55 protein-coding genes and 1 other RNA gene (1 of these 56 only partly in view) are annotated in these 57303 nt (G+C 52.3%); 29 read left to right on the top strand and 27 right to left on the bottom strand.

From position 1 onward, the window contains the following. Together yhdP and tldD are read left to right on the top strand one after the other, a co-directional pair. Positions 1–1584, top strand: the 3' portion of a protein-coding gene (yhdP, locus tag A0G03_RS05505; RefSeq protein ID WP_048258347.1) for an AsmA2 domain-containing protein YhdP. Its footprint begins 2265 nt before the window's first position; 1584 of the gene's 3849 nt are visible here — the last part of the coding sequence; its start codon lies beyond the left edge, outside the window; its stop codon occupies positions 1582–1584. A 56-nt stretch (positions 1585–1640) separates the two neighbouring features. After that, positions 1641–3086, top strand: coding sequence for a metalloprotease TldD (gene tldD, locus A0G03_RS05500; RefSeq protein ID WP_048258348.1), 1446 nt, complete (start codon positions 1641–1643; stop codon positions 3084–3086). 88 nt (positions 3087–3174) lie between these two features. Here the strand turns inward: tldD and A0G03_RS05495 are convergent, their stop codons facing one another. Both A0G03_RS05495 and aaeR read right to left on the bottom strand, forming a co-directional pair. Further along, the gene (locus tag A0G03_RS05495) at positions 3175–3768 is read right to left on the bottom strand and encodes a hypothetical protein (RefSeq protein WP_048258349.1); all 594 of its coding nucleotides are present in this window, start codon (positions 3766–3768) and stop codon (positions 3175–3177) included. Between the two features lie 456 nt (positions 3769–4224). Beyond that, complete coding sequence (gene aaeR / locus A0G03_RS05485; protein ID WP_048258350.1) at positions 4225–5160, bottom strand: HTH-type transcriptional activator AaeR; 936 nt, start codon at positions 5158–5160, stop codon at positions 4225–4227. A 359-nt stretch (positions 5161–5519) separates the two neighbouring features. Here aaeR and aaeX point away from each other — a divergent pair, with 359 nt between their 5' ends. The 4 genes from aaeX (at position 5520) to A0G03_RS05465 (ending at position 10291) form a co-directional block, all read left to right on the top strand. Further along, positions 5520–5723, top strand: coding sequence for a p-hydroxybenzoic acid efflux pump operon protein AaeX (aaeX, locus tag A0G03_RS05480; RefSeq protein ID WP_005975424.1), 204 nt, complete (start codon positions 5520–5522; stop codon positions 5721–5723). Between the two features lie 7 nt (positions 5724–5730). Beyond that, positions 5731–6696, top strand: coding sequence for a p-hydroxybenzoic acid efflux pump subunit AaeA (gene aaeA / locus A0G03_RS05475; RefSeq protein WP_048258351.1), 966 nt, complete (start codon positions 5731–5733; stop codon positions 6694–6696). A gap of 38 nt (positions 6697–6734) precedes the next feature. After that, positions 6735–8696: a p-hydroxybenzoic acid efflux pump subunit AaeB gene (aaeB, locus tag A0G03_RS05470; RefSeq protein WP_397242020.1), complete on the top strand. Its 1962-nt coding sequence runs from the start codon at positions 6735–6737 to the stop codon at positions 8694–8696. A 140-nt stretch (positions 8697–8836) separates the two neighbouring features. Beyond that, the gene (locus A0G03_RS05465; RefSeq protein WP_048258352.1) at positions 8837–10291 is read left to right on the top strand and encodes an NAD-dependent succinate-semialdehyde dehydrogenase; all 1455 of its coding nucleotides are present in this window, start codon (positions 8837–8839) and stop codon (positions 10289–10291) included. Between the two features lie 94 nt (positions 10292–10385). Here A0G03_RS05465 and yjgA read toward each other — a convergent pair whose 3' ends face one another. After that, complete coding sequence (gene yjgA, locus A0G03_RS05460; protein ID WP_048258353.1) at positions 10386–10937, bottom strand: ribosome biogenesis factor YjgA; 552 nt, start codon at positions 10935–10937, stop codon at positions 10386–10388. A 366-nt stretch (positions 10938–11303) separates the two neighbouring features. Here yjgA and pmbA point away from each other — a divergent pair, with 366 nt between their 5' ends. Then, positions 11304–12644: a metalloprotease PmbA gene (gene pmbA, locus A0G03_RS05455; RefSeq protein ID WP_048258354.1), complete on the top strand. Its 1341-nt coding sequence runs from the start codon at positions 11304–11306 to the stop codon at positions 12642–12644. A gap of 71 nt (positions 12645–12715) precedes the next feature. On the opposite strand, the gene rnk is transcribed toward pmbA, so the two are convergent. The 12 genes from rnk to A0G03_RS05395 form a co-directional block, all read right to left on the bottom strand. After that, positions 12716–13126, bottom strand: coding sequence for a nucleoside diphosphate kinase regulator (gene rnk / locus A0G03_RS05450; protein WP_048258355.1), 411 nt, complete (start codon positions 13124–13126; stop codon positions 12716–12718). A gap of 154 nt (positions 13127–13280) precedes the next feature. After that, positions 13281–13553 carry a PTS phosphocarrier protein NPr gene (gene npr, locus A0G03_RS05445; RefSeq protein ID WP_011091918.1) on the bottom strand — a complete coding sequence of 91 codons (273 nt, stop codon included), beginning with the start codon at positions 13551–13553 and terminating at the stop codon, positions 13281–13283. A 31-nt stretch (positions 13554–13584) separates the two neighbouring features. Continuing rightward, entirely contained in the window at positions 13585–14442 is an 858-nt protein-coding gene (gene rapZ / locus A0G03_RS05440) for an RNase adapter RapZ (RefSeq protein ID WP_010296630.1), read from the bottom strand. Positions 14443–14602: 160 nt separating this feature from the next. Then, positions 14603–15076 carry a PTS IIA-like nitrogen regulatory protein PtsN gene (gene ptsN, locus A0G03_RS05435; protein WP_048258356.1) on the bottom strand — a complete coding sequence of 158 codons (474 nt, stop codon included), beginning with the start codon at positions 15074–15076 and terminating at the stop codon, positions 14603–14605. Positions 15077–15172: 96 nt separating this feature from the next. Then, on the bottom strand, positions 15173–15460 hold the full coding sequence (gene hpf, locus A0G03_RS05430) for a ribosome hibernation promoting factor (RefSeq protein ID WP_011091920.1): 288 nt from the start codon (positions 15458–15460) through the stop codon (positions 15173–15175). A 23-nt stretch (positions 15461–15483) separates the two neighbouring features. After that, complete coding sequence (gene rpoN / locus A0G03_RS05425; protein ID WP_048258357.1) at positions 15484–16917, bottom strand: RNA polymerase factor sigma-54; 1434 nt, start codon at positions 16915–16917, stop codon at positions 15484–15486. Positions 16918–16966: 49 nt separating this feature from the next. Next, a complete protein-coding gene (gene lptB, locus A0G03_RS05420; RefSeq protein WP_011091922.1) occupies positions 16967–17692 on the bottom strand; it encodes an LPS export ABC transporter ATP-binding protein in 726 nt (241 codons plus the stop codon). Positions 17693–17695: 3 nt separating this feature from the next. Continuing rightward, a complete protein-coding gene (gene lptA, locus A0G03_RS05415; RefSeq protein ID WP_048258358.1) occupies positions 17696–18268 on the bottom strand; it encodes a lipopolysaccharide ABC transporter substrate-binding protein LptA in 573 nt (190 codons plus the stop codon). Next, positions 18249–18815 (bottom strand): LPS export ABC transporter periplasmic protein LptC, encoded by a 567-nt coding sequence (lptC, locus tag A0G03_RS05410; protein ID WP_048258359.1) that lies wholly within the window; start codon positions 18813–18815, stop codon positions 18249–18251. Before lptC ends, lptA begins: the two co-directional genes overlap by 20 nt. Continuing rightward, positions 18812–19378 (bottom strand): 3-deoxy-manno-octulosonate-8-phosphatase KdsC, encoded by a 567-nt coding sequence (gene kdsC / locus A0G03_RS05405; protein ID WP_048258360.1) that lies wholly within the window; start codon positions 19376–19378, stop codon positions 18812–18814. Before kdsC ends, lptC begins: the two co-directional genes overlap by 4 nt. A gap of 19 nt (positions 19379–19397) precedes the next feature. Then, positions 19398–20435 (bottom strand): arabinose-5-phosphate isomerase KdsD, encoded by a 1038-nt coding sequence (gene kdsD / locus A0G03_RS05400; RefSeq protein WP_048258361.1) that lies wholly within the window; start codon positions 20433–20435, stop codon positions 19398–19400. A 61-nt stretch (positions 20436–20496) separates the two neighbouring features. After that, complete coding sequence (locus tag A0G03_RS05395) at positions 20497–21462, bottom strand: calcium/sodium antiporter (RefSeq protein WP_048258362.1); 966 nt, start codon at positions 21460–21462, stop codon at positions 20497–20499. Between the two features lie 403 nt (positions 21463–21865). Here A0G03_RS05395 and mlaF point away from each other — a divergent pair, with 403 nt between their 5' ends. From mlaF to murA, 7 genes are all read left to right on the top strand, one after another. Beyond that, entirely contained in the window at positions 21866–22678 is an 813-nt protein-coding gene (gene mlaF, locus A0G03_RS05385; RefSeq protein WP_048258363.1) for a phospholipid ABC transporter ATP-binding protein MlaF, read from the top strand. 7 nt (positions 22679–22685) lie between these two features. Next, entirely contained in the window at positions 22686–23468 is a 783-nt protein-coding gene (mlaE, locus tag A0G03_RS05380) for a lipid asymmetry maintenance ABC transporter permease subunit MlaE (RefSeq protein WP_048258364.1), read from the top strand. Positions 23469–23472: 4 nt separating this feature from the next. Then, positions 23473–24039 (top strand): outer membrane lipid asymmetry maintenance protein MlaD, encoded by a 567-nt coding sequence (gene mlaD / locus A0G03_RS05375; RefSeq protein WP_048258365.1) that lies wholly within the window; start codon positions 23473–23475, stop codon positions 24037–24039. A gap of 12 nt (positions 24040–24051) precedes the next feature. After that, on the top strand, positions 24052–24681 hold the full coding sequence (mlaC, locus tag A0G03_RS05370) for a phospholipid-binding protein MlaC (RefSeq protein ID WP_048258366.1): 630 nt from the start codon (positions 24052–24054) through the stop codon (positions 24679–24681). Positions 24682–24694: 13 nt separating this feature from the next. Further along, on the top strand, positions 24695–24985 hold the full coding sequence (gene mlaB, locus A0G03_RS05365) for a lipid asymmetry maintenance protein MlaB (protein ID WP_048258367.1): 291 nt from the start codon (positions 24695–24697) through the stop codon (positions 24983–24985). A gap of 134 nt (positions 24986–25119) precedes the next feature. Beyond that, positions 25120–25374, top strand: a complete 255-nt coding sequence (gene ibaG / locus A0G03_RS05360) for a BolA family iron metabolism protein IbaG (protein WP_010280170.1) — start codon at positions 25120–25122, stop codon at positions 25372–25374. Between the two features lie 80 nt (positions 25375–25454). After that, positions 25455–26717, top strand: a complete 1263-nt coding sequence (gene murA / locus A0G03_RS05355) for a UDP-N-acetylglucosamine 1-carboxyvinyltransferase (protein ID WP_048258368.1) — start codon at positions 25455–25457, stop codon at positions 26715–26717. A gap of 107 nt (positions 26718–26824) precedes the next feature. Here the strand turns inward: murA and degS are convergent, their stop codons facing one another. The 3 genes from degS to zapG form a co-directional block, all read right to left on the bottom strand. Then, positions 26825–27922, bottom strand: a complete 1098-nt coding sequence (gene degS, locus A0G03_RS05350; protein WP_048258369.1) for an outer membrane-stress sensor serine endopeptidase DegS — start codon at positions 27920–27922, stop codon at positions 26825–26827. A 214-nt stretch (positions 27923–28136) separates the two neighbouring features. Further along, positions 28137–29507, bottom strand: a complete 1371-nt coding sequence (degQ, locus tag A0G03_RS05345; RefSeq protein WP_048258370.1) for a serine endoprotease DegQ — start codon at positions 29505–29507, stop codon at positions 28137–28139. Between the two features lie 367 nt (positions 29508–29874). Beyond that, positions 29875–30279, bottom strand: a complete 405-nt coding sequence (gene zapG / locus A0G03_RS05340) for a Z-ring associated protein ZapG (RefSeq protein ID WP_005975485.1) — start codon at positions 30277–30279, stop codon at positions 29875–29877. Between the two features lie 216 nt (positions 30280–30495). On the opposite strand from zapG, the gene zapE reads away from it, so the two are divergent. The 5 genes from zapE (at position 30496) to sspB (ending at position 34196) form a co-directional block, all read left to right on the top strand. Continuing rightward, entirely contained in the window at positions 30496–31644 is a 1149-nt protein-coding gene (gene zapE, locus A0G03_RS05335; RefSeq protein ID WP_048258371.1) for a cell division protein ZapE, read from the top strand. A 235-nt stretch (positions 31645–31879) separates the two neighbouring features. Further along, positions 31880–32308, top strand: coding sequence for a 50S ribosomal protein L13 (gene rplM, locus A0G03_RS05330; protein WP_005975488.1), 429 nt, complete (start codon positions 31880–31882; stop codon positions 32306–32308). Positions 32309–32323: 15 nt separating this feature from the next. After that, the gene (gene rpsI / locus A0G03_RS05325; RefSeq protein WP_011091939.1) at positions 32324–32716 is read left to right on the top strand and encodes a 30S ribosomal protein S9; all 393 of its coding nucleotides are present in this window, start codon (positions 32324–32326) and stop codon (positions 32714–32716) included. A gap of 329 nt (positions 32717–33045) precedes the next feature. Continuing rightward, entirely contained in the window at positions 33046–33687 is a 642-nt protein-coding gene (gene sspA / locus A0G03_RS05320) for a stringent starvation protein SspA (protein WP_048258372.1), read from the top strand. A 5-nt stretch (positions 33688–33692) separates the two neighbouring features. Continuing rightward, positions 33693–34196 carry a ClpXP protease specificity-enhancing factor gene (gene sspB, locus A0G03_RS05315; protein WP_048258373.1) on the top strand — a complete coding sequence of 168 codons (504 nt, stop codon included), beginning with the start codon at positions 33693–33695 and terminating at the stop codon, positions 34194–34196. 63 nt (positions 34197–34259) lie between these two features. On the opposite strand, the gene A0G03_RS05310 is transcribed toward sspB, so the two are convergent. From A0G03_RS05310 to gltB, 3 genes are all read right to left on the bottom strand, one after another. After that, positions 34260–35033, bottom strand: a complete 774-nt coding sequence (locus A0G03_RS05310) for a (S)-acetoin forming diacetyl reductase (protein ID WP_048258374.1) — start codon at positions 35031–35033, stop codon at positions 34260–34262. Between the two features lie 263 nt (positions 35034–35296). Next, positions 35297–36715, bottom strand: coding sequence for a glutamate synthase small subunit (locus A0G03_RS05305; protein ID WP_048258375.1), 1419 nt, complete (start codon positions 36713–36715; stop codon positions 35297–35299). A gap of 9 nt (positions 36716–36724) precedes the next feature. Next, on the bottom strand, positions 36725–41185 hold the full coding sequence (gltB, locus tag A0G03_RS05300) for a glutamate synthase large subunit (protein ID WP_048258376.1): 4461 nt from the start codon (positions 41183–41185) through the stop codon (positions 36725–36727). A gap of 651 nt (positions 41186–41836) precedes the next feature. Between gltB and mnmL the strand changes: the two genes are divergently transcribed. The 5 genes from mnmL (at position 41837) to A0G03_RS05270 (ending at position 48487) form a co-directional block, all read left to right on the top strand. After that, positions 41837–42766, top strand: a complete 930-nt coding sequence (gene mnmL / locus A0G03_RS05290) for a tRNA modification radical SAM protein MnmL/YtqA (protein WP_048258377.1) — start codon at positions 41837–41839, stop codon at positions 42764–42766. Positions 42767–42885: 119 nt separating this feature from the next. Continuing rightward, a complete protein-coding gene (arcB, locus tag A0G03_RS05285; RefSeq protein ID WP_048258378.1) occupies positions 42886–45255 on the top strand; it encodes an aerobic respiration two-component sensor histidine kinase ArcB in 2370 nt (789 codons plus the stop codon). Between the two features lie 481 nt (positions 45256–45736). Next, entirely contained in the window at positions 45737–46390 is a 654-nt protein-coding gene (gene elbB, locus A0G03_RS05280; protein ID WP_048258379.1) for an isoprenoid biosynthesis glyoxalase ElbB, read from the top strand. Then, complete coding sequence (gene mtgA / locus A0G03_RS05275) at positions 46387–47121, top strand: monofunctional biosynthetic peptidoglycan transglycosylase (protein WP_048258380.1); 735 nt, start codon at positions 46387–46389, stop codon at positions 47119–47121. Before elbB ends, mtgA begins: the two co-directional genes overlap by 4 nt. A gap of 70 nt (positions 47122–47191) precedes the next feature. Beyond that, entirely contained in the window at positions 47192–48487 is a 1296-nt protein-coding gene (locus tag A0G03_RS05270) for an alginate lyase family protein (protein ID WP_048258381.1), read from the top strand. 137 nt (positions 48488–48624) lie between these two features. Here A0G03_RS05270 and dolP read toward each other — a convergent pair whose 3' ends face one another. The 4 genes from dolP to A0G03_RS05250 form a co-directional block, all read right to left on the bottom strand. Then, positions 48625–49197, bottom strand: a complete 573-nt coding sequence (gene dolP, locus A0G03_RS05265; protein ID WP_048258382.1) for a division/outer membrane stress-associated lipid-binding lipoprotein — start codon at positions 49195–49197, stop codon at positions 48625–48627. An 11-nt stretch (positions 49198–49208) separates the two neighbouring features. Continuing rightward, positions 49209–49799, bottom strand: a complete 591-nt coding sequence (gene diaA / locus A0G03_RS05260) for a DnaA initiator-associating protein DiaA (RefSeq protein WP_005975525.1) — start codon at positions 49797–49799, stop codon at positions 49209–49211. Positions 49800–49862: 63 nt separating this feature from the next. Continuing rightward, the gene (locus A0G03_RS05255) at positions 49863–50219 is read right to left on the bottom strand and encodes a YraN family protein (protein WP_189315187.1); all 357 of its coding nucleotides are present in this window, start codon (positions 50217–50219) and stop codon (positions 49863–49865) included. After that, positions 50216–52234, bottom strand: coding sequence for a penicillin-binding protein activator (locus A0G03_RS05250; protein WP_048258383.1), 2019 nt, complete (start codon positions 52232–52234; stop codon positions 50216–50218). Before A0G03_RS05250 ends, A0G03_RS05255 begins: the two co-directional genes overlap by 4 nt. 61 nt (positions 52235–52295) lie before the next feature. Between A0G03_RS05250 and rsmI the strand changes: the two genes are divergently transcribed. From rsmI to ygiD, 5 genes are all read left to right on the top strand, one after another. Then, positions 52296–53183: a 16S rRNA (cytidine(1402)-2'-O)-methyltransferase gene (gene rsmI, locus A0G03_RS05245; RefSeq protein ID WP_048258384.1), complete on the top strand. Its 888-nt coding sequence runs from the start codon at positions 52296–52298 to the stop codon at positions 53181–53183. A 25-nt stretch (positions 53184–53208) separates the two neighbouring features. Next, an RNA gene (rnpB, locus tag A0G03_RS05240) (RNase P RNA component class A) lies at positions 53209–53587 on the top strand. 312 nt (positions 53588–53899) lie between these two features. Continuing rightward, entirely contained in the window at positions 53900–54154 is a 255-nt protein-coding gene (locus A0G03_RS05235) for a type II toxin-antitoxin system Phd/YefM family antitoxin (RefSeq protein WP_048258553.1), read from the top strand. After that, positions 54144–54431 carry a type II toxin-antitoxin system RelE family toxin gene (locus A0G03_RS05230; protein WP_011091956.1) on the top strand — a complete coding sequence of 96 codons (288 nt, stop codon included), beginning with the start codon at positions 54144–54146 and terminating at the stop codon, positions 54429–54431. The genes A0G03_RS05235 and A0G03_RS05230 overlap by 11 nt, the downstream gene beginning before the upstream one ends. Before the next feature lie 178 nt (positions 54432–54609). After that, positions 54610–55398 (top strand): 4,5-DOPA-extradiol-dioxygenase, encoded by a 789-nt coding sequence (gene ygiD / locus A0G03_RS05225; protein WP_048258385.1) that lies wholly within the window; start codon positions 54610–54612, stop codon positions 55396–55398. A gap of 58 nt (positions 55399–55456) precedes the next feature. On the opposite strand, the gene A0G03_RS05220 is transcribed toward ygiD, so the two are convergent. Continuing rightward, complete coding sequence (locus A0G03_RS05220; protein WP_048258386.1) at positions 55457–56617, bottom strand: glutathionylspermidine synthase family protein; 1161 nt, start codon at positions 56615–56617, stop codon at positions 55457–55459. Positions 56618–56628: 11 nt separating this feature from the next. Then, positions 56629–57303: a DUF1190 family protein gene (locus A0G03_RS05215; RefSeq protein ID WP_011091959.1), complete on the bottom strand. Its 675-nt coding sequence runs from the start codon at positions 57301–57303 to the stop codon at positions 56629–56631.

Below are 57303 nucleotides of genomic sequence, written 5' to 3'. Positions count from 1 at the left end.
TTACCGGCATCGGCAAGCAAAGCGCTGTCCGGCGCGGCGAACTGGAAAAGTACGGTTGCTGTCAACCTGCCACACTCGGGTAAAACAACCTACGATGTTGATGTACAAGCTGATTTAAATAAAGTAAGTAGTCACTTACCTAACCCGCTGAATAAGCCTGCTGGTGAGAACTTGCCGCTAGAAGTCAAAGCCAGCGGTGACCTGAATGGTTTTACTATGCAGGGGCGAGTGGGCAAAGATAACCGTTTCAATAGCCAATGGCTGCTGAAAGGCGACACCGTGACGCTGGCGCGGGCAAGTTGGCAGAATGCGGCAACAACGGCACCAGCATTACCAGAAGACTCCGCTTTGGTGCTCGATCTCCCACCGCTGGATGCAGAAAGCTGGCTGGGGCTTCTGCCATCGCTGCGTACCTCTACTATGGCGGAAGGGAATGCGTCGGCAGGAGGGAAAAAAGTGCGTAGCTCTCTGCGTTTCCCTGAGGCGGTGACGCTGCGAACGCCTGAGCTGCAATTGTTAGGGCAACAGTGGCACGATCTGGAAATTACGCGAAAAAATACGCTTAGCGGCAGTGAAGTGCAGGCGAAAGGACGTGAAATTGACGGAAAGGTTGAGATACCCAATCGCGGCATGTGGCGCAGCGACATCAATTATCTCTACTACAATCCTCAGTGGAAAGGTAACGAAGCGACCAACCCGGTGGCGCTGGCGGAGAAAAAATCGCCTCTGAACGACCCGAGTATCAGCTTTGAGGACTGGCCGTCGCTGGCGGTTAACTGCCGTCAGTGCTGGATTGTCGGGCAGAATATGGGACGTATTCAGGGAACGATGCTGCCAGAAAAGGAAAAATTAACGCTGACGGACGGTATCATTGATACAGGTAAGGCTCGTCTGACGGTAAATGGTTCTTGGCAAGAAAACGCAGAAGGCGTGCGGACTGCGCTAAAAGGCCGTCTGACGGGGGACAGTCTGGAGCAGAACGCTAACTGGTTTGGCGTCGATTCGCCGTTGAAGGCAGGTTCTTTCGATGTAGATTACGATCTGTATTGGCGCGGGACGCCTTGGGCGCCGGATATTGCCAGCCTGAGTGGAATATTGCACACGCGCATTGGTAAAGGTGAAATTGCTGAAGTCGGTGCCGGTCAAGCGGGTCAATTGCTGCGTTTATTGAGCTTCGATGCGCTGATGCGTAAGCTGCGGTTCGATTTTAGTGATACGTTTGGCCGTGGGTTCTACTTCGACTCGATTAGCAGCACCGCATGGATTAAAGACGGCGTGCTGCATACTGATGATATGCTGATCGACGGGTTGGAGGCAGACATCGCGATGAAAGGCGATCTCGACCTCGCTAAGCGACAGGTCAATATGGAAGCGGTTATCGCCCCGGAAATTTCTGCGACGGTGGGCGTGGCGACTGCATTTGCCGTCAATCCGGTTGTGGGGGCCGCAGTATTTGCTGCCAGTAAAGTACTGGCACCGCTATGGAACAAGATTTCGCTGATTCGCTACCAGATTTCCGGTAGCCTCGATCAGCCAAAGATTCAGGAAGTGCTGCGTGAGCCGAACAAGAAGAAAGGCGAATAATGCCGTTAGGGCAGCGCAGCGTACTCAGCCGATTATCTGATAAAGAGTGAAAAACTATGAGCCTTTCGTTTGTCAGTGAGCAGTTACTCACCGCTAACAAATTGAATCTTGACGATCTCGCCGCTGTGCTGGGGTCACTTAATGAACGTCGACTGGATTATGCCGACCTGTATTTCCAATCCAGCTACCATGAGTCCTGGGTGCTGGAAGATCGCATCATCAAAGACGGTTCCTATAACATCGATCAGGGCGTGGGTATCCGTGCGATTGACGGTGAAAAAACCGGGTTTGCGTATGCCGATCAGATCACGCTGAATGCATTGCATCAGAGCGCGCAGGCAGCACGCAGTATTGTGCGGGAACAAGGCACTGGTACGGCGCGCACGCTGGGTGCAGTGTCGCATCGTGCGCTCTATCCATCGTTGAATCCGCTGGATAGCCTGACGCGTGAAGATAAGATTGCTCTGTTGCAACGTGCGGATACGGTTGCACGTGCTGCGGATACGCGGGTGCAGGAAGTCTCTGCCAGCCTGACCGGTGTGTATGAACTGGTGTTGGTGGCTGCGACGGACGGTACGCTGGCGGCGGATGTGCGCCCGTTGGTTCGTCTGTCGGTCAGCGTGCTGGTCGAAGCGGAAGGTAAACGTGAGCGCGGTAGCGGCGGCGGCGGCACGCGTGGCGGCTATGAGTATTTCTGGGAAGTGACGGACGGCGAACCTCGCGTTGACGCCTGGGCGAAAGAAGCGGTGCGTATGGCGCTGGTTAATCTGTCTGCTGTGGCTGCTCCGGCAGGGCCTATGCCTGTGGTACTGGGCGCAGGCTGGCCGGGCGTGTTGCTGCATGAAGCGGTCGGTCATGGGCTGGAAGGTGATTTTAACCGTCGCGGTACGTCAGTATTCAGCGGACAGATGGGCAAACTCGTTGCGTCAGAGCTGTGTACGGTGGTGGACGATGGCACGTTGAGTGGACGTCGTGGCTCTATCTCGATGGATGATGAGGGCGTTCCGGGGCAATACAATGTCCTGATCGAAAACGGTATTCTGAAAGGCTACATGCAGGACAAGCTGAATGCTCGTCTGATGGGCGTTGCGCCAACGGGCAATGGTCGTCGCGAATCTTATGCGCATCTGCCGATGCCGCGTATGACGAACACCTATATGCTGGCTGGAAAATCCACGCCGGAAGAGATTATCTCGAGCGTTGAATACGGCCTGTATGCGCCAAACTTTGGTGGCGGTCAGGTTGATATCACCTCTGGCAAATTCGTCTTCTCGACATCCGAAGCGTACCTGATCGAAAAAGGGCGTATCACCACGCCAGTCAAGGGCGCGACGCTGATTGGATCCGGCATTGAAGCGATGCAGCAGATCTCTATGGTCGGCAACGATCTGGCGTTGGATAAAGGCGTTGGCGTGTGCGGCAAAGAAGGGCAAAGCCTGCCAGTCGGCGTTGGTCAGCCTACGCTGAAGCTGGAAAGCTTAACTGTCGGCGGCACCGCGTAATTCGTTATGATGTTCTGAATCCCCTTTGAAACCGCGCTTTTATCAGCGCGGTTTTTTTCCAGAGGGCGTTATGTAACGGAGCAAAAAATCAGGATACGGCAGCAATAATCGATTTGAGCTGCTTGATGTGTATTTCATCCCGCTGTACCAAAACATCTTCCTTAATTTTGAGAACAATACCTTTTAATAGGTCTGTTGTACTGGAGATGTTTGTCGTGGTTTTTAGTACGTCAATGTCTGTTGCAACATGTCTGCCTTTAAGAGAAAGGCGCTTCTCGGATTTTCCTTTTGCCAACTCACTTTGTAGAAAACGCGGGATATCTTTTGCCGCTGTGTGGTCAGCCGCCAGAGTGTGAAGATAGTATTTCATCAGAGTGGGAATAAAATCGGGTTCCCCACCTAATTCGCAGCTTGCCATATTTAGGATGTCTATCATGTGCGCGGGGACTCTACTTTCCAGCGCTTTACGCTGCACATCTAGTGCTTTCTTAATCATGGGGGTGGACTGATGGGGGATTATGGCAACATTCCCGCAGCGATCGCAAACGCCAACCAGAACCTGTCTCACCACGCCACGGTTATCACTGAATGGGACGTCTTTAAGTTGAAACGTCGCTGTTTCATATGACTGGCAGGTATTACAGAGCGCTCCCTGTGTATCGCCGACTTTGAAAATTTTCATGTCATCGCCTCAATGGTGGACGCTAATAAAGACACAATCCGGCTCGGTAAAGTACCACTTGATATACCACGGTACCCCCCGATAGCGGCAACGGATGATATGAACATCAACATGTGCTGCAAAATGATGGGGTGAAGAAGAGTAGGATGTCCCTGTTTATTTATAAATAATATCAATTAGTTATGTTATTGGTATTTGTCCGATTGCCAGAAAATTCTTCGTGCTGATATTCCCTCTGGCTTCATGCAGCACATTACCTGACTGCAGACAGACGATAAGCTGCTTTTTTGCATTCTTGAACCCCATCCTCTCACTCGTACTGTACGAATTTATTCGTACGTTATCCATGTGATTTTACTTTCCTGAACGAAGAAAGAGGTATAACGCACGGATGCCGGGATGGGGATGCGTTTTATATGAAAGAGGAAAACGCTTCGCATTTTCTCTTTGCAAAACCTACTTTTTTTCCTCGCCATGATCCTGCCGATAGCCTTGATAGGTCAGGGCGACGTCTTTGAAGTATTCCGTCAGATAATTAATGCAGACTTGGACTTTCAGCGGCAGGTTGTCTTTGCGGGTGTAGAGCGCGTAGACCGGGCGCGGATCGGAGTGATAGCGATTGAACAGAATCTCGATTTCGCCGCGATTGATTTCCTCCACGATCCACATAAGCGGAACGTACGCGATACCTGCTCCGGCCTTGAGCCAGCGTACCAGCGTTTGTGGGTCGTTAGTGACAAAGCGCCCTTGTGGTGTGACGCGGGTCGAGATGCCTTCCGGTGCGATCAGCTCAAATTCGCTGTCGGGACGCACGCTGTATTCCAGCCAGGAAAAGTTCACCATATCTGCTGGCTTATCCGGCGTGCCGTGCTGCGCCAGATAGCTTTTTGCGGCACAGATCACCATCGGCATTGAGCCTAAGCGTTTCGAGAACAGGCTCGAATCCTGTAGTGCGCCGACGCGGATAACGATATCCAGCCCGTCGGCGATCAGGTCGGGAGCCGGAATTCCGGTAACCAGATTGACGGACAAACCGGGATATTCCTTCAGCATCGCAGCCGTCATGGTGGACAACACATTCTGCGCCATGGTGGACGAGCTACCAATGCGCAGCGTGCCGATCGGCGTGTTGTTGAAGGCATAAAGCTGTTCGTGTACCTCATGCGCTTCATGCAGCATCCGGCGACAGCCGTGATAGTAAATTTTCCCTGCTTCCGTCAGACCAATGCTGCGCGTACTGCGGTTCAGCAGCTTAATCTGTAGCTCATCTTCAAGCTTGCTGACGGTCTGGCTGACGGCGGATACGCTCATTTGCAACTGGCGTGCGGCGGCGGTAAAAGAACCACATTCCACCACGCGGGCAAACACTGACATACTCTTTAGTCTTTCCATTATTCACTCTGGCTTAAAAGTGATTTAGATCACACTATGTAGATAAGGTGATAATAAGCATCCATAATATAGCCTATCCGGTGATGCCGAGTGGAACATTGTCCGCTCAAGGCTCCCCAATAATTATAATTATTTACCCAATAGAGAGTAATACGCTGATTTCCCATCGTTAGTCAGTCCCTACTGACATCGCTACTCATCAGTTTACCGCTATCCCATCCGTTGGCCGCCAGCCTGCGGGATGAAGCGCTTTTGTCGCTGTTGAACGTCAGCACTACGCTGCGCTATCGCACGACATAATTTACCATCCGGTAGCACACCTGCTCGCTGCCGCTACCTAATAGAAAAAGGAAAAGAGGATGAGTTCACTCCCGGTTATGGTGCTGTTCGGGCTGTCATTTCCCCCCGTATTTTTCGTCTTACTGGTGTCGCTGACCCTGTTTTTTGTCGTGAACCGCCTGCTGCAACCGACGGGTATCTATGACTTTGTCTGGCATCCGGCGCTGTTTAACAGCGCGCTGTTCTGCTGCTTGTTCTATTTATTATTCCGTTACGGTCTGTGAGGCGTCTGTGAAAAGTTTCTTTTTAACCTTGTTTAGGCAGCAGGCCGTACTGATCAAAAAGCTGAGCCGTGTAGTCATCACGCTGGTGATTGTGCTGTGTGCAATTGTGGCCATTTTTCGTGTTTGGGCGTTTTACACCGAATCGCCCTGGACGCGTGATGCCAAATTCACGGCGGATGTGGTGGCGATAGCACCGGACGTCAGCGGGTTGCTGACTGACGTTCGCGTCACGGACAATCAACTGGTGAACAAAGGTGACGTGTTATTTGTCATCGACCAACCTCGTTACCACCAGGCTGTGGCACAGGCGGAAGCCGATGTTGCTTACTATCAGGCGCTGGTGACGGAAAAACGCCGGGAATCAGGACGTCGTGCGCGGCTGGGCGTCAGTGCGATGTCACAGGAAAATATCGATCAGTCCAGCAATGCGCTAGAAACCGCAACGCACCAGCTTGCTAAAGCGCAGGCGGTATTGTCACTGGCAAAATTGGAGCTGGATCGCACCGTGGTACGCGCGCCTGCCGACGGCTGGGTCACCAACCTGCATGTGCAAAGCGGCGAGTTCATTGAACGCGGTAATACAGCGGTAGCGCTGGTGAAGAAGGATTCGTTTTACCTGCTGGCGTACATGGAAGAGACCAAGCTTGAAGGCGTTCGCCGTGGCTATCGTGCGGAAATTACCCCGCTGGGTAGCGAAAAGATATTTTACGGCACCGTTGATAGCGTGGCGGCTGGGATAAATAACAGCAGCAACAGTGCGAACACTAAGGGCCTGGCTAACGTAGATTCCAATCTGGAGTGGGTGCGTTTAGCGCAGCGCGTACCGGTAAAAATCCGCCTCGATCGGCAAATGGGTGACCTCTACCCAGCGGGCACGACGGCGACGGTGGTGGTTACTGGCGAGCAGGTCAACAATGACAAAAAGCCGTCGCCGCTTATCCGCCTGCTTTATCGCCTGCGTGAGTTTGGCTAAGTGAGGCGATGATGAAAACTTCGTCGTTGACAGGCTCTATGTTCTTTACGACACCGAAATTTGCTCGCCTTCGCTTTGCTTTCAAACTGAGCTTTGCGATTGTACTGTCCCTGTTTCTGGGGTTCCACCTACAGTTGGAAACGCCGCGCTGGTCGGTTCTGACGGCGGCGATTGTCGCTGCTGGCCCCGCATTCGCGGCGGGCGGCGAGCCGTTTTCCGGTGCAATTCGCCATCGTGGCATATTACGTATTATCGGGACGTTTATTGGCTGTATTGGTGCGCTTGTTATCATTATCGCTACTGTTCGTGCGCCTGTGGTAATGCTGATGCTGTGCTGTATTTGGGCTGGCCTCTGCACCTGGGTTTCCTCGCTGGTTAAAGTTGAAAACGCCTATATATTTGGGCTGGCGGGCTATACCGCGCTGATTATTATTGTGTCGACGCAGGGAACGCCGCTGCTGACGCCGCAGTTTGCCGTGGAGCGCTGTAGCGAGATTGTGCTGGGCATCGTCTGTGCCATTCTGGCAGATTTGCTGTTCTCACCACGATCGATCAAACAGGATGTTGACCGCAGTATCGGTGAACTGCTGGTGGATCAGTATCGGTTACTGCAACTCAGCATGAGCGGGGCGGAGAAAGAAGTGATAGATGCGGCATGGCACGCACTGGTGCGCAAAACGACTGCGCTCAGCGGCATGCGCAGCAGCCTGATGCTGGAGTCCTCGCGCTGGCAGAACAGCAATCGCCGCTTAATGTCATTGCATACGCAATCGCTCATGATGATCACTCAGGCGTGTGAAACTTACCTGATTTTGCAGGATGCACCGACCCCTATAAAAAGCAGTCTGAAGCTGGTGTTGGATCAGCCTGTTGAGTCGTTCCGTGATGTGCATTGTCGTGTGAAAGCATTGCGCCACCTGATTGCGGCTGACAGCCGTACCGTACCGCCTACGCTGATCGACTGGGTTGGTGCGGCGACGCGTTATCTGCTGATGGCGAAGGGCGTGCAGACCAACGGACGCATCAACACGATAGAAGCTGATGTGTTGAACAGTGATGTAGAAATTAAAGCGCCCTCGGCGGAAACCCATCATGCCATGATCAACGGCTTACGCACCGGTGTGGCGACGGCGCTGGGTTGCCTGTTCTGGCTCAGCACTGGCTGGACGTCCGGCAGCGTGTGTATGGTGATGATTGCGGTGGTGACGTCGCTTGCCATGCGTTTGCCGAATCCACAGATGATGGCGAAGGATTTTCTTTTTGGGACGATCTACGCGCTGCCACTAGGGGCGCTGATGTTCATGTTTATCATGCCGTCGACGCAGCAAAGTATGTTGCTGCTGTGTCTGAGCCTGGGGGTGATGGCTTTCTTTCTCGGGCTTGAAGTACAAAAACGTCGGCTGGGTTCGCTGGGTGCATTGGCCAGTACGATCAATATTCTGGTACTGGACAACCCGATGACGTTCAACGTTAGCCAGTTTCTGGACAGCGCGATCGGCCAGATCATCGGCTGTTTTCTGGCGCTGATGGTGATCCTGCTGATTCGGGATAACACCAAGGCGCACACGGGGAGAACGTTATTGAACCGCTTTGTGTATGGTGCGGTTTCGGCGTTGACCACCAACAGGGCGCGACGAAAAGAGAATCACCTGCCAGCGCTTTACCAACAGCTTTTCCTGCTGCTGAGCCGCTTCCCTGACGATATTGCCAAATATCGCCTCGCACTGTGGCTGATCATCATGCACCAACGTCTGAGAACGCTGGATATTCCGCAAAATGCGACACTGTCTGCCTTTCATCGCCAGATTCGTGCGACGGCAGAGCAGGTGATTTCAGCTCGGCGCGATGCTACGCGCAGCCGCTATTTTACACAGCTGTTGGATGAGCTTGAGCGTTATCAGCAGATGCTGACAGAACAGCAGCTTCCGCCGAGCGTGACTGCGCCCGTGGGTCGATTGACTGGGATCCTACGTGATTATCAGCATGCGCTGAGCAACTAATCATCTGTGGATGAGACGGCGCAGCCAACCTAACGATTAATCCTAGAGTGGCGCAGGTCGTGCCCATCACTCCTATACTGAATTATCCAGAGCTTCCCTCAGAACGTCATGGGATATGACCATTTTCAGGAGGTAACACGATGTCAGGACACCATTTGCAGGATCATGAACTGTTTAAAACGGGCTACTTCGTTGCGGGGAAATGGCAGCAGGGCGGAACCACTTTCGAGGTGGTGAATCCGGCGACGGGTGAGTCTATTGCCAGCGTAGCGAAAGCAGGAAAGAAAGAGACGCAGGCGGCGATTGACGCTGCTCATGCCGCATTCCCTGCCTGGAAGCGTAAAACCGCGAAGGAACGTTCTGAAATTCTGTATCGCTGGTATGAGCTGATTCTGGAGAATAAACGCTATCTGGCAGAGTTGATGACCGCAGAGCAGGGCAAACCGGTGCAGGAAGCCGAGGGAGAAGTCGTTTACGCGGCGAATTTCATCCAGTGGTTTGCCGAGCAGGGAAAACGTGTCAACGGCGAAATTATTCCTCCCGCCAAGCCCGGCTCGAAGATTTATGCCACGCGTGAACCGGTTGGTGTCGTTGTGGCGATTACACCGTGGAATTTCCCGCTGGCGATGTTGACGCGTAAGTTAGGGCCCGCGCTGGCGGCGGGGTGTACCGGTGTCATCAAACCCGCGAACAACACGCCGCTGTCTGCGTTTGCGCTGTTGGCGCTGGCACAGCAGGCGGGTGTGCCGGATGGCGTACTCAACGGCGTTGCGGGCGATACGCAGGCGATTAGCGATACCGTCATGGCGAGCGATAAAGTGCGCAAAATTTCCTTCACCGGCTCAACAGAGGTAGGGAAAACGCTGGTGCGCAACGCGGCCGACACCATGAAGAAAGTGTCGATGGAACTGGGCGGCAACGCGCCTTATATCGTATTTGATGATGCGGATATTCAGGCCGCTGTGAAAGGCGCGATGGCTAACCGCTTCCGCAATGCGGGTCAGGTTTGCGTCAGTGCCAACCGATTTTATATTCAGGACGGCGTCTACGAGGCGTTTGTTTCCCAGCTTGCAGAAGAGGTGAAAAAGCTGAAGGTCGGAAACGGTATGGATGACGGTGTAGAGCTTGGTCCACTGATTGATGATGCCGCCGTCGATAAGGTGGAAAAACACGTCAATGACGCGGTGGAAAAAGGCGGAAAGGTGCTTGTTGGCGGTAAACGACACAAGCTGGGCCACAGCTTTTTTGAACCGACAGTGATTGTTGATGCTAACGAAGCGATGCTGCTTGCGCAGGAAGAAACCTTTGGCCCAGTCGCTCCATGTTTTCGTTTCAAAACGGAAGAAGAGGTCATTGAACGCGCCAACAATACGCCATTTGGCCTAGCGGCTTACTTCTACAGCCAGAATTTGCAGCGTGTGTTCCGTGTGGCAGAAGCGCTGGAGAGCGGCATGATTGGCATTAACGAATGTGCTGTTTCGACCGAGCTGGCACCCTTTGGCGGCGTGAAAGAATCGGGATTAGGTCGTGAAGGCTCTGTGCTGGGGCTGGACGAATTTCTGGAAGTGAAAACCTGGCATCTAGGCGGGCTGTGATCTGAATGAATGTTGCGATCTGAATTGATCGTGAACGCAATGAGATACGGGTAAAGCACGGGATGAGTGATTACTCCTCATCCCGTTATCGCCGTTAATCTGTGGTTTCAGCTAGCTCACGCAGATACTGGAAGATCTGGCGGGTGGCTTTCGGCGGTTTGTTCGCGGCTTTCTCTTTTTGGGCATTGCGCACCAGAGAACGCAGCTGCTGACGGTCGGCATGTGGATACAGCGCCAGAATCTCTGGAACCACATCGTCTCCTTCGGCAATCAGGCGGTCGCGCAGCTGTTCCAGTTTGTGGAATAACGCCACCTGCTGGTTATGACGGTTGTTCAGCTTATCCAGCGCGGTTTGGATCGGTTCTGGATCGCGGGCGCGCAACATTTTACCAATCAGCTGTAGCTGACGGCGGCGGCCTTCTTTCTTGATCCTCTGCGCCAGTTCCACTGCCGCACGCAGATCGTCGTCCAACGGGATCTTCTCCAGGGCATTTTTACCCAGATCAACCAGTTCCGCACCGAGATCTTTCAGCGCTTCGGCGTCACGCTTTATTTCGCTTTTACTGACCCAGATAATTTCATCATCTTCGTCGTCTTCTTGATTATCCGGGACGTCATTCAGCCAGTCTTCGGGTTTTTGTTTCATGGTTGGCTCCTAAAAAGTGTCCAGGAGCAATGCTTAACGCAACGCGTAGCGGCTCCGGGATGGTGAACAGCGCGCCCACCAGAAAAAAGAGGCTGATACTAACAGGTTTGGGCTTTGTGCGAAATTGTCCGTAGATCCTGTTAGACTAGAAAGCATTATGCTACACCTTTTTATGCTCGTCATACTTCAAGTTGCATGTGCGTTGGCTGCGTTCAGTCACCCGAATCACTTACTTGAGTAAGCTCATCGGGATTCCTTCGCTTGCCGCCTTCCTGAAACTTGAATTATTTAGAGCATATTTCTCTCTACTCATATTTTTCGAGTGGGGATGATGGTGAGCTTTCTTCCACTCATTATGGCAGAACAATGACGATAACTACTCAGGTTGCAGAGCAGCGTAAAGCGCTGGAACTCGCGGTTGCTCAGGCGTTGGAACTGGCGCGTGCCGGCTCTGATGCGGCAGAAGTCGCGGTGTCAAAAACGACGGGCATTAGCGTCAGTACCCGTTATGGTGACGTTGAAAATGTTGAATTCAACAGTGATGGTGCCTTGGGCATCACGGTTTATCATCAACAGCGTAAAGGCAGCGCATCGTCTACCGATCTCAGTCCAGATGCGATAGCACGTACCGTACAGGCCGCGCTGGATATTGCGCGTTATACCTCTGTCGATCCTTTTGCGGGCCCAGCGGATCGCGATCTTCTGGCGTTTGACGCGCCGGATCTGGATCTGTTCCATCCGACTGAGCTTGATGCGGATCGTGGCATTGAGTTAGCCGCTCGCGCAGAGCAGGCTGCATTACAGGCTGACAAGCGTATCACCAACACCGAAGGCGGCAGCTTTAACAGCCACTATGGCGTTAAGGTGTTCGGCAATAGCCACGGCCTACTGAAAAGCTACTGCTCCAGCCGTCATTCCATGTCCAGCTGCGTGATTGCTGAAGTGAATGGCGATATGGAACGGGATTATGCTTACACCGTCGGTCGTGCGCTGGAAGATTTACTTAGCCCAGAATGGGTGGGTGAAGAGTGCGCGCGTCGGACGTTATCCCGCCTGTCACCGCGTAAATTGCCAACCATGCAGGCACCGGTGATGTTTTCTGCGGAAGTGGCGACGGGTCTGTTTGGTCATTTGGTTGGTGCCATCAGCGGCGGCAGCGTTTATCGTAAATCCACTTTCCTGCTGGATAAGCTCGGTCAACAGATTCTGCCAGAGTGGCTGACGATTGAAGAACATCCGCATCTGCTGAAAGGGCTGGCCTCTACGCCGTTCGATAGTGAAGGTGTGCGGACGCAGGCGCGTGACATTGTGAAGGCTGGCGTGCTGCAGACCTGGCTGATGACGAGCTACTCCGCACGTAAGCTGGGGATGCAGAGCACCGGCCACGCTGGGGGTATCCACAACTGGCGGATTGCCGGACAAGGTTTGGATTTCAACGGTATGTTGAAACAGATGGGCAAAGGCCTGTTGGTGACCGAACTGATGGGGCAAGGCGTGAGCGGTGTAACGGGGGATTATTCCCGCGGGGCATCCGGTTTCTGGGTCGAAAACGGCGAAATTCAGTATCCGGTCAGCGAGATTACGATCGCGGGTAACCTGAAAGACATGCTGCGTAATATTGTGACGCTAGGGAACGATATCGAAACCCGAAGCAATATCCAGTGTGGTTCCGTGTTGCTACCAGAGATGAAGATCGCAGGGGAATAAACCTGGCTTGCATGAGTAACCGTCGCCGTCGGCAGTGTCCGACGGCTGTTACTCTATCGCATTTCTCTGGCTTAGCGGTGGTACTCGCCTGCGGCTTCTGGCTGATAGAGTAGTTCTAATACTTCAATTCGCGTTTCTTCACCGTTTGGCAGTTGCCAGGTGATAGCGTTTCCCACATGCATTCCCAATAGTGCTGCGCCCAGCGGAGCCATCACCGACAGCGGTTCTTTACTGTCCTTCACTGCAGATGGATAAACCAGCGTGCGGATATGCTCTTCGTTGGTATTCAGATCGCGGAAACGCACCCGACTATTCATGGTGACGACATGTGAGGGAATCGATGCTGAAGGCAGAATTTCTGCGCGATCCAGTTCTTCATTCAACGCCTGTGCGATATCGCTGTCCGCAAAGGCGGGCTGCTCCAATAACTTATCCAGACGTTCTGCATCCAATTCACTGATTGTCAGGTTAGGTTTCGTCATACTCCTCTCCAGTTGATGTTTTCAGATGATATAAAAATAACCCCCCGCGCCCAGAGGAGCAGGGGGTATAAGAAAATATGATATTAGGGATAGTAGGAGGTTCGGAAGGGAAAGTGAAGCACTAAGGTCTACAGATAGCCTGCTAAGGAAATAGCTAGTCTTCGTCGAACCCCGCTTCGAATAGCCCGATGACGGCAGCAAGCGCCTGTTCTTCGTCTTGACCAGTGGCTTCTACTTCGATGAGGCGACCTTTGGCCGAGTCCAGCATCAGCATGGCAATGACGCTGCTAGCTTCCGCTTCGGTGCCGCTGTCATTACGCAGTATCACTTCCGCATCAAAGCTCTGCACCAGCTCAAACAACTTCATCGCTGGGCGGGCATGCATACCCAGCTTGTTTTTAATTTCAACCGTTTGCCGAACTGTCATGGGTTACCTGGCTGTGCTGGTTTGCCGACTATCACGAGGGTTTCCGCTTTTCCAGCGTACGGTGGCGTGACTGCACGTTTTTACCGCGTGAGCGGAAGTAGTCAGCCAACTGCTCAGCGACATACACCGAACGGTGTTTACCGCCAGTACAGCCAATAGCGACAGTCAGATAGCTACGGTTATTGGTTTCCAGCATCGGCAGCCACAGTTCGAGATAGCTGCGAGTCTGGTAGATGAAATTGTGAACTTCGGTATGTCGGTCGAGGAAGGACGCAACGGGCTTATCCAGACCCGTCATCGGGCGCAGTTTCGGATCCCAGTGCGGGTTTGGCAGGAAGCGCACGTCAAAGACGTAATCGGCATCGATAGGAATGCCATGCTTGAAGCCGAACGATTCGAACACCATGGTGAGTTCACGCTCTCGCTTGCCGAGTAGTCGCGTACGCAGCATTTCGGCCAGTTCGTGTACTGACATCTCTGAGGTGTCGATAATCAGATCGGCGCGCGAACGCAGCGGTTCCAACAGATCACTTTCTTCATCAATCGCGCTTTCCAGCGACAGATTCTTGCTGGATAGCGGGTGTAGACGACGGGTGTCACTGTAACGACGGATCAACGTATTGCGATCGGCATCCAGAAACAGTAGTTGAGGTGAGAAACTTGGTGGCAGTTGCTCCATGGCGTGCTCAAAGATTTCCGGCGATTCCGGCATATTGCGCACGTCAATGCTGACCGCTGCGGAAATGTTACGTGCCGCAAGCGTATTAGCCAGTTCTGGCAGTAGCACCACGGGTAGATTATCTACGCAGTAGAACCCCATATCTTCCAATGCGCGCAGGGCGACAGATTTCCCTGAACCTGAGCGACCACTGACAATCATCAGCACCATCTGACGACTCCCCTCTGGCAATGTGATGGCGAATTTTCATTGCCGCTGTTTTTATAAAGTGATGTATAGCTAAAAAAATGACGGCTTAGCGCACGGATTGCAAGCATTCTCTGACTCTACAGCGAATTGCCCGTCATCGTGAATATGACGATTATCCGGTTCAACCGGCTTCCGTCATAATCTGGTACAGCTCTTCATCGCTTTGCGCCGCACGCAGGCGTCGGCAAACCGTTTTATCCGCCAGCCGCTTGGCAACAAGCGACAGGGTATGTAAATGGGTTTTACATTGTTCCGCGGGAACCAGCAAGGCAAAAAGCAGATCAACGGCCTGATTATCAATGGCATCGAAAGCGATCGGTTGCTCTAACTGAATGAAAACACCGATGGCGCCCAGCGCATTATCGTCTTCCAGCTTACCGTGAGGAATGGCAATGCCGCCGCCGATTCCCGTACTGCCCATACGTTCCCGGGTGAGAATGGCATCGAAGATAATCTGTGAAGGAATATTGAGCTGCTTAGCGGCCAGCTCACTGATAATTTCCAATGCCCGTTTCTTACTCTGGCAGTGGACGGTGCTTCGGGTGCACTCAGGACGTAAAACGGTGCTGAGTTGCAATACGGGATCGTGGCTCATTTTATTTTCACTTAACGACGCTTTCACTTCTGGTGATCCCGACCCACCTGTTCGATGGGCCGAGTTTGTTCCTTTACCAAACGGCAAAGGAGAAAATTAGTGCTGCTTAAGTTTATCTTTATGCTTATTAAGCTGTCTCGCCAGCTTATCAATCAATAAATCTATCGCGGCATACATATCTTCCGCTTCAGAGGTTGCATGCAGCTCCCCACCATTAACGTGGAGCGTGGCCTCGGCAATTTGCTGAACTTTTTCCACTCTCAATACCACATTGACCTGATTAATCCGGTCAAAATACTGCTCTAATTTGGCAAATTTTCCATTCACAAAATCACGCAGCGGTTCAGTGATCTCGATGTGGTGTCCGGTAATGTTGAGCTGCATAGTGTCTTCCTTCTCTGTTGAGATCAAATCAGTTGTTTACGCTGATTTGATGGTGGGATAGATAAAGACTCTCGGTATTTTGCAACGGTACGGCGCGCCACGATGATGCCCTGCTCGGAAAGCAAGGCAGTAAGCTTGCTATCGCTGAGTGGCTTCACGGGGTTTTCCGCTGCAATAAGCTTCTTCACCAGCGCGCGAATTGCCGTTGATGAGGCTTCTCCGCCGCTATCGGTATTTACGTGGCTAGAGAAGAAATATTTTAGCTCAAAAATGCCGCGTGGACTGTGCAGGAACTTCTGTGTCGTCACGCGTGAGATAGTGGATTCATGCATATCCACCGCCTGCGCGATGTCTGCCAGTACCATGGGCTTCATGAATTCTTCACCCTGCTCGAAGAAATCCTGCTGTTGCTCGACGATACAGCGGGTTACTTTCAGCAGCGTGTCATTGCGACTTTCCAGGCTTTTGATGAGCCAACGCGCTTCTTGCAGGTTGCTACGAATAAATTGGCCGTCGCTGTCGTTGCGCGAGCTGTTACCCAACGCCGCGTATTGCTGATTAATCTGCAAGCGGGGAACGCTGTCAGTATTCAGTTCAACGGCCCAGACGCCCTGAACTTTGCGCACTAGCACATCAGGGATCACGTATTCGGATTCACCCGTGTTGATCGACTGCCCAGGACGTGGATCGAGCGATTGGATCAGCGCCAGCGCTTCTTTCAGCACCTCTTCTTTCAGACGAGTAACGCGGATCAGGCTACGGAAATCATGGTTGGCTAATAGATCGAGATGATCGCTGACGATCAGGCGAGCTTCGGCCAGACGTGGTGTGCTGTCATCAAATTGGGAAAGCTGTACCAGCAAACAATCACGCAGATCGCGGGCGGCGACGCCAACGGGATCGAAGCGTTGAACGCGCTTAAGCACAGCTTCGACTTCTTCCAGCGTCACCTCATCGTCACCGATGCTTTCAAGAATGTCTCCCAGCGGCACGGTCAGGTAGCCAGTATTGTCCACGGCATCGACAATCGAGGTCGCGATGGCTGCATCGGTATCTGAAAACGGCGTCAGTTCAACCTGCCACATCAGGTAATCCTGAAGTGTCTGCGTGGTTTCACCTTGATAAATAGGAAGTTCTTCATCGCGATAGTCAGTGCCAGTGCCCGACGGTGTCCCTGCGGAGTAGATCTCATCCCAGGTGGCATCGAGCGGCAATTCTTCCGGCATGTCCCTTTGCTCAAGGGCTTCACCGGTATCCAGTGAATCGCTATCTGCCTTTTCAAATGACTCGATTTCGTCGTGCTGATCCGTTTGTTCGAGCAACGGATTGCTTTCCAGCGCCAGTTGAATCTCCTGTTGCAATTCAAGCGTGGACAGTTGCAACAGGCGGATCGCCTGTTGGAGCTGTGGAGTCATGGCCAGTTGCTGGCTAAGCCTGAGTTGCAAACCTTGCTTCATAAATCGCGCTAACGTCCCATAAGTACTGCAAAGAGAAAATATTACCCTATCAGAGTCGGAAGCCTTCGCCCAGATAGACGCGTTTCACCTGTTCATCGGCCAAAATTTCGGTCGGTGAACCGTGGGCGATCAGGTTTCCCTGACTCACGATATAGGCTCGTTCACAGACATCAAGCGTTTCGCGGACGTTATGATCGGTAATCAACACGCCAAGCCCGCTGTCACGCAGATGCTCAATGATTTTTTTAATATCCAGTACGGAGATCGGGTCTACGCCCGCAAACGGTTCATCCAGCAGGATGAATTTCGGATTTGCTGCCAGCGCGCGCGCAATCTCTACGCGGCGTCTTTCCCCACCGGACAGCGATTGTCCCAGACTATCGCGCAAATGAATAATATGGAATTCTTCCATCAGTTCATTAGCACGATCTTCCTGCTGCTCGGTCGTCAGATCTTTACGGATCTGTAACACCGCCATCAGATTGTCATAGACGCTTAAGCGACGGAAAATAGAGGCTTCCTGCGGCAAATAACCGATGCCACGCAGGGCACGTTCGTGCAGGGGAAGCAGGCTGATGTCATCGTCGTCAATGACGATGCGGCCTTCATCACGCGGGACGATGCCGACGACCATGTAGAACGTGGTCGTTTTACCTGCCCCGTTCGGCCCGAGCAGGCCGACGATTTCACCGGAATTGACGGTGAGGCTGACGTTTTCCACGACCTTACGGCCTTTGTACGCCTTGGCCAGATTTTCTGCGGTTAATGTTGCCATAACTTATTCAGTGACCCGTGGTTGCGGTTGTTGAGAACGAGAAGGCTGGTTCTTGTTCTCTTTCTCCTGAAGCTGAGAGGGGACTAACACCGTCGTCACGCGTTTTCCTTTGTCGCTGGTCGCTTCCATCTGCTGTTGTTTCACCAGATAAGTGATGCGATCGCCTTTTACATTGCTGTCCTGCTGTTCCAGATAGGCATTGCCTGTCAGCACCAGAAAGTCAGTGGCCAGCTCGTAGCGGATTTTCTGCGCGTGACCTTTTACCGGTTTGCCGTTGTCCTGCATCTGGTAGAACGTCACAGGGTTACCGTAACCTTCCACCACTTCACTGCCTTGCGCGCCCTGTGGACGCGTCACGACGACCTTGTCGGCTTTCACTTCAATCGTCCCTTGCTTGACGACAACGTTGCCGGTGAACGTCACCGTGTTGCCCTGCATGTCCAGAGATTGCTGTGCTGAATCAATGTGAATAGGTTGGTTGCTATCGCCAGTGACGGCAAAAGCGGAAACGCTGACGGCAAACAGCGAGCTGGCGATCAGGGTGTTACGCATCAGGTTATTGGTTTTGGATTTCATAAGAGGTTTTTACCTTTTCGATCAACTCGGCCGTTTTGTTACGCAGATTTCCGCGCATTTTCATTCCGCTTGAGGTAAAGCTGGTGCCGTACAGGGTGACTTCATCATCGGAAGAGACGTCCTGCGTGACCAGATTCACTTGGGCATTATTTGTTGTGATGCGCTGAAGCTGTGCGTCCTTCGTCAGGCTATTTACCTCGACGTGGCCGTACAGATAGAGCATCTTGTCTTTTGTCAGCTTGGCGCGATCGGCGCGTACTGACCAGGTTGCCGTGCCCTGTTCATTGAACAGCGTGGCAACAGGGGTCGTAAACCAACTTAACTGCTCGTCGTTGAAATATTCTGCTTTTTCCGAAATCAGTCTGTAGCTCAGTTTACCGGCAGGGCTATATACCTGCGTGTTGGTCTTTTCGCTGGTATAGACTGGCACGGCGGGATCGTTGGCATCCGGTGCCGTTACCGTGTTGTCATCCGCAATATTCCAGCCAATGAGGATAAGCACCAATAGTGCCAGAAAAGCGGTCAGCCAACGCTTGGTTTTACTCATATTGACAACCCTTTGGCATGCTCCAGCTTGTCCTGCGAAAATAGAATCAAATCACATAGCTCACGTACTGCGCCACGCCCTCCCGCAATGCGGGTGACATAATCTGCGCGCGGTAACAGCAGCGGGTGTGCATCTGCCACGGCAACGCTCAGCCCGACCTGTGCCATCACTGGCCAGTCGATCATGTCGTCGCCGATATACGCGACCTGATTGGCTGTTACGGACAGTTTATCTAACAGATCGTTGAAGGCCAAAACCTTATCCGATTGCCCCTGATAAAGATGGTTAATACCCAGCGTTTTACAGCGATCTTCCAGCAATTTAGCGGAACGCCCGGTAATGATGGCAACCTCAATGTCAGATGTCAGCAAGCAGCGAATGCCATAGCCGTCACGGACGTTAAAGGCTTTCAGCTCTTCACCGTGGTTACCCATGTAAATCAGACCATCGGACATCACGCCGTCAACGTCGCAGATTAACAGGCGAACTTCACGGGCTTTATCCAGTACCTGCTGATCGACCGGTCCATAACAGGTATCGGTTTGCGCCCTGGTTTCACTCATTCACAATTATCCTTTCTTTTTAAACCACGCCAGCCCGCAACATATCGTGCATATGGACAATACCGACCAGACGATCGTTTTCTGCCACTAGCACCGAGGTGATGTGGCGCGACTGCATCAGGTTCAGTGCATCCACCGCCAGCGTTTGCGGTGCGACCCGGATGCCGCCTGCGGTCATCACATCAGCAATGCGCGCGCTGTTCAAGTCTATATTCATGTCGAAGATGCGGCGCAGGTCACCATCAGTGAAGATGCCCTGAATTTTCATATCCGCCTCGCAGATTACCGTCATACCCAGATTTTTGCGCGTAATTTCCACCAGCGCATCACGCAGCGACGCATCGTGTGGGACATGGGGAATCTCGTCACCCGAATGCATGATATCGCTGACGCGCAGTAAAAGTTTGCGGCCGAGTGCGCCACCGGGGTGAGAAAGGGCGAAATCTTCGGCGGTAAAGCCACGCGCCTGTAGCAAGGCTACGGCTAGTGCGTCGCCCATGACCAGCGTCGCCGTGGTGCTGGTGGTGGGAGCCAGACCGAGCGGGCAGGCTTCCTGTGGGACATGGACGCACAGGTGAATATCCGCCGCTTTACCCATCGTACTGTCTGGTGCGCTAGTCATGCAGATCAGGAACACTTTCTGGCGTTTCAGAACGGGAATCAGCGAGAGAATTTCATGCGATTCACCAGAATTAGAAATGGCGATCACGATATCGTGCGGTGTCACCATGCCGAGGTCGCCGTGGCTGGCTTCGCCTGGATGAACAAAAAAAGCGGGAGTACCGGTGCTGGCGAAGGTTGCGGCAATCTTGCAGCCGATATGGCCGGACTTGCCCATCCCCATTACCACGACTTTTCCCTGGCAGTGAAAGATCTTTTTGCAGGCGAGGGTAAAATTGTCATCAATGTACTGGTCTAACTGCGCAAGCCCATCGCGCTCGATACTCAATACTTGCTTACCCGCCTGCTGGAAGTCGAAATCTGGCTGTAGTCTATGTTCGGATAGTGCACGGTCAGACTGCTGTTTTAGGTGAGCGTCTTGTTCAAACTGTGACATACCAATAGTCCTGATTATGATGAAAAACGGAACAATATATTGTGAGAAACAGAACTGCGTATTATGAAAAACAGAACAGCACCGTAAGGTAGGCGATAAACGCGCAGCATAATAATGCGCCTGCCCCCTGTCCTATTCGGCGTTTTTTGCTGAGGCACAGTGCAGTTAACAGCACGCTCGCCGCCAGCATGACCCAATAGTCGCGCTGAAAAATCTGAGGATTTAGCGCGCCCGGCGAAAGCAGCGCGGGTACGCCCAGCACAATCGCGATATTAAAAATGTTCGAGCCAATCAGGTTACCCAGCGCGATATCATCTTCTTTCTTCAACGTCCCGACGATAGCGGTAGCGAGCTCAGGCAGACTGGTGCCAATCGCCAATATCGTCAGCCCAATCGTCAATTCGCTGACATCAAAGTAACGTGCAATGACGGTCGCGTTATCCACCACCATACGGGCCGCCATGGGTAAAATAATCATGCCGAGAATCAACCACAGTACGGCGACCATCTGGTTACTGTCGTCCTGTGGAAGTTCCGCCAACTGTTCGCGAGTCAGGCTATCACCACCTTCCCGCTGCGCCTGTTGTGCCATGCGAAGTATCAACACCAGACACAGAATGGCAGCAAAGAGCAGCATCATGCCGTCGGCGCGGCTCAGGTAGCTATCATGCAGTAAAACGCCACACAATAAAGTGACCGACAACATGAGCGGCAATTCCCGGCGCAGTATGGCCGAATGTACGGTGAGTGGACGAATGAGCGCTGCGCCGCCGAGAATGAGTAAAATATTGGTGATATTGGAGCCGATAACATTACCGACGGCCATATCGTTTTGATCGTTTAAGGCGGCGGTAACAGAAACAATCAGCTCAGGTAGCGAGGTGCCGAAGCCGACAATGGTGATGCCGATGACGAAAGGAGGTAAGCCAAGAGAACGCGCAAGCACGGCAGCGCCATAGACAAGACGATCGGCACCGTAGACCAGTAATAGCAAACCAACGAACAAGAGTAGTGTTGCAAAAAGCATGCAGCGTCCTTTAATAGGATCATACTTCAAGCTGCATGTGCGTTGGTTTTTCTTGCTCACCCCAGTCACTTACTGGTGTAAGTTCCCAGAGACTCGCTGCGCCGCCGCCGTCCTGCAACTCGAATTATTTAGTGTATAATCACCAGCTTGTTGTCGAATAAGTCAGTATTCCTGGACGAATTTCGCACAAAAAGCATTTTTCTGTGATGAGTGCTAATTCTGACGGTGCTTGGCGAAAAAGTAAAACCTGTCGCGATAAGTAAAACCCGATAACGGTTTATGCCGCCATTTTGGACAAGAACTTACGGTAAGTTTTTGTAAAACTCTCACTTGCATAAAAGCCAGCCGTTAGGCTGGAGTGAAAGACCTCTATAAGCGTACTGATTGGTAAGGAATGGAAATAATGAACCATGAGGCAACTAATCTGGTCGAGATCCGTGGTCTTAGCTTTCGGCGCGGAGAGCGAGAGATTTTTACAGACATCACGTTGAACGTACCTAAAGGCAAGGTCACTGCGATCATGGGGCCTTCCGGTATTGGTAAAACCACGTTGCTGCGTCTTATTGGCGGGCAACTATCGCCGGACAGCGGTGAAATTTGGTTTGATGGCGAGAATATCCCTGTGCTGTCGCGCAGCGAACTGTACAACGCGCGCAAGAAAATGAGCATGTTGTTTCAGTCTGGTGCGCTATTCACCGATTTGAACGTGTTTGATAATGTCGCCTGGCCGCTGCGCGAACATACCCAACTACCGGAATCGCTGCTGCATAGCATTGTGATGATGAAGTTGGAAGCCGTGGGGCTACGTGGAGCTGCCGAGCTGATGCCAGCGGAACTTTCCGGCGGAATGGCGCGGCGCGCGGCACTGGCGAGATCCATTGCGCTCGACCCGCAGCTGATTATGTTCGATGAGCCTTTTGTGGGGCAGGATCCGATCACGCTGGGGACCTTGGTGAAGCTCATCGATGAGTTAAACCATGCATTGGGTGTGACCTGCATTGTGGTTTCTCACGATGTACCGGAGGTGATGAGCATCGCCGATTATGCGTATATCGTGGCCGACAAACGGGTGATAGCAGAAGGGACTGCGGATCAGCTCAGGGCAAATACTGACCCACAGGTTCGTCAGTTTCTGGATGGCATCGCCGATGGGCCAGTGCCTTTCCGTTTTCCTGCTGGTGACTATAAAACGTCGCTGCTAGGCTCAGGGGGTTAACGCAGTCATGTTATTACGGACGTTGGCGTCGCTAGGACGTCAGGGAATCTCCGCCAGTGCCTCGTTTGGGCGCGCTGGGCTGATGCTGTTTAATGCGCTGGTGGGTAAACCCGAATTTAGAAAGCAGTGGCCGCTGTTGGTGAAACAGCTTTACAGCGTTGGCGTGCAGTCGTTACTTATCATCATGGTTTCCGGTCTGTTCATCGGCATGGTGCTGGGGTTACAGGGTTATCTCATCCTGACGACTTACAGTGCCGAGGCCAGTTTGGGCATGATGGTGGCGCTGTCGCTGCTGCGTGAGCTTGGTCCGGTGGTGACGGCACTGCTGTTCGCTGGGCGTGCCGGTTCCGCGTTGACGGCGGAAATCGGCTTGATGAAGGCAACTGAGCAGCTTTCCAGCATGGAGATGATGGCGGTTGACCCACTGCGCCGCGTTGTCGCGCCGCGCTTTTGGGCGGGGTTAATCAGCATGCCGCTGCTGGCGGTGATTTTTGTCGCTGTGGGGATCTGGGGAGGCGCGCTGGTCGGTGTGGATTGGAAAGGTATTGACAGCGGGTTCTTTTGGTCTGCCATGCAGGGCGCGGTTGACTGGCGTCAGGATGTGTTGAACTGCGTGATTAAAAGTATCGTATTTGCGATTACCGTGACCTGGATTGCACTGTTTAACGGCTATGACGCGATCCCGACGTCTGAGGGGATTAGCCGTGCAACGACCCGAACCGTCGTGCACTCGTCGTTAGCGGTACTGGGATTGGATTTTGTGCTGACAGCACTGATGTTTGGGAACTGAGTCGATGCAAACAAAGAAAACTGAAGTCTGGGTTGGTGTGTTTATGTTGATCGCGCTGGCTGCCATCCTCTTTTTATGTCTGAAAGTGGCCGATCTCAAGTCGATCGGTAGTGAGCCAACGTACCGCCTGTACGCGACATTTGACAACATTGGCGGATTGAAAGCGCGTTCTCCGATCCGAATTGGTGGCGTGGTTATTGGCCGCGTGGCGGATATCTCGCTGGACGAGAAAACCTACCTTCCGCGTGTGGCAATGGATATTCAGCAGCGTTACGATCATATTCCCGATACCAGTTCTCTGGCTATTCGTACCTCTGGCTTGCTGGGCGAGCAGTATCTGGCATTGAACATCGGGTTTGAAGATGAGGATATGGGCACGACGATTCTGAAAGACGGTGGTGTGATTCAGGACACCAAGTCGGCCATGGTGCTTGAAGACCTCATCGGGCAATTCCTATATAAGAGCGGTGGCAATAGCGAGGATAATGCCGGTCAATCGGGTACGGAACCTGGTGCCGATCCTGCGGCCATGCCTGAGCACAACAACGAATCTGTTCCTTCACATCCATAAGAGGATATCTGCATGTTTAAACGTTTACTGATGGTGGCTTTACTGGTGGTCGCGCCATTAGCCAACGCGGCGGATCAAACGAATCCCTATCGTTTAATGAACGAAACGGCGGAAAAAACTTTCGATCGTTTGAAGAACGAGCAGCCAAAAATCAAGCAAAACCCTGACTATTTGCGTACCGTCGTGCGTGAAGAGCTGCTGCCGTATGTTCAGGTGAGATATGCCGGTGCGCTGGTTCTCGGTCGTTACTACAAAGATTCGACGCCAGCACAGCGTGATGCCTATTTCAAAGCGTTTGAAGCCTATCTGGAGCAGGCTTACGGTCAGGCTCTGGCGATGTATAACGGGCAGAACTATCAAATCGCCCCTGAACAGCCGCTGGGCAATGCCGACATTGTTTCCATTCGTGTCACCATCGTAGATAACGGCGGCCGTCCTCCTATACGTCTGGATTTCCAATGGCGTAAGAACAGCAAAACCGGTAACTGGCAGGCGTACGACATGATTGCCGAAGGTGTCAGTATGATCACCACTAAGCAGAACGAGTGGGCGACAATATTGCGCCAGAAAGGCGTTGATGGCCTGACTCAACAGCTAGAATCTTCGGCTAAGCAGACCATCACGTTGGATCAGAAAAAGTAATTTGGGTACGAATATGGCGAACGCATTGAACTGGCAGGCTCTGGAATCAACGCTGGCATTAACGGGCGATCTCGATCGTGAAACGCTGTTACCGTTCTGGCAGCAGCGTGAATCGTTGCTGGCGGGTAAAATCACGCTGGATGTGTCTGGATTAAACCGTGTTGATTCTGCTGGGTTGGCATTGCTGATGCATGTTTATCAGCAGCCGTCTTCAGGCGGTGAGATAACGATTGTCGGTGCCAGCGATCGGCTAAAAACGCTCATTGCGCTCTATAACCTGAATGAAATCATTCCTGTGTCTTAAACGGCAATGCTGATTGCCGGATTCGCCCCTTTAGGCATCGTCTGAAGGGGCGCATTCTTTGTTTAAGATAGCGCCATATTCATCTAAGATACCTCCCTGTAAATCATCTCCCCCTGACATAGAAATCGAGAGCGATGGAAAATAACGAAATTAAAGACGTGCTGATGAACGCATTAGCACTGGAAGAAGCCCATGTTTCTGGTGATGGCAGCCATTTTCAAGTCATCGTAGTGGGCGGACTTTTTGCTGGAATGAGCCGAGTAAAAAAACAGCAGGCTGTTTATGCGCCGCTGATGGAGTACATCGCGGATAACCGTATTCATGCATTGTCGATCAAGGCCTATACGCCGGAAGAGTGGCAACGCGACCGTAAACTGAACGGCTTCTAAGTATTCCCTGTACGAGAGGGAATAAACTGCTGGTATCAGTGTGACGAAATATTGAATTAAGACATCGAGATACAAAGACTATGGATAAATTTCGTGTTCAGGGCCCAACCCGTTTAGCGGGGGAAGTGACCATTTCCGGCGCCAAGAATGCTGCGTTGCCAATCCTGTTCGCTGCGTTACTTGCAGAAGAGCCGGTAGAGATTCAGAACGTACCGAAACTGCGCGATATTGATACCACCATGAAGCTGCTTGGTCAGTTGGGTGCGCGCGTTGAGCGTAACGGTTCTGTCCATGTGGATGCCAGCGATGTAAACGTGTTTTGCGCGCCGTACGATCTGGTGAAAACCATGCGTGCTTCCATCTGGGCTTTAGGGCCGCTGGTGGCGCGTTTTGGTCAGGGTCAGGTATCGCTGCCCGGCGGCTGTGCGATTGGTGCGCGTCCGGTAGATTTGCATATTTACGGCCTTGAGCAGCTCGGTGCGCAGATCGTACTAGAAGAAGGCTATGTAAAAGCAACGGTTGATGGGCGCCTGAAAGGTGCGCATATCGTGATGGATAAGGTTAGCGTGGGTGCCACGGTAACCATCATGAGTGCGGCAACGCTGGCGGAAGGCACCACAATTATTGAGAACGCTGCACGTGAACCGGAGATTGTCGATACGGCAAACTTCCTGAATACGCTGGGTGCGAAAATCAGCGGTGCAGGCAGCGATAAAATCACTATTGAAGGCGTCGCGCGTCTGGGCGGCGGTGTGTATCGCGTTGTTCCTGACCGTATTGAAACCGGGACATTCCTAGTTGCGGCTGCGGTATCACGCGGTCAGATTACCTGCCGCAATACCCGTCCTGATACGCTGGATGCGGTATTGGCTAAGCTGCGCGAAGCGGGCGCGGATATCGAAGTTGGCGAAGATTGGATTAGCCTGGATATGCACGGTAAGCGTCCGAAAGCGGTTACCGTTCGCACGTCGCCGCATCCTGGATTCCCGACCGATATGCAGGCGCAGTTCAGCCTGTTGAATCTGGTCGCAGAAGGGACGGGTGTGATTACCGAAACCATCTTCGAAAACCGCTTCATGCATGTGCCTGAACTTATCCGTATGGGCGCACAGGCGGAGATTGAGAGCAATACGGTGATTTGCCACGGCGTTGATAAGCTGTCGGGTGCGCAGGTCATGGCGACCGACTTACGTGCGTCAGCCAGTCTGGTATTAGCCGGTTGTATCGCGGAAGGTGTGACGACGGTAGATCGTATTTATCATATCGATCGTGGCTATGACCGTATCGAAGATAAGCTGCGCGCGTTAGGCGCGAACATCGAGCGCGTTAAAGAACACGAGTAAGCGCTTCGCCTGTTTCTCTTCATATTATGTTTGTTAGCCGGGTGGGTTCCCGCCCGGTTTCTTGTTTGTCTGTCGACGTCACTTTTATCAACCGACTTTGCATGCCGCTATTGGGTCGGGAATTCCTGAATTGTCATTTGTAATGTGAATTGCTTTTTATCACGCTCAACCGTGACGGGGATGACGGTACCGGGGCGTATTTCCGACACCTGTTCCATGGTTTCAATAATCGAGCGTGCGGGCTTATTGTTTACGCTTAGAATGACATCTTCGATGTGGATCCCGGCTTTATCCGCAGGGCCGCCAGGATCGATAGTCTGAACCAGAATACCGCTTAATCTACCCTGTACATCAGGATTGTTGGTTAACGTACTGTTCTCAATTTTTTCGAGCTGTACACCGTTGACGCCAATATAGCCGCGCACCACGCGACCATCGCGAATCAGCTTGCCCATCACCTTGGTGGCTAGCGCCACGGGGATGGCGAAGCTAATACCTTCCGGCGTTTCGCCATTGCTGCTCTTATCAAAAGAAAGGGTATTAATACCAACGAGTTCACCGAGCGTATTGACCAGCGCACCGCCGGAGTTCCCGTGGTTAATTGACGCATCGGTTTGCAGCAGATTTTGGCGTCCTACCTGGCTTCTTTGTTGGCCGTAAGCGCTGAGGCTGACGCGGCCAGTGGCGCTGATGACGCCCTGCGTGACGGTTTGCCCCAAATTATACGGGTTGCCGATCGCCATCACGACATCGCCGACGTGCGGGAGACGGTCTGGATTCATGGGAATAACGGGCAGATTGACGCCATCAATTTGCAGCACAGCTAGATCGGTTAGGGAATCAGAGCCGATGACGCGGGCTTCGTACAGCCTGCCATCTGATAGCTCTATCTGGATCTGCTGCACGTTATTAATCACATGCTTATTGGTTAAAATATACCCTTTATCGTTCATGATGACGCCAGAGCCCAGAGGGTGAATAGCGACTTCATTGGGTTTTTCCGCATTGGAAACCCGATTATAAATATTAACCACAGCAGGAGCCGCACGGTTGACGCCCTGATGGTAGCTTACGGGCGAGCCATCAGTATTTCTGTCATTGTTTTTCAGAAATGACGTGCCAGACCCGATGAATGGGAGTACGGCCAGAATAATACCGGCAACGAGGGCACCAAATAGCGCTGAACGTAATAACTTAGCAAGCATGGCTGCGATTTACTGTGGAAAAAGGGAGATAAGGGGAGGATATCACGAGAAGTTCGGACACCGCATGGCTCGGTGTCCGATTTTTTATGGCGTGCCATCCCTGGCCGCCCCCCTTACGGGCCGTTGCTGATACAACGTTAAAAATTTCTCCCGGAAATTTTTTAACATCAGCGATTTTCTGGCTGGTTAGGCTGTCGTAAAAAACGACAAGCGATTAACGTAGCAGCAGATAGATCGTTTCTTCGCCCCGGACGATATTCAGTGCCAGAACGGAAGGTTTCGCTTCCAGCAGTTTGCGCAGTTGTGTGATGTTTTCAATACGCTCGCGGTTTACGCCGATGATGATATCGCCTTTTTGCAGACCAACCTGCGCTGCAGGTGTGTTCTTAGCAACGTTATCAATCTGCACGCCTTTGCTGCCGTCTTTCAATTGGCCATTGGTCAGCGATGCACCCTGCAATGACGGTGAAAGTGTTTCGGCGCTGGTTGATTCCGAAGTGCTGTTATCCAACACGACGGAAACTTCCTGCGGTTTACCATCGCGCAGCAGGCCGATTTTCACGGTCTTGCCCGGCGCGGTGGTGCCGACTTTGGCTCGCAGTTCTGCAAAGCTACTGATCGGTTTACCATCCAGCGTAGTCAACACGTCACCCGCTTTGATACCCGCTTTAGACGCAGCAGATTTCGGTAAGACTTCGCTGACGAAAGCGCCACGCTGTGCGTCGACGTTGAAGGCTTTCGCCATCTCAGACGTCATCTCGCTGCCTTTAATACCGAGCAGTCCGCGTTTTACCTCGCCAAATTCAACCAATTGCTGCGACAGATTCTGAGCCATGTTGCTAGGGATGGCGAAACCGATACCGATGTTTCCGCCGCCTGGAGCCAGAATCGCGGTATTGATACCGATCAGTTCGCCGTTAAGGTTAACCAGCGCACCGCCGGAGTTACCGCGGTTGATAGAAGCATCGGTCTGGATGAAGTTTTCCAGCCCTTCAAGATTCAGGCCGCTACGACCCAGTGCGGAGATAATGCCGGATGTTGCAGTTTGACCGAGGCCGAATGGGTTACCCACGGCAACGGCAAAGTCACCGACGCGCAACTGATCGGAATCCGCCATTTTCACGGCGACCAGATTTTTGGCGTCGTTCAACTGTAGCAGAGCAATATCGGTCTGCTCGTCGCGACCAATCAGCTTCGCATCATATTCACGCCCGTCATTAAGTTGGACGCGGATTTTGTCGGCGTTATTAATAACGTGATTGTTGGTGAGCACATAACCTTTTGCTGCATCAATAATCACGCCAGAACCCAGCCCTTCAAACGGACGAGAATTTTGTTTGTCCGTCGGGAAGTTCGGGCCAAAGAAGAACTTGAACTCTTCCGGTACGCGCTGACGCTGTACCTGTGTACCTTCAACATGCACGCTGACGACGGCTGGCAAGACTTTTTCCAGCATCGGGGCCAGGCTTGGCGTTTGTTGCCCTTGAACCACGGCAGGCAGCGCAGCATTCGCTACGGGAAGCGTGGACAGGGTCAAACCTATACTCATTGCCAGTGCACTAAATAATAATGACGTTTTTTTCATTGTTATTAACTCTCTCACGGCCTGCGGATGAATAAAACGATGATATATAAACTTAAAGACACGGTGAAGAGTCAGACTGGCGATCAATGTGTAAAGTTCACTGCTGTTTCGTCAGCAGATTGTAACTATCGCTTTTTATGGCGCGTGATCGGGTGATGACAGCCTGCGGTGTGCGTCTTAATAAGCGTAGAACAAGGGAGGGAAAGCGTGAGGCCAGAAAGCCTCACGTTATACCCGTCATACTTCAAGCTGCATGTATGTTGGCTGCGTTTACTCACCCGAATCACTTACTTGGGTAAGCTCATCGGGATTCCCTCTCTTGCCGCCTTCATGCAACTCGAATTATTTAGGGTATAATTAGTTGATATTATTTACGGATCGGGCGCTCGCCCCGCAGCAAACCTGACGCACCATCGGAATAATCGCGTGGTGGCATGTTCACCGGTGCCTGATCATTATCCGCTTCTGACTCGGTCAGACGGTATTTAAATGGATTATCCTGGCCGGGAACGTTAGGTAACAGGTTATTGGAGCTTTTCGCCATGTGCTGATAAAGCTGACGATAGTCATCCGCCATGTTATCCAACAACTCCGCACTGCGGGCGAAGTGTCCGACCAATTCCTGACGATAGTCTTCCAGTTCGGTTTTGCTTTTCTCCAGCTCATTTTGCAATACCTGCTGTTGCCGCAGCTTACGGTTACCAAAGCGCATGGCTACAGCACCAATAATAATACCGACAACTAAACCTATCAGCGCATACTCCCAAGTCATAATCGCTCCTATTTTGACGTCGTTGTCCCGTAGGGATTTTTCACTTAATAATAGTCACTATAACCGTTAACCTTGCCTGAGTGGAATCCTGATGCTCGATGACTGAAGGGAATGTTGATTCACCGCAGACATCAAGGTTGTTAACTGCGACGATTACGGCTTAAATCGACGGCAACACACAGCAAAACACGACTAACTTTTTTCTCAGGGATTGCGATGGCTACTCCACAGGCAACACGGCAGCAAACAACACCCTTGGCGCTTTACCAACAGGCACTTTCCGCCGGCGAATATCAACCGGACGAGGTGCAGCGGCAAACCGTTGTGCGTCTGGAAGCCATACATCAGGCGCTATGCGAACGTGCTGCGGATGGTGATGCGGAAGCGTCTGGCCGGGGGAAATGGCGTAGTTGGCTGGGATTACGTGATAAACGCGAATCAGCGCCGGTTCAAGGGCTGTATATGTGGGGCGGCGTCGGGCGTGGTAAAACCTGGCTGATGGATATGTTTTTTCATAGCCTGCCTGCCGAACGTAAGATGCGTCTGCATTTTCATCGCTTTATGCTGCGTGTACATGAAGAGCTGAATCAGTTTCAGGGGCAAGAAAATCCGCTGGAGAAAGTGGCCGACGGCTTCAAAGCCGAAACCGATGTACTGTGTTTCGATGAGTTTTTTGTCTCTGACATTACCGATGCGATGCTGCTGGCTGAATTGCTGCGTGCGCTGTTTGCCCGTGGTATTGCGCTGGTAGCGACGTCGAATATTCCGCCGGACGATCTCTATCGCAATGGATTACAACGCGCACGCTTTCTACCCGCCATTGAGCTAATTAAACAGCATTGTGAAGTGCGCAATGTCGATGCCGGTATCGATTATCGTCTGCGTACGCTGACACAGGCGCACCTTTATCTTTCGCCGCTGAATGAAGAAACGAGTGCTGCGATGCAGCAGATGTTCACTCGCCTGACGGGGAAAAAATGGCAGACGCCGGGACCGGTGCTGGAGGTCAATCATCGTCCGTTAACGACACTCGGCGTGAGCGACGGCGTGCTGGCTGTCGATTTCCACACGCTGTGTACAGAAGCGCGCAGCCAGAATGATTACATTGCGCTGTCGCGGCTCTACCACACGATGCTGTTGCACAATGTGACGGTAATGGACACGAAAGAAGAGAACACCGCTCGCCGTTTTCTGGCGCTGGTAGATGAGTGCTACGATCGTCGTATCAAATTGATTATTTCTGCACAGGCATCGATGTTTGATATCTACCAGGGAGAGCACTTGAAATTTGAATATCAGCGCTGTTTATCTCGTTTACAGGAAATGCAAAGCGAAGAGTACCTACGACAGCCACATCTGGCATAACGCAGGCTGCAGTTTTCGTCATTTGCGTGTGAAAAAAGGTCGATTTTTGAGAATGACTTCTCTATAATCTTGCGACCCCACGTTACAACAAAGTTTTTTTCCCAAAAACTTTATAGTGCCGGCAATGGCTATTCGAAGGGGTAGGTTTGCTGGACTTGATGGTCGTGTGAGCCTCAACTGTTTTCGAGCGTTAGGGTGTTCACCAACGTGTAACTAATTATTGGGTAAGCTTTTAATGAAAACTTTTACAGCTAAACCAGAGACCGTAAAACGTGACTGGTACGTTGTTGATGCGAACGGTAAAACTTTAGGCCGTCTCGCTACTGAACTGGCTCGTCGTCTGCGCGGCAAGCATAAAGCGGAATACACCCCGCACGTTGATACGGGTGATTACATCATCGTTCTGAACGCTGACAAAGTTGCTGTAACTGGCAACAAGCGTACTGACAAGATTTATTATCATCACACCGGTCACATCGGTGGTATTAAACAAGCGACCTTTGAAGAGATGATTGCCCGCCGTCCTGAGCGTGTGATTGAAATCGCGGTTAAAGGCATGCTGCCGAAGGGCCCGTTGGGTCGTGCTATGTTCCGTAAACTGAAAGTTTACGCGGGCACCGAGCACAATCACGCGGCACAGCAACCGCAAGTTCTGGACATTTAATCGGGATTATAGGCAATGGCTGAAAATCAATACTACGGCACTGGTCGCCGCAAAAGCTCCGCCGCTCGCGTGTTCATCAAACCGGGCAGCGGTAACATCGTTATCAACCAGCGTAGTCTGGAACAGTACTTCGGTCGCGAAACTGCCCGCATGGTAGTTCGTCAGCCGCTTGAACTGGTCGACATGGTTGGTAAATTTGATTTGTACATCACCGTTAAAGGTGGTGGTATCTCTGGTCAGGCTGGTGCGATCCGTCACGGTATCACCCGCGCTCTGATGGAGTATGATGAGTCCCTGCGTGGCGAACTGCGTAAAGCTGGTTTCGTTACTCGTGATGCTCGTCAGGTTGAACGTAAGAAAGTCGGTCTGCGTAAAGCACGTCGTCGTCCTCAGTTCTCCAAGCGTTAATTTCTGGCTGCATTGTAGCGAAATCAATGCAAAAAACCCGGTGCTGGTCACCGGGTTTTTTATGTCTAAAAATAATTTCCTCGAAATATACGCTTTACTTTCCGTATGTTAGCGATGAAATTGCGCTTATGCCCCCACAAAACGAACAAAATCTGATAAGCTATTAGCCGATTTTATGCCTGTGTGCCAGCTATCGCGTAGTCGTTTAAAACGATGGATTTTATCAGGTGACGTTTACACATTGGCGAGCAGAATTTCGAATAGCGGTTTGCAGGTTATTCACTGCGTAGTTATTCGCCATATTATTCTCAATAAACTTGGAGGTTTTCATGGCTGTCGCTGCCAACAAACGTTCGGTAATGACGCTGTTTTCTGGTCAGTCCGACATTTTTAGCCATCAGGTCCGCATTGTATTGGCGGAAAAAGGTGTGAGTGTCGAGATTGAGCAGGTTGACATGGATAATCTGCCTCAGGATCTTATTGACCTCAATCCTTATGGTTCTGTGCCGACGCTGGTCGATCGCGAACTGACGCTCTATGAATCACGTATTATCATGGAGTATCTGGATGAACGTTTCCCTCATCCGCCGTTAATGCCAGTCTATCCGGTTGCACGTGGTAACAGCCGCCTGATGATGCATCGCATTGAGAGCGACTGGTATTCTTTGCTGAAGAAAATTACGCATGGCAACGCTCAGGAAGCGGACGCAGCGCGTAAGCAACTGCGTGAAGAACTGCTGGCCATTGCCCCAGTGTTTAATGAAGCGCCTTATTTCATGAGTGAAGAGTTCAGCCTGGTGGATTGCTATCTGGCTCCGCTGCTGTGGCGTCTGCCGCAGTTAGGCATTGAACTGAGTGGTTCGGGCGCGAAAGAACTGAAAGGCTATATGACACGCGTCTTTGAGCGTGATGCGTTCCTGGCTTCCCTGACGGAAGTAGAACGTGAAATGCGTTTGCAAACCCGAGGTTAAATTGTATGGCGTTGTCTCAACTGTCTCCGCGTCGTCCGTATTTATTACGGGCTTTTTATGATTGGTTGTTGGATAACCAATTAACGCCTCATCTGGTGGTCGATGTGACCCTGCCGGATGTTATGGTGCCAATGGAGTTCGCCCGTGACGGCCAGATTGTGCTGAATATCGCACCGCGCGCTGTTGGTGGCCTTGAGTTAGCTGATGACAGCGTTCGTTTCAATGCCCGTTTTGGCGGCGTACCGCGCCAGGTTCATGTGCCGATGGCGGCCGTAATGGCGATCTACGCTCGTGAGAATGGGGCTGGAACGATGTTTGAGTCCGAACCTGCTTACGAAGGTGCAGGTGAATATGAAGACTTTCAGGAAGGCGCGCCCTCTTCAGGGACGATCATGTCGATTGTCGATAGCTCACCTGATTCTGAAGCACCTGACGATGGTTCCGGTTCTGATGATGAACCACCACAGCCGCCTAAAGGTGGCAGACCCTCTCTACGGGTCGTAAAATAATCCGTTCCTAAGGGCACCACTGCGGTGCCCTTTCTTATTTCGTATCGTTAGCAAAATATGCCGTTAATTGAACACCATTCCGCCATCAATCAATAGCGACTGTCCTGTCATATAGTCTGAGTCATGGCTGGCCAGATAGGAGACACAGGCGGCGACATCTTCTGGTTCGGATAGACGGCCCAGTGTGATGCGTTTGGCGAATTCTTCCGTCGCATAGCCACGCGGTTTTCCTGCGGACTCAGAGATCTTCCGATCGATTTCATCCCACATTGGCGTTTTTACGATACCCGGACAGTAACCATTGACCGTGATACCCAGCGGCGCTAAATCGCGTGCGGCAGTTTGCGTTAAGCCACGAACCGCGAATTTACTTGAGCTGTAGACGGCGAGTTCGGGGTTGCCGACATGTCCAGCCTGTGAGCAAGCATTGATGATCTTGCCGCCATGACCGAGAGATTTGAAGGCATCGAGTGCCGCCTGAATGCCCCAGATAACGCCTTTGACGTTGATGTTATAAACGCGATCGACAACTTCTGGCGTGATATCTTCAATCAGGGTTGAGGGAGCAACACCGGCGTTATTGACGATGACGTTAAAGTCACCAAAGCGCTTTTTAGTTTCTGCGACGGCGGCGAAAACCGCTTCACGATCCGCGACGTCTGCCTGTAGTGCGATGGCCTGCCCACCGGATTTTTCGATTTCCTGTGCCACGCTGCGCGCTGTTTCTTGGTTATAGTCCACGATGGCGACGGCAAAACCGTCTGCCGCCAGTCTGAGAGCAATAGCACGGCCAATACCTTGACCGCCTCCTGTTACAAGAGCCACTTCGACTGTCATATTTCCTCCTTAATGAAATCCAATCTCAATAAAGACAAGTAAATGCCGGAGGTAAGTGTAGGCCTTTCGCGTGATATTGCAGGATTTATTACGAAAAGTTCTTTAAAGCGAAGTGGAAAGATGAAGAGTTTATTAGCTCATCTGGTGTGAAATTCTAAAGAAAAAAATAGCGTGGTTATTGTCGGTTGCTAACAGACGCTTAAGGTTAAAGTTGGAAAAAGAAAAGGGCAGCTAGCGCTGCCCTCAAGAGACGTGGTGCGTTTCTACACTTCCAGATAGTTCATGATGCCATCAGCGGCTTTACGACCTTCTGCGATGGCGGTAACCACCAGATCGGAACCGCGTACTGCGTCGCCACCCGCAAAAATTTTCGGGTTGCTGGTCTGGAAAGCGTTGTCACAACTTTCTGGTGCAACAATGCGCCCTTGATCGTCCAGTTTGACGTCATGTTCTTCCAGCCACGCCATTTTGTGCGGACGGAAGCCGAACGCCATAATGACCGCATCGGCTTCCAGTACGTGCTCGGAACCCTCTACGATTTCAGGACGGCGACGCCCGTTGGCATCAGGTACACCCAGCGCGGTACGGGCCATTTTCACACCGCACACTTTGCCAGCGCCATTGACCTCGACGCTCAACGGTTGCAGGTTGAATTTGAACTCGACGCCTTCTTCACGCGCGTTTTTCACTTCGCGCTTGGAGCCCGGCATGTTCTCTTCATCACGGCGATAGGCACAGGTAACGTGCGTTGCGCCCTGACGAATTGAAGTGCGCACGCAGTCCATCGCGGTGTCACCACCGCCCAGCACCACAACGCGTTTCCCTTGCATGCTGATGTAAGGCTCGTCTGCTGCGGCTTCAAAGCCCATCAACTGCTTGGTATTGGCGATCAGGAACGGCAGAGCATCATAAACGCCCTGAGCATCTTCATTGTCCAATCCGCCACGCATAGACTGATAAGTGCCGACACCGAGGAATACCGCATCGTACTCGTCCAGCAGCGCGTTCATTTGTACGTCTTTGCCGACTTCGATATTCAGACGGAATTCGATCCCCATCTCGGTGAAGATTTCACGGCGTTTCACCATCACCTCTTTTTCCAGCTTGAAAGAGGGGATGCCGAAGGTCAGCAGGCCACCGATCTCAGGATGACGATCGAAAACCACGGCCTGTACGCCACTGCGTGCCAGCACATCGGCACAGGCCAGCCCAGCAGGGCCAGCGCCGATGATAGCGACGCGTTTGCCTGTCGGTTTGACGTTGGCAACGCTCGGTTTCCAGCCCATCTCGATCGCTTTATCATTGATATAACGTTCGATGTTGCCGATGGTGACCGCGCCGAACTCATCATTCAGCGTACAAGACCCTTCACACAGACGGTCCTGCGGGCATACGCGGCCGCAAACTTCCGGCAGGCTGTTAGTCTGGTGCGATAGCTCAGCCGCTTCGATAATGCGGCCTTCGTTCGCCAGTTTCAGCCAATTCGGGATGTAGTTATGTACTGGACATTTCCATTCACAGTAAGGGTTTCCGCATGACAGGCAGCGATCTGCCTGTGCTTTGGACTGGCTTTCTGAGAACGGCTCGTAGATCTCAACAAATTCAATTTTACGAATCTTCAGCGGTTTCTTGGGCGGATCAACGCGCTGTAAGTCGATAAACTGGTAAACATTCTGACTCATGATGACCTCTTACTGCGCCTGAACCCGCAGCTCGGCTGCGGAACGACTACGGTGACCCAACAATGCCTTCACATCACTTGACTTCGGTTTCACCAGAGCAAATTTCGGTGCCCAGGTCGGCCAGTTAGCGAGGATCTCTTCTCCGCGGTGTGAACCGGTATTCTGTACATGCTCGGTGATCAGGCCACGCAGATGCTCTTCATGAATAGCCAGCTCTTCCACATCCAGCACTTCTACCAGCTCTGGGTTAACGCGTTTGCGGAATTCACCGTCTTCATCCAGCACGTAGGCGAACCCGCCGGTCATGCCTGCGCCAAAGTTCACGCCGGTACGACCCAACACGCAGACGATACCACCCGTCATGTATTCACAACCGTTATCGCCGATGCCTTCTACCACGGTGATACAGCCGGAGTTACGCACGGCGAAACGCTCACCTGCACGGCCTGCGGCAAACAGCTTGCCACCAGTGGCACCGTAGAGGCAGGTGTTACCGATGATGCTGGCTTCGTGACTGCGGAAGGCCGAACCCACCGGAGGACGCACGGAGATGCTACCGCCCGCCATGCCTTTGCCCACGTAGTCGTTGGCATCGCCAGTTAATTTCAACTCCAGACCACCTGCGTTCCAGACGCCAAAGCTTTGTCCTGCGGTACCGGAGAAGTAAGCTTTGATTGGATCGCCAGCGAGCCCTTGATCGCCATGTTTCTCGGCAATCGCGCCAGACAGCGTCGCGCCGACAGAACGATCGGTGTTGCGGATATCGAAGTAGAGCGCTTTGCCCTGTTTCGCATCGATGTGCGGCTGTGCCTGTGCCAGCAGTTCTTTGTTCAACAAGCCTTTATCGAACGACAGATTGCTTTCAGTGCAGTACAGCGCTTTGCCCGGCTGAGGCTGTGCGGCGTGCAGCAGTGGCGACAGATCCAGCTTGTTCTGTTTAGCACTGAAACCGTCCAGCTCAACCAGCAGGTCGGTGCGGCCAATCAGATCCACCAGATGGCTGACGCCCAGTTCTGCCATCAGCACGCGGGTTTCATGTGCGATGAAGTGAAAGTAGTTGGTCACACGCTCAGGCAGGCCGTGGTAGTGATCGCGGCGCAGTTTCTCATCCTGCGTTGCAACACCCGTTGCACAGTTATTCAGGTGGCAGATACGCAGGTATTTACAGCCCAGCGCAACCATTGGTCCAGTGCCGAAGCCGAAGCTTTCAGCACCCAGAATCGCCGCTTTGACGATATCCAGACCGGTTTTCAGGCCGCCGTCCACTTGAAGGCGAATTTTGTGACGCAGGCCGTTGGATACCAAAGCCTGCTGTGTTTCAACCAGACCCAGTTCCCACGGGCAACCCGCATATTTCACTGAAGACAGCGGGCTTGCACCCGTACCACCGTCGTAACCGGCGATGGTTATCAGGTCGGCATACGCCTTGGCAACGCCGGTGGCGATAGTACCCACGCCCGGCTCGGATACCAGTTTTACCGAAATCATCGCTTTCGGGTTGACCTGCTTAAGATCGAAAATCAACTGCGCCAAGTCTTCGATAGAGTAAATATCGTGGTGTGGCGGAGGTGAAATCAGCGTCACACCCGGTACGGAATAGCGCAGACGAGCAATGTACGGCGTGACTTTATCACCCGGTAACTGACCGCCTTCACCCGGTTTCGCACCCTGTGCCACTTTAATCTGAATCACATCGGCGTTGACCAGATAGGCTGGCGTCACACCAAAACGACCAGAGGCAACCTGCTTGATACGGGACACTTTATTCGTGCCGTAACGCGCCGGATCTTCACCACCCTCACCAGAGTTGGAGAAACCGCCTAGGCTGTTCATCGCTTCTGCCAGCGATTCATGCGCTTCGGGGCTGAGTGCACCGATAGACATCGCTGCGGTATCGAAACGTTTGAACATTTCAGAAGCCGGTTCGACGCTGTCGATAGCGATGGCCGCGCCTTCTTGCGGTTTTAGCGCCAGCAGGTCGCGTAATGTTGCCGCTGGGCGCTCGTTCACCAGTTTGGCGTATTGTTCGTAATCGCTGTACTCGCCAGTTTTCACCGCAGTTTGCAGCGTCGTGACGACATCCGGGTTATAGGCATGATATTCGCCGCCGTGAACAAACTTCAGCAGGCCACCCTGTTCCAGCGTTTTGCGCTTCAACCAGGCACGTTTGGACAGGTTCAGCAGATCCTGTTCAAAGTCGCTGTAGTTTGCTCCGCCGATGCGGCTGACTACGCCCAGGAAGCACTGCGTCGACACATCTTTATGCAGACCCACAGCTTCAAACAGCTTAGAGCAGCGATAGGATGCAATCGTCGAGATGCCCATTTTGGACATGATTTTGTACAGGCCTTTATTGATGCCGTTACGGTAGTTCAGCATCACGGCGCGATAAGGTTTGTCGATGGTGTGGTTATCCACCATCCGTGCCAGCGTTTCGTAGGCGAGGTAAGGATAGATAGCCGTCGCACCAAAGCCTAACAGCACGGCAAAGTGGTGCGGGTCGCGTGCGCTGGCGGTTTCAACAATGATGTTAGCATCGCAGCGCAGACTCTTTTCTACCAAACGGCGCTGAACAGCACCTACGGCCATTGGCGCAGGGACAGGCAAGCGTGATTCGCTAATGCTACGGTCGGACAGCACCAGCAGAACGGCACCGTCTCTGACTTTGCTCTCTGCTTCGTCACACAGTTTTTCGATAGTCTGTTGCAGCGTTTGCTGCGACGGATCAAACGTCAGATCCAGCGTGTCGGCGCGATAGTGCAGTTCATCCTGCGACGTCAACTGTGTGAAGTCGGAGTAAAGCAGGATGGGCGATTTAAAGCTCAGACGGTGAGCCTGACCTTCTGCTTCACAGAAGACGTTCATTTCACGGCCAATGCTGGTCGCCAGTGACATTACATGTGCTTCGCGCAGCGGATCGATCGGCGGGTTGGTGACCTGCGCGAACTGCTGACGGAAGTAGTCATAAATGATGCGCGGACGGCTCGACAGCACGGCGAACGGTGTGTCATCGCCCATGGAGCCAGTGGCCTCCTGACCGTTTTCGCCCAGTACGCGGATGACCTGATCCAGCTCTTCACTGCTGTAGCCGTACTGTTTCTGGTAGGTTTCCAGCAGCTCATCGTTGAATTCACGACTGCCGACCTGATCGTCTGGCAACTCTTCAAACGGCACCAGACGCTTAACGTTTTTCTCCATCCACTCTTTGTAAGGGTGGCGGCTTTTCAGGTCGTTGTCGGTTTCGGCAGAGTGCAGGATGCGACCGCTGCGGGTGTCGATCACCATCAGTTCGCCAGGGCCAACGCGGCCTTTTTCAACCACTTCATCCGGCTGATAATCCCAGATACCGACTTCGGACGCGCAGGTGATCAGCTTGTCTTTGGTGATGACATAGCGCGCGGGGCGCAGGCCGTTACGATCTAGGTTACAGGCCGCATAGCGCCCGTCGGACATAACGATACCGGCTGGACCATCCCACGGCTCCATGTGCATGGAGTTAAAGTCGAAGAAGGAGCGCAGTTCAGGGTCCATATCCGGGTTGTTCTGCCAGGCTGGCGGAACGAGCAGGCGCATGGCGCGGATGATATCCATCCCGCCGCTCAGGAACAGTTCCAGCATGTTGTCCAGCGAGCTGGAGTCAGAACCGGTTTCGTTGACGAATGGTGCGGCATCCTGCAAATCTGGGATCAGCGGGGTTTTGAATTTATAAGCACGCGCGCGTGCCCATTGGCGGTTACCCGCGATGGTGTTGATTTCACCGTTGTGCGCCAGATAGCGGAACGGCTGTGCCAGCGGCCAGCGGGGTACGGTGTTGGTTGAGAAGCGCTGGTGGAACAGGCAAATTGCCGATTCCAGACGCAGATCGGCCAGATCGAGGTAGAAACGTGGCAGATCCGCTGGCATGCACAGACCTTTATAGATCGTGACCAGATTGGAGAAGCTACAAACGTAGAACTCTTTGTCTTCGATACGCTTTTCGATACGGCGACGCGCCATGAATAGGCGGCGTTCCATATCACGTTGACGCCAGCCTGCAGGGGCGTTAACGAAAATTTGCTCAATGCGCGGCATAGATGACAGGGCAATTTCACCCAGCACATCCGGGTTGGTCGGAACTTCACGCCAGCCCAGTACGGACAGCGTTTCATTCTGCAACTCTTCTTCTACAATCCGACGCGTGGCGCGAGCCAGCTCTTCGTCCTGATTGAGAAACATCATGCCAACGGCGTAGTTTTTGGCTAAACGCCAGCCGTGCTCTTCCGCCACCAGACGGAAGAAACGATCGGGCTTCTGAAGTAATAAACCGCAGCCGTCGCCAGTCTTGCCGTCAGCAAGGATTGCGCCACGGTGCTGCATGCGTGCGAGTGCGTGAATAGCGGTACGCACTACTTTATGGCTCGGCTCACCTTCTATATGGGCGATTAATCCGAAACCACAGTTATCTCTCTCTTGGGATGCATCGTACAACATATTAGTGAACCTCCCCAGGCTCTGTGTGACTCTCACAACCTACTGCGAGAAAGCACCGTGGCGTTGAGCGGCTAGTATTGCGCTCTCTTCTTCGGCCTCTCGTGACGGTCTCACAAGTGGTAAATGACTTGTTTTTAGAGGGAGTCTTCATTTACTGCATAAATATGACGAATCATGGACCCGTCAGGAAAGCTTCCAGCGGATTCCCAAATTAGCGAGAAACCCTGTTCAGGTCAAATACCAGTGCAAAATGTGCTGATAAGCGATAATTTTTAATTATACATATGAAACGTAATGATTTTTTTAGAAAAACTATCTCGGGAAGTGAATATAGGATCTAATTGAAGTGTGAGCTGTATCACTATACAAAAGCGTGAGAACCCTTCTCCATGCTACGTTCTTTCTGCGTTCTAGAATATTCTGCTGTATATGGCTACTTTTAGATTTTATGAAACTATTTTTAAGTATTGCTTCATCTTTTCATTAAGCCTGCCTGCGGGATAAGAAAAATTAATTAGCACGGACGTGAGTTTATTTTCACTAAAAGCGAATAAAAATGCATTTCATTGGGATGTGTGTGATTGATCGCGGTCATCGCGAAGGGGGCGAGAGAAAGGTAGTCTGCTGTTCCTCAAGGGAGCAGGCTAGAATATGCAATTGCAAAAATTAATCAATATGTTTGGCGGAAATCTTCAACGTCGCTATGGCGAGAAGATCCACAAGCTGACGCTGCACGGTGGTTTTAATTGTCCTAACCGTGATGGCACGCTGGGGCGAGGCGGGTGTACGTTCTGTAATGTCGCCTCGTTTGCCGATGAGCAGATGCAGCAACGCAGTATTGCGCAGCAGCTGGAAGCGCAGGCAGGAAAGGTGAATCGGGCCAAGCGCTATCTGGCTTACTTTCAGGCGTATACCAGTACCTATGCCGAGGTTCAGGTGCTGGAAAGCATGTATCAGGAAGCGCTGAAACAGGCCGAGATGGTAGGGATTTGCGTGGGGACTCGCCCCGACTGCGTGCCCGATGCGGTGCTGGATTTGCTGTCTCGTTATCACGATCGAGGCTATGAGGTTTGGTTGGAACTCGGGTTGCAAAGTGCCTGTGACAAAACGCTGCATCGTATTAATCGTGGGCATGACTTCGCCTGCTATCAGGAAACCACCCGTCGCGCGCGTGAACGCGGCTTGAAGGTGTGCAGCCATCTGATTGTGGGTTTACCGGGAGAAGACGCACAGCGCTGTTTAACGACGCTGGAGCAGGTGGTCGAGACTGGGGTGGAAGGCATTAAGCTGCACCCTCTCCATATCGTGGAAGGCAGCACGATGGCGAAAGCCTGGCGAGCCGGAAGGCTGCCCGAACTGGCGCTGGAGCGCTACGTGGAGACGGCAGGAGAGATGATTCGCCATACGCCGCCGGATGTTATCTATCACCGCATTTCCGCCAGCGCCCGCCGCCCGACCCTGCTGGCACCGCTCTGGTGTGAAAACCGCTGGACGGGCATGGTGGAACTGGACCGCTATCTGCAAATGCATGGCGTACAAGGTTCCGCGCTCGGCATGCCCTACCGCTATGCTGATGTGTAATACGTCAAAATACACGGGCAGTAGAAGCCGATATTTCATGTTGTGAATCTACGGGGTAGCGCCGTATAAGCCGCTATTTTACGTTATGATGCGCGGGTGGGTGTCTAAGGGAAATCGCTATGAAGCAAATTCGTCTGTTGGCTCAGTACTATGTTGATTTGATGGTAAAACTGGGGCTTGTCCGTTTTTCACTGCTGCTGGCCTCGGTATTGGTGCTGCTGGCGATGGTGGTGCAAATGGCGGTCACGCTATTGCTCAGCGGAGAGGTCGAAAATATCGACGTTGTCCGCTCCATTTTCTTCGGGCTGCTGATTACGCCCTGGGCCGTTTATTTCCTCTCCGTGGTGGTGGAACAGCTTGAAGAGTCGCGTCAGCGGCTGTCGAAGCTGGTGGCGAAACTGGAAGAAATGCGCCATCGGGATCTGGAGCTGAATGTGCAGCTTCAGGAGAACATCGCGCAGCTCAATCAGGAAATTGCCGACCGTATCAAAGCGGAAGAGGCCCGTGTGCTGGTGATGAGCCGGCTTAAAGAAGAGATGTCCCGTCGCGAACAGGCGCAGATTGAGCTGGAGCAGCAATCTGCGTTGCTGCGCTCGTTCCTCGATGCCTCGCCGGATCTGGTTTATTACCGTAACGAAGAAAAAGAATTCTCCGGCTGCAACCGCGCGATGGAACTGCTGGTGGGCAAAAGCCAGAAGCAGCTCATCGGCCTGACGCCGCAGGATGTTTACTCCCCCGATATTGCTGAGAAAGTCATGGAGACGGACGAGAAAGTGTTCCGCCATAACGTTTCTCTGACCTACGAACAGTGGCTGGTTTATCCCGATGGGCGTAAAGCCTGTTTTGAGCTGCGCAAAGTGCCGTTTTATGACCGGATGGGAAAACGTCACGGGCTGATGGGATTTGGACGCGATATAACGGAGCGTAAGCGTTACCAGGACGCGTTAGAGAACGCCAGTAGGGAGAAGACCACTTTCATCTCAACAATCAGCCACGAGCTTCGTACGCCGCTTAATGGCATTGTCGGCTTAAGTCGCATCCTGCTGGATACGCAACTTGACCCTGAACAGCAAAAATACCTGAAAACCATCCACGTCAGCGCGATTACGCTAGGTAATATTTTTAACGACGTGATTGAGATGGACAAACAGGAGCGCCGCAAGGTGCAACTGGATAACCAGCCGATCGATTTCACGGGCTTTCTGGTGGATCTGGAGAACCTCGGTGGTCTGCTGGCGGAACCGAAAGGCTTAAAGCTGATTATGGATCAGCACCAGCCTTTGCCGCAGAAAGTGATTACCGACGGAACGCGCCTGCGGCAGATTCTGTGGAACCTGCTCAGTAACGCAGTGAAATTCACACCGAAGGGTGAGAACGGCGAAAAGGGCGAAATTGTGGTGCGCGTCTGGCATGAAAAGGGCGATCGCCTGCGCTTCGAGGTTGAAGATTCAGGGATGGGCATCCCAGCAGATGAATTGGAAAAAATCTTCGCCATGTATTATCAGGTCAAAGACCAGCACGGTGGGAAGCCAGCAACGGGATCGGGGATCGGTCTGGCGGTGTCGAAGCGTCTTGCACAGAACATGGGGGGAGATATTCATGTTTCCAGTACACAAGGTAAGGGCTCCTGCTTCACCCTGACGGTGATTGCGCCGAGCGTCGATGAGGCGGGAAGCGGTCTGGAAGACGATGATGATTTGCCGCTACCGGCGCTGCACGTTCTGCTGGTGGAGGATATCGAACTCAACGTGGTGGTTGCGCGTTCGGTGCTGGAGAAGTTGGGTAATAGCGTAGACGTCGCGATGACTGGGCAGGAAGCGCTGGACATGTTCGATCCCGATGAATTCGATCTGGTGCTGCTCGATATCCAACTGCCGGATATGACCGGGCTAGATGTGGCGCGTCAGATACGTTCGCGCTATAGCAACCGCAGCCTGCCGCCGCTGGTGGCGCTGACGGCGAATGTGCTGAAGGACAAACGTGAATATCTGGATGCGGGTATGGATGACGTGCTTAGCAAACCGCTGTCGGTGCCTGCGCTAACGGCCGTCATTAAGCAATACTGGGATACTCACACGGTATTGGCGGAAGAGCCGATGGTTGAAGAAGGTGATGAAATGGCACAAGCAAAAGAAGATCTGCTGGATATCCCGATGCTGGAACAGTATCTGGATTTGGTGGGGCCAAAACTGATTCACCAAAGTCTGGAGATGTTTGAGCAGATGATGCCGGGCTATCTGGCGATTCTGGATTCCAACATGACGGCGCGTGACCAGAAAGGCATTACGGAAGAAGGTCACAAAATTAAAGGCGCGGCGGGTTCCGTCGGGTTACGACACCTGCAACAGGTTGCCCAGCAGATTCAGACGTCATCGCTGCCAGCATGGTGGGATAACGTGCAGGAGTGGGTCGATGAACTTAAGCATGACTGGCGTCATGACGTTCAGGTACTGCGTGATTGGGTAGCAAAAGCAGAAAAAGAGTCCTGATGCGGTCTTTGTGCTGACTGCGGCCACAAGGATGTGGCGAGTAAAACGGGTAGAAAATTTTTTTCTGTATCACGCGATATCATGCAAAAAATGCAGAGCGACGTCAGATTAAGTGGTGTTTACGATTTAAGCGGGATGGGGAATGTGGGAGCTTTGCACGTTTTCATACGGTAGAAAAAAATGACCCCGGCCGAAGCCGGGGTGCGCGAATTATGCGCCAACACCAGGGAAAACATGCACCTGCATTTAGATCTCAGGGTTTGTAAACTCGCAAGTGCGGATATTCGTGTCTTAACTAACTGTCTTAACGACATACAGCTTACAACAGCAACTAAAGCTTAACTACTTTACATCTTCATCAAGCAACAAAATAGCAAATGTGGAAATCTTTGTTACAAGAATCATTAAAATGTGTGATGTAGATTAGTGTTTGTCAATTAAAAAATCAATTAGTTGATGTAATGAAATGGAGGAAAAGATGATGAAACGAGTCGGCATTGTCCTTAGTGGCTGTGGTGTTTATGACGGTTCCGAAATTCACGAAGCCGTATTGACGTTACTTGCGCTGGATCGCGCAGGTGCGCAAGCGGTTTGCTTTGCGCCAGATAAACCGCAATTACAGGTGGTTAATCACCTGACAGGTGACGTAACTGATGAGAATCGCAACGTTTTAGCAGAATCAGCACGGATCGCCAGAGGAAAAATCCAGCCGCTATCTACAGCCAATGCACAAGAGCTAGATGCGCTGATTGTGCCCGGTGGTTTTGGCGCCGCGAAGAACTTAAGTGACTTTGCCACGCAGGGATCGGCCTGTCAGATTGATGAAACGCTGCAATTGCTCACACAGGAAATTTATAAGCAAAATAAACCAATTGGTTTTATTTGCATCTCGCCCGCGTTGCTGCCGACGATCTTGGGGATACCCGTTCGCGTAACCATTGGTAACGATATTGATACCGCTGAAGCCGTCGAAGAGATGGGGGGTATCCACGTCGTTTGCCCGGTCGATGATATCGTGGTGGATGAGGAACATAAAATCGTGACGACACCGGCCTATATGCTGGCTAACTCCATCAGCGAAGCGGCACAAGGCATTGATAAGCTCGTCGCTCGTGTACTGGATCTCACCGAATGAGGTGGAACCGAGGGCGTGGAGGCTTACTCACGTGGCTGAAGCGCCTGATCGTTCGGAGCGTGTTGGTGGTCATCGGAGCGTGGCTGGCTGGTATCCTGTTGTTTTCTTTCCTGCCCGTGCCGTTCTCAGCGGTGATGGTCGATAGACAGATCAGCGCCTGGCTGAAAGGCGAGTTTTCCTATGTTGCCCATTCGGACTGGGTGGCGATGGACGATATCGCACCGGAAATGGCGCTGGCGGTGATGGCGGCGGAAGATCAAAAATTTCCTCAGCATTGGGGTTTCGATGTTGATGCGATTGGTCAGGCATTGAAACACAACGAACGTAATACACAGCGGGTTCGCGGTGCGTCTACGCTGTCGCAACAGATGGTGAAGAACCTGTTCCTGTGGGATGGGCGTAGCTGGGTGCGTAAGGGGCTTGAGGCGGGTATTACTACCGGCGTTGAGCTGGTCTGGACAAAACGACGCATTCTCACCGTGTATCTGAATATCGCCGAATTTGGCCCTGGGATTTTTGGTGTGGAGGCAGCGGCCAGACGTTATTTCAACAAACCCGCAAGCAAACTGACGGCAAGCGAATCCGCTTTACTGGCGGCGGTGCTGCCAAACCCTATCCGCTTTCGTGCGAGTGCGCCCTCCAGCTACGTGATTCAACGTCAGCAGTGGATTTTACGCCAGATGCGACAGATGGGCGGTGATGCGTTTTTGCGAGATAACAACCTGAATTAAGGTACTTTGTTCGTTAGTATACCGAGAAATTTTTGCGTTAACGGTCGTGTTTTCGACATCAGGAGAAAGTATGCGGTTACGTTATTGGTCAGGTTTACTGGTTGTACTGTGTTGTATGGCCTCTGTTGTCCGTGCGGATGCGGAGCCTAAAGCGTCATCCCCCGATAATCCCTACGCCTTCTTGCAACTGCCCCAGTTATCCGCAGTAAAGCAGCAGCTACAGCAGAAAACGGAAAAGCCGCAGACGCGAATGGCGTACGAGCAGCTTATTTTGGAAGCCGATCGTGCGTTGAAAATTGCTAACCCTAGCGTGACGGAAAAGAAATCCACGCCACCCAGCGGTTCAAAGCATGATTATTTGAGCCTCAGCGCCTACTGGTGGCCCGATCCCAACAAAGCTGATGGTTTGCCTTGGATTCGTCGTGATGGGCAGGTAAACCCTGCTAGCAAGGATGAAGAGACCGATGGCGTCCGTCTGGCGAAATTCACCGCCCAAACTCAGTCATTGACGCTGGCATGGTATTTCTCTGGCAAACAGGCTTATGCCGATAAGGCCATGTCGATGATCCGTACCTGGTTTATCGACCCTGCAACGCGCATGAACCCTAATCTCGACTTTGCGCAGGGCGTGCCGGGCATTGCACCGGGCAGGGGCTCGGGCGTATTGGACGGACGTTATTTTTCCACCCGTATCGTCGATTCGTTGATGATATTGCGTCAGGCTCCAGGCTGGACGACGCAGGACGAGCAGCAGATGCAGAAATGGATGAGTGATTATCTGCACTGGCTACAAACCAGCAAACTGGGGAAGAAAGAGGCAACGGCTCAGAACAACCACGGTAGCTGGTATACCGTACAGGTGGCGGGCATCGCCTGGTATCTGGGGAAAATCGACCTTGTGAAATCCATGGCGCAATTGCAGAAGGAAAAATTGGACCACCAACTGCAACCGGATGGCTCTCAACCAGAAGAGCTGGCGCGTACCCGCTCTTTCCATTACAGCTACTTCAATCTTCAGGCGATAACGGATATGGCTATTTTGGCTTCCCGTGTCGGGGAGAATATCTGGCAGTACCAAACGCCGAAAGGAAGCAGTGTGACAAAGGCGCTGGATTTTATGGCACCGTATCTGGATGAAAATAAAGCGTGGCCGCGCAAGACGATGGACAGGCAAAGCAGCCGTCTTATTCCGCTGTTATTGCAGGCGGAGCGTGGTTTAAAAACGCCGCGTTACCAGACGCAAATCAAGCAGGCGGGCTTTGCTGAATTGCTTACTGGTGAGGCTGGCACGCGCGATAAAGAACCGAGTCACATCAGCACGGAAACCCGCCGCGCACTCTGGTTGCTTAATCCTGCTACGCCTTAATTCTGTGGCATGCTGATTCCATCGGGTAAAGATACGCTCCCTGAACAGAGATAAAAAGAGCAGAAATGAAAAACCGCTGATGAAGACATCAGCGGTTTTTGTTTTTAAAGCATCAACAACGTAAAGAGATAAGCGCGTTATTGCAGGTAGGTAAAGGCCGTCGTTACGTGCTTCACGCCGCCAACTTTACTGGCGATTTCTGCGGCGGAAGTGCCTTCACGCTGTGTCACCAAACCTAACAGGAAGACTTCGCTGTTTTCCGTGGTGACTTTTACGTTAGAGGATTTGACCGTGTCGCTTGCCAGAATCTGTGAGCGAACTTTGGTGGTGATCCAGGTATCCATGGAGGCGGTTCCCATTGACACCGGAGTGCCCTGGCGTATTTCGTTGTAGACTTCGACCGCACCTTCCACGCCGAGGGCAATTTGCTTAGCCCGGCTTGCCATTTCGGTGCTTGGCGCCTGCCCTGTTAACAATACTTTCCCTTGATAAGCCGTCGCAATGATACGGGCATCTTTTTTCAACTGCTCGTCTTTGCTGATTGCATTCGTCACGCGGACTTCCAGTGTGCCATCGTCAACCTGCGTCCCTACAGTACGCGGGTCAGTGGCCGTTTTGGTTGCCACGGCACTGCCAACAGCAACAACCCCGACACAGCCTTGTAGCAGCAGGGCGATAGACAGCACGGCAAATGCAGAACTTATCCTCATGTAGTGCTCCTTCAATCGTTCTGGTGTGGAAAAAGTGTGTTATCAATCAAATCGCACAGGCAATTTACTGTCAGCATGTGCATTTCCTGAATACGGGCGCTGCGGTGTGACGGGATGCGGATTTCCACATCCTGCGGCCCGAGCAACCCGGCCAGTTCTCCGCCATCGTAGCCGGTCAGGGCGACAATCGTCATGTCGCGGGTAACGGCAGACTCTACGGCTTTAACAATATCGCGGCTGTTGCCACGAGTTGAAATTGCCAGTAGTACGTCGCCTGCCTGACCTAACGCTCTGACTTGTTTGGCATAGACTTCTTCATGCAAGCGGTCATTGGCTATCGCAGTTAAGACCACATTATCCGCATTAAGTGCGATTGCCGGTAAGCTGGGGCGTTCGGCTTCAAAGCGATTAATCATGCTGGCGGCAAAATGCTGCGAATTCGCTGCCGATGTTCCGTTACCGCAGCACAGAATCTTGTTGCCGTTCAGCAGAGACTGCACCATCGCGATTGCGCCACGTGAAATGGCATCAGGCAAGGCTTCTGCCGCTGCAATCTGCGTTTGAATACTCTCGGTAAAACAAACCTTTATTCTATCCAGCACGTTGAATTAACCTACGTAAATTGAAGTCCATCAAGGATGGGATACCCCTGAGTGGTAAATGTATTATCCCTGTGCAGCAAAAGCATTGGGGATCCAGTTGAACTGCTCGCCCGTAATGGCCAGCACGTCAAAACGGCAATCCACCGTGTCAAAGCTAGCGCCTCGTTGCGCCAACCACACGGCGGCGGCATGCAGTAACCGCTGCTGTTTGCGTCGGGTTATGCTGGCTGCTGCATCACCAAAATGCGCGTTGCGCCGATAGCGTACTTCGACAAACACCCAGATATGGCGATCGCGCATGATCAAATCCAGTTCACCGCCGCGTAACGTAACATTCGCGGCGGTGAAGGTTAGTCCCGCACGTTCAAGATAGCGTCGAGCCTGTTGTTCGTAAACTGCACCAGTCGCTCGCTGATTCAGAGAACAGGTACCAACTGACCCTGACGGTATTGCTGCCAGGTTAACTGCCGGTTGATGGTGCAATCCGGCCCTGAGCTTAACATTCCTGTTGCGCCAGGAATTTGGTGGCCCGGAATCTGACGCATTTCACCAAAGTGGCTGGCGAGCGTCCAGGCATCCATCCCCATGGCATACAGGCGGACTAACGAATAATCGTTTTTAAACTGGCTGCTGACCTGCTGCATCAGTGCTGGGTTCGCGCCTGCGAGCAGCGGGATATCGCTGAACTGTAAACCTTCCATTTCGAGGCGGAAGTCAGGCCCTAATCCAGCCTGGAAGCTACGTGAGCTGGCATAAAGCGACGGACGTGCGCGTGAGGTGGTGCGCATGTCGATCATCGGCTTAATCAGTGCCAGTTCGTCTGGTGTTGCAATGATATAGACCGCATCGATATTGCCACTCACGGACGTACTGGACGTAGGTTGAACCTGAGAGGGAATCGTCAGGCCGCCGATGGTGGTGCCCGGCTGTGCCTGCTGCTGTGATACGTTAACAGGTTGGCCGCTCAGGCTTAGACCCGCGCCGCTATTGATAGCCTGTTTTAACTCTGCCGTATTGCCAAAGCGCTGTTGCAGAGAGCTGGTACCGCTTTGCTGGTTCCAGGCCTGAGCAAATGCATTGACGATGCGGTCGCCCAACGCACCGCGAGGGGCTAAGACCAGCGGCTGCTGCTTACCCTGCTGGTGGATAAATTTAGCGGCGTCTCTGGCTTCATCTTCTGGAGACAGGGCGAAATAGCAGATGTTAGGGCTATTTTCGACGCGTTCTGGCTGGTTCAGTGCCAAAATATTCAGCGGTGACTGGCTGTTCGCCAATTGATCCACTTCATTTTTCAGCAGCGGACCGATCACCAGCGATGCACCATCTTGCTGTGCCTGTGTGAGAATATTGGCCAGCGGTTGTGAAGAAGTGTCATACACTTTTACCGGAAGCGAACTGGACAGCCCAGCATTTGTAGCCTGCGCTTCAGGCGCTGGTGTCGTTGATGCCACTGCTTGATCGCTGTATGGCGCAGGGGATTGTGCGTTTTGTCCATCCGATGATGGCGTGACCTGCCCGTTTTGCGAGGTGTCTGCTGCTGGTGCGGCAGGCACAGATACAGGCGCGGTGGCTATCTGGCCATTCTTTGCCGCGTTAAAACCTTGCTGGATAGCATTGGCGAAAACCTGTGCCTGACCGTTAAGCGGCAACAGCAGTGCAATGCTATTTACAGACGATGGCTGATAATTGATGACCTGATTTAGCTGTGTAGGCAGCGTTTTCGCGGCAGGATGATGCGGATAACGGGTTTGCCAGTCTTGAATCGCGCTCTGTAACTGATCGGGAGATTCGCGGTTGTTCTGGTAGTTGTTCAGCAAATCCACCCAGCCCTGGAGAACGTTTTCATTCGCGTTAATCAGCAACGCCCCAGAATCCTGCGGTGACATTTGCGTCAATGCCAGCCAGGTCTGATCGAGGTTCATCTGATGTTCGTCGCCTTTCAGCAGCGGCTCCTGAGCGATATAGGCTCGCAGCAGCTCAATGGAAGGACGCCCTTGCGCTGTTTTGATTTGCGTCTGGTAGTAACGCTGCTTTTGCTGATCGGAAAGTGTACCTAAATCAAGCTGGCTCAGCGCGGCTTTAGCCGCATCCATATTGTTTTGGGCAACGGACAGTTCCGCACTGAGTAACTGCTGCTCTTGCTTTTGCGCCGCGCTCAGTTTTTCTGGCAGGGTGCTGAACTGTTGGCTTGCCTGAGGGGCTTTCCCTTCCTGTAGTAGGGAACGAATAGCAAGTAATTGCCAGTCAGCCTTGTTATTATCGCTACTTTGCTGCATCTGTTGCAGATAATAATCGGATGATGCGTCGGCTTTGCCCTGAACCTCGGGTGGCGGGCTCTGCGGTGCCTGACTTGGACAGCCTGCGAGAAACAGTGCCGCTAACAAAACAGGGATAGCACGCCCTGCCTGGGTACGGACGAAATGAAAGGGAAGCATACTGTATCCAGTGATTTTTTTTAAAGATGCTCAATATTAAATCGGCAACCCGGATGAAACAATGAATCAAGACCAACAAGCAGATATTTCTGCATCTACCCTCTACATTGTCCCCACGCCAATCGGCAATCTGGGCGACATCACGCAGCGTGCGCTGGCGGTATTGGCGAGCGTTGATCTGATCGCCGCAGAGGATACCCGCCATACCGGTCTGCTGTTACAACATTTTGCGATTAATGCGCGACTGTTCGCATTACACGACCACAATGAACAACAAAAAGCGGATGTGTTACTGGCTAAATTGCAATCAGGGCAAAGCATCGCGCTGGTTTCAGATGCGGGAACGCCGCTGATTAACGACCCCGGTTACCACTTGGTTCGGCGCTGCCGAGAAGCGGGTATTCGCGTGGTACCGCTGCCGGGCGCTTGTGCAGCGATAACGGCGCTCTCCGCGTCCGGTCTGGCATCTGACCGTTTTTGCTATGAAGGTTTTCTTCCAGCCAAAACCAAAGGCCGTAAAGATAAGCTGCGTGAGCTAGGGGAAGAACCCCGTACGCTGATTTTCTACGAATCCACACATCGTCTTTTGGACAGCTTGCAGGATATCAGCGAGGTGCTGGGGGCTGAGCGCTATGTGGTACTCGCGCGTGAAATCACCAAAACCTGGGAGTCGATTTATGGCGCACCTGTGGGCGAATTACTTGCCTGGGTGAAAGAAGATGAGAATCGTCGCAAAGGGGAAATGGTGCTGATTGTGGAAGGGCATAAGGTTGATGAGAGTGTCTTGTCTTCCGAAGCTCTGCGCACGTTAGCGCTATTGCGTGCCGAACTGCCACTGAAGAAAGCGGCTGCCCTGGCGGCAGAAATTCATGGTGTGAAGAAAAATGCGCTTTACCGCTATGGGCTGGAGCAAGAAGGCGATAGTGGTGAATCGGGGGATGACAAGTAGGGTAATTTACCCTATTATCCGCGCCGGAGTTGACCAGACAGTCGCCGCTTCACTGCCGTCCCTTTCGGGGGAGACAGGTGGAGGGGAGGAAAGTCCGGGCTCCATAGGGCAGGGTGCCAGGTAACGCCTGGGAGGCGCAAGCCTACGACTAGTGCAACAGAGAGCAAACCGCCGATGGCCCACGCAAGTGGGATCAGGTAAGGGTGAAAGGGTGCGGTAAGAGCGCACCGCGCGACTGGCAACAGTTCGTGGCACGGTAAACTCCACCCGGAGCAAGGCCAAATAGGGGTTCACATGGTACGGCCCGTACTGAACCCGGGTAGGCTGCTTGAGCCAGTGAGTGATTGCTGGCCTAGATGAATGACTGTCCACGACAGAACCCGGCTTAACGGTCAACTCCCTTCATCATAAAACCCCGCTTCGGCGGGGTTTTACTTTATGGGGGCAGGTAAGATGAATGACTGTCCACGACGCTTTTTATGAAAGAAAGCGGCTTAACGGTTAACTCCCTTCATCATAAAAACCCCGCTTCGGCGGGGTTTTGCTTTATGGGGCAGGTAAGATGAATGACTGCCCACGACGTTTTTTATGAAAGAAAGCGGTTTAACGCGCAATAGGAAATGATGGCTGGAAAATACTATAATGAGCACTTTTAAAAGTGCTATTATTAGTGTGTTTAAGTGGTCTTTAACTAACCTGATTGAGTGATGGAAATTATGGCTTTCAACATCCTAACTAATACAGCAGCCAGTATCACTGAGTTGAAACGTGACCCAATGGGGACGGTGCGGTCTGCTGAAGGTGAAACTATCGCTATACTGAACCGCAATGAGCCTGCGTTCTATTGCGTGCCTCCTGCCGTATTCGCTTACTTGATGGAACTCGCTGAAGATGCAGAATTGGGGCATACCGTTGATGAGCGGATGTCAGAGATAGCGGATGCGAAAGAGATTTCGCTCGATGACCTATAAGTTAAAATTTGTGCCTTCTGCAATGAAGGAATGGAAAAAGTTAGGGCATCCCGTTCGGGAACAATTCAAGAAGAAGTTGGCCGAGCGTCTGGATAATCCTCGAGTTCCTTCTGCTCAGCTTCATGGCCGCAAAGATCAGTATAAAATTAAACTTAAGTCTGCTGGCTACAGACTGGTGTATTTAGTTCAGGATGACACCATTACAGTAATGGTTATGGGGGTTGGGAAGCGTGAAGGAAATCAGATTTATTCTGATACTAAGGGGCGGTCTACTTAATTCTGTCTTTTACGCGTCATGCTTCTGCAGCGGTGATTTTTTCTTACAGCGTTATTCCTTTCAAATTAATTGATGTTCTCCATCACATAACTCTGACTTTTTCTGTGTCATAAAGCGCGTAGAGTAAGGCCATCACGTGCTGCGGCACGTTCGCTGACATCTTTCAGAGGATATGACTATGAACAACACTTCCCGGATGCCTGCACTGTTCCTCGGCCACGGTAGCCCGATGAACGTGTTGGAAAGCAATGCTTATACTCAGGCATGGCAAACGCTAGGCGAGACGCTGCCGCGTCCGAAGGCCATTATTGCGGTTTCTGCCCACTGGTATACCCGTGGCACGGCTGTGACGGCGATGGAGAAACCACGCACAATCCATGATTTTGGCGGTTTCCCACAGGCGCTGTTTGATACTCAATATCCAGCACCCGGTTCGCCTGAGTTAGCAGCGAGAATCCAGCAGGTACTGGCTCCGTATCCCGTTACTGCCGATCAAACCCAATGGGGTTTGGATCATGGTTCCTGGGGCGTGCTGATAAAGATGTACCCAAATGCGGATATTCCCGTTGTGCAGTTGAGCGTGGACGGCACGCAGCCTGCTGCGTATCACTACGAACTAGGGCGCAAACTGGCTGCACTGCGTGATGAAGGCTTCATGATTGTGGCCAGTGGTAACGTCGTGCATAACCTTCGGATGGTGAAATGGGATGGCGATGCAGAGCCGTATCCATGGGCCGTCTCATTCAATCAATTTGTGCGTGATAATCTGGCTTATCAGGGAGACGATCATCCGCTGGTTAATTTTATGCAGCATGATGGTGCCGCGCTGTCCAACCCAACGCCCGATCACTATTTCCCGCTGCTTTATGTGTTGGGAAGCTGGGACGGCAAAGAAGCGATCAGTATTCCCGTCGATGGGCTAGAAATGGGATCGTTGAGTATGCTGTCGGTACAGGTGGGCGGCTAAGCGCTTATGTGAAAAAGGCACGGTGAAAACCGTGCCTTGTTGCTTTCAAACTGTTGTCTTAATCCAGAATGGTGTGCGGATAGAAGCGCGAGAGATCCTGAGTGATCAGGGCGCGATCTTCACGTACGCCGATACCGCAGGGCTGATCGTTCACCAGCCAGCTACCAATCAGCGTGTAGCTGTCACCGAATTTCGGCAATTGATGGTATTGCTGGACGATCATGCCTTCTTCGCCGTAAGGGCCATCAGCTGACGCAATCTCTTTTCCGTTTTCCACGATCTGGATGTTCGCCCCTTCACGTGAAAACAGCGGCTTGATGACGTAGCTGTCCAGTTTGGGGTGTTCATCTTCCGCAAAGTAGGCAGGAAGCAGATTGGGGTGATTCGGGAACATTTCCCACAGCATCGGCAGCAGCGCTTTATTGGAAATGATACTTTTCCAGGCTGGCTCCAGCCAACGCACGCCTGCATCTTCCAGCTTGGTGGAAAACACTTCACGCAGCATGAATTCCCACGGATACAGCTTGAACAGGTTACTAATTACCTGATTTTCAGGATCGGTAAACTGGCCTTTCTCACCTAGGCCGATTTCCTCGATGTACAGAAATTCGCTCGGCAGACCTGCTTCCAGCGCGCAATCCTGAAGATATTGCACCGTACCGCGATCTTCTTCCGTATCCTGACAGCAGGCGAAATGCAGCAAGCCAAAGCCATGATTGAGCTTCAACTCTTCAAAACGTTCGATCAGCTTTTCCTGAATGCTGTTGTACTGATCAGTATTCTGCGGCAGATTCCCTGCGTTGATTTGATCTTCCAGCCACAGCCATTGGAAAAAAGCGGCTTCGTACAGTGATGTCGGCGTATCCGCATTGTTCTCCAGCAGCTTGGCTGGGGATTTGCCGTCATACGCCAGATCGAGACGCGAATACAGCGAAGGCTGATTGGTGCGCCATGAATGTCTGACGAATTCCCAGGTGTGTTTGGGAATACGGAATTTGGCGAGCAGCGCGTCACTGCTGATGACTTTTTCCACCACTTGCAGACACATCTGGTGCAGTTCTGCTGTGGTTTCCTCTAGTTCTTCGATTTGAGCCAGTGTGAACTGGTAGTAAGCCTCTTCGCTCCAGTAGGGTTCGCCATACATGGTATGGAAACGAAAACCAAATTCGGTGGCTTTTTCCTGCCAGTCAGGACGCGCTGTAATATCTATCCGCTTCATTCGATACGTCCTCAGCCGCCCATGCTACGGGAAGAGCTGGAATTCGAGCTGGCGCTGCTGCGTTGCATGCTGTTTTGCTTCGCGACGGTTTCACCAAAGCCACCACGCGTGATGGTTGAGGTTGTCGCAGGCTTCGGTGCCAGAGCGGTTTTAGGCACAGTCATCGTGCGGCCTGTCGCCGCGTTGCCGTAGTTTTTACCGGCTGCATCAACGAATTGGCCATTGGCCGGGCTGGCTGGCGTTTTTGGACTGAATAGCGGCTGCTGTGCGAAACCGGCACCGCCACCCATCATTCGACCCATCATGTAACCGGCCATCAGTGGCATCCAGGACATACCACCGCTTTGTTGCGGTTCTGCTGCCATACCAGCCTGTGCAGGTGCGGGAGTTTGGGTACATTGTGCTTCGCCAAATTCTGCCACACAGTCTTCTTTCGTTGCGTATTTCGGTGCCGTTTTTTCCGCTTCTTTTAACGCATTATTGTACGCGGTGGTGCATTGGGCAGCCATTGACGGGTTGGCTGATGAACAGTCATCCGCATTCTGGTAGAGGGAGACGGTTTCATCGGTTTGTTCGCAGCCCGCTAGGAAAAATACGGCGCTGACGGCCAAAGCAACAGGCGCCAAACGGTGCGTTCGCCATTCCTTGCGGAACGTTTCCTGATTAATATTTTTTGTGCGTTTCAT

The sequence above is a fragment of the Pectobacterium peruviense genome (assembly GCF_002847345.1).
Taxonomy (GTDB): domain Bacteria; phylum Pseudomonadota; class Gammaproteobacteria; order Enterobacterales; family Enterobacteriaceae; genus Pectobacterium; species Pectobacterium peruviense.
The sequence above is the reverse complement of the archived record's forward strand: the minus strand, read 5'-3'. Positions and strand labels throughout refer to the sequence as shown.

What these genes read in the sequence shown, in the direction of transcription:
- degQ (WP_048258370.1), bottom strand. Translation starts at nt 29,507, where the DNA reads ATGAAAAAAACGTCATTATTATTTAGTGCACTGGCAATGAGTATAGGT.
- lptB (WP_011091922.1), bottom strand. Translation starts at nt 17,692, where the DNA reads ATGGCAACATTAACCGCAGAAAATCTGGCCAAGGCGTACAAAGGCCGT.
- murA (WP_048258368.1), top strand. Translation starts at nt 25,455, where the DNA reads ATGGATAAATTTCGTGTTCAGGGCCCAACCCGTTTAGCGGGGGAAGTG.
- yjgA (WP_048258353.1), bottom strand. Translation starts at nt 10,937, where the DNA reads ATGAAACAAAAACCCGAAGACTGGCTGAATGACGTCCCGGATAATCAA.
- rpsI (WP_011091939.1), top strand. Translation starts at nt 32,324, where the DNA reads ATGGCTGAAAATCAATACTACGGCACTGGTCGCCGCAAAAGCTCCGCC.
- mtgA (WP_048258380.1), top strand. Translation starts at nt 46,387, where the DNA reads ATGAGGTGGAACCGAGGGCGTGGAGGCTTACTCACGTGGCTGAAGCGC.
- kdsC (WP_048258360.1), bottom strand. Translation starts at nt 19,378, where the DNA reads ATGAGTGAAACCAGGGCGCAAACCGATACCTGTTATGGACCGGTCGAT.
- A0G03_RS05235 (WP_048258553.1), top strand. Translation starts at nt 53,900, where the DNA reads ATGGCTTTCAACATCCTAACTAATACAGCAGCCAGTATCACTGAGTTG.
- mlaE (WP_048258364.1), top strand. Translation starts at nt 22,686, where the DNA reads ATGTTATTACGGACGTTGGCGTCGCTAGGACGTCAGGGAATCTCCGCC.
- pmbA (WP_048258354.1), top strand. Translation starts at nt 11,304, where the DNA reads ATGACGATAACTACTCAGGTTGCAGAGCAGCGTAAAGCGCTGGAACTC.
- zapE (WP_048258371.1), top strand. Translation starts at nt 30,496, where the DNA reads ATGGCTACTCCACAGGCAACACGGCAGCAAACAACACCCTTGGCGCTT.
- A0G03_RS05215 (WP_011091959.1), bottom strand. Translation starts at nt 57,303, where the DNA reads ATGAAACGCACAAAAAATATTAATCAGGAAACGTTCCGCAAGGAATGG.
- mnmL (WP_048258377.1), top strand. Translation starts at nt 41,837, where the DNA reads ATGCAATTGCAAAAATTAATCAATATGTTTGGCGGAAATCTTCAACGT.
- ibaG (WP_010280170.1), top strand. Translation starts at nt 25,120, where the DNA reads ATGGAAAATAACGAAATTAAAGACGTGCTGATGAACGCATTAGCACTG.
- arcB (WP_048258378.1), top strand. Translation starts at nt 42,886, where the DNA reads ATGAAGCAAATTCGTCTGTTGGCTCAGTACTATGTTGATTTGATGGTA.
- zapG (WP_005975485.1), bottom strand. Translation starts at nt 30,279, where the DNA reads ATGACTTGGGAGTATGCGCTGATAGGTTTAGTTGTCGGTATTATTATT.
- lptC (WP_048258359.1), bottom strand. Translation starts at nt 18,815, where the DNA reads ATGAGTAAAACCAAGCGTTGGCTGACCGCTTTTCTGGCACTATTGGTG.
- sspB (WP_048258373.1), top strand. Translation starts at nt 33,693, where the DNA reads ATGGCGTTGTCTCAACTGTCTCCGCGTCGTCCGTATTTATTACGGGCT.
- ptsN (WP_048258356.1), bottom strand. Translation starts at nt 15,076, where the DNA reads ATGAGCCACGATCCCGTATTGCAACTCAGCACCGTTTTACGTCCTGAG.
- elbB (WP_048258379.1), top strand. Translation starts at nt 45,737, where the DNA reads ATGAAACGAGTCGGCATTGTCCTTAGTGGCTGTGGTGTTTATGACGGT.
- A0G03_RS05250 (WP_048258383.1), bottom strand. Translation starts at nt 52,234, where the DNA reads ATGCTTCCCTTTCATTTCGTCCGTACCCAGGCAGGGCGTGCTATCCCT.
- dolP (WP_048258382.1), bottom strand. Translation starts at nt 49,197, where the DNA reads ATGAGGATAAGTTCTGCATTTGCCGTGCTGTCTATCGCCCTGCTGCTA.
- A0G03_RS05305 (WP_048258375.1), bottom strand. Translation starts at nt 36,715, where the DNA reads ATGAGTCAGAATGTTTACCAGTTTATCGACTTACAGCGCGTTGATCCG.
- A0G03_RS05220 (WP_048258386.1), bottom strand. Translation starts at nt 56,617, where the DNA reads ATGAAGCGGATAGATATTACAGCGCGTCCTGACTGGCAGGAAAAAGCC.
- tldD (WP_048258348.1), top strand. Translation starts at nt 1,641, where the DNA reads ATGAGCCTTTCGTTTGTCAGTGAGCAGTTACTCACCGCTAACAAATTG.
- mlaD (WP_048258365.1), top strand. Translation starts at nt 23,473, where the DNA reads ATGCAAACAAAGAAAACTGAAGTCTGGGTTGGTGTGTTTATGTTGATC.
- A0G03_RS05310 (WP_048258374.1), bottom strand. Translation starts at nt 35,033, where the DNA reads ATGACAGTCGAAGTGGCTCTTGTAACAGGAGGCGGTCAAGGTATTGGC.
- aaeR (WP_048258350.1), bottom strand. Translation starts at nt 5,160, where the DNA reads ATGGAAAGACTAAAGAGTATGTCAGTGTTTGCCCGCGTGGTGGAATGT.
- lptA (WP_048258358.1), bottom strand. Translation starts at nt 18,268, where the DNA reads ATGAAATCCAAAACCAATAACCTGATGCGTAACACCCTGATCGCCAGC.
- A0G03_RS05270 (WP_048258381.1), top strand. Translation starts at nt 47,192, where the DNA reads ATGCGGTTACGTTATTGGTCAGGTTTACTGGTTGTACTGTGTTGTATG.
- rplM (WP_005975488.1), top strand. Translation starts at nt 31,880, where the DNA reads ATGAAAACTTTTACAGCTAAACCAGAGACCGTAAAACGTGACTGGTAC.
- mlaF (WP_048258363.1), top strand. Translation starts at nt 21,866, where the DNA reads ATGAACCATGAGGCAACTAATCTGGTCGAGATCCGTGGTCTTAGCTTT.
- rnk (WP_048258355.1), bottom strand. Translation starts at nt 13,126, where the DNA reads ATGACGAAACCTAACCTGACAATCAGTGAATTGGATGCAGAACGTCTG.
- ygiD (WP_048258385.1), top strand. Translation starts at nt 54,610, where the DNA reads ATGAACAACACTTCCCGGATGCCTGCACTGTTCCTCGGCCACGGTAGC.
- rpoN (WP_048258357.1), bottom strand. Translation starts at nt 16,917, where the DNA reads ATGAAGCAAGGTTTGCAACTCAGGCTTAGCCAGCAACTGGCCATGACT.
- A0G03_RS05230 (WP_011091956.1), top strand. Translation starts at nt 54,144, where the DNA reads ATGACCTATAAGTTAAAATTTGTGCCTTCTGCAATGAAGGAATGGAAA.
- A0G03_RS05495 (WP_048258349.1), bottom strand. Translation starts at nt 3,768, where the DNA reads ATGAAAATTTTCAAAGTCGGCGATACACAGGGAGCGCTCTGTAATACC.
- rsmI (WP_048258384.1), top strand. Translation starts at nt 52,296, where the DNA reads ATGAATCAAGACCAACAAGCAGATATTTCTGCATCTACCCTCTACATT.
- aaeB (WP_397242020.1), top strand. Translation starts at nt 6,735, where the DNA reads ATGTTCTTTACGACACCGAAATTTGCTCGCCTTCGCTTTGCTTTCAAA.
- mlaC (WP_048258366.1), top strand. Translation starts at nt 24,052, where the DNA reads ATGTTTAAACGTTTACTGATGGTGGCTTTACTGGTGGTCGCGCCATTA.
- hpf (WP_011091920.1), bottom strand. Translation starts at nt 15,460, where the DNA reads ATGCAGCTCAACATTACCGGACACCACATCGAGATCACTGAACCGCTG.
- gltB (WP_048258376.1), bottom strand. Translation starts at nt 41,185, where the DNA reads ATGTTGTACGATGCATCCCAAGAGAGAGATAACTGTGGTTTCGGATTA.
- rapZ (WP_010296630.1), bottom strand. Translation starts at nt 14,442, where the DNA reads ATGGTGCTGATGATTGTCAGTGGTCGCTCAGGTTCAGGGAAATCTGTC.
- aaeX (WP_005975424.1), top strand. Translation starts at nt 5,520, where the DNA reads ATGAGTTCACTCCCGGTTATGGTGCTGTTCGGGCTGTCATTTCCCCCC.
- A0G03_RS05395 (WP_048258362.1), bottom strand. Translation starts at nt 21,462, where the DNA reads ATGCTTTTTGCAACACTACTCTTGTTCGTTGGTTTGCTATTACTGGTC.
- sspA (WP_048258372.1), top strand. Translation starts at nt 33,046, where the DNA reads ATGGCTGTCGCTGCCAACAAACGTTCGGTAATGACGCTGTTTTCTGGT.
- kdsD (WP_048258361.1), bottom strand. Translation starts at nt 20,435, where the DNA reads ATGTCACAGTTTGAACAAGACGCTCACCTAAAACAGCAGTCTGACCGT.
- npr (WP_011091918.1), bottom strand. Translation starts at nt 13,553, where the DNA reads ATGACAGTTCGGCAAACGGTTGAAATTAAAAACAAGCTGGGTATGCAT.
- mlaB (WP_048258367.1), top strand. Translation starts at nt 24,695, where the DNA reads ATGGCGAACGCATTGAACTGGCAGGCTCTGGAATCAACGCTGGCATTA.
- A0G03_RS05465 (WP_048258352.1), top strand. Translation starts at nt 8,837, where the DNA reads ATGTCAGGACACCATTTGCAGGATCATGAACTGTTTAAAACGGGCTAC.
- degS (WP_048258369.1), bottom strand. Translation starts at nt 27,922, where the DNA reads ATGCTTGCTAAGTTATTACGTTCAGCGCTATTTGGTGCCCTCGTTGCC.